Genomic DNA, 56304 nt, shown 5'->3' with positions numbered 1-56304 from the left:
ATCTCGATGGGCGTGGCGAGCGCGCCGGTGGGAGCCCGCACCGGTTCGCCTGCCGCGGACCCGACGGTTCGCTCGGGCGGGGCAGGAGCAGGCGCAAGCCTCGTAGATCACAGGGACGCCGACGGGCGCCGTGGCCGGGGACGACTGGGCGCATTCGGAGTGGGTGCCGATCGCGCACGCGCTCGACTGGTAGGTGAGCCTCGCGTGTGTGGCATAGGAGAGTGCGGGGAGGTGCGGCCCACTGGTGTGGGCGCTGGGGAACTGGGAGAGCCGGACCGAAGCGAAGGTGCCGGCCCCGGCCGAGATCGCGGCGCGGCTCGGTATCGCCGAGGGTGACCTGTGCGTGCGTACCGTCTACGAGTTCCTCGCTGATGGCCGGCCGGTGCAGCTGTCGACGAGTTGGGAGCCGTACGAGCTGACCGGCGGCACGCTCGTCGTGCTGCCGGAGGGCGGGCCTCATGCGGGGGTCGGCGTCGTGAACCGGATGGCCGAGATCGGGATCACCGTCAACCACGCCGTGGAGCAGCCGGAGCCGCGGCAGGCGAGCGCCGAGGAGGCATCGCTCCTCGGGATCCAGAAGGCCGCTCTGGTCACCCACATCCGGCGGACGTACTACAGCGACCAAAGGCGGCCCGTGGAGACGGCGGACATCGTCATCCCCGCCGCGCTGTGCGAGGTCGTCTACGAGATCCCTGTCGGCCGCTAGAGCGGCTGGCGGAGGAGGGAGGTACCGCCTTGGACGCGGAGCGAGAGGCTCGCATAGCAGAGGTGGCCGCGAGGGCGCGGCCCGTGTGGGCGGAGAACCTCGATGGCGGGGCTCTGCAGGAGTTCCTGAAGGGGATCGGCTGTGACGGCGTGGACGCGGTCATGGTGACCAGGCAGGTGGTCGGATGCAGTCTCGGCGAGGCTCAGGAAATGTTCCTCACCGCGCCCTGCCGGGCCGCAGAGCTTGCCTTCCACAACGCGTTCATGGAGACCCTTGAGCGGTCTCACGGCGACGTCTGACCCCGCCGATCGGACCCGTGCAGTCGGCCCCTATCGGGCAGCCGTTTGCCGATGCAGGCCACCAGTGCGCCGCCGTCTGCGCTGAGGAAGAGCCTGAAGCCCCACGACCCATCGGAGGATCTGACCAGTCCGCTGAGGATCGGTTGGGCGCGCTCGCTGAGAATCTGCACGGCTCGCTCCATCCCCAGGGTTTCGATGCCCCTCCACCGCAAACTCCGAAGTCGAGTCGTCAGGACTCGGGCATGGACCTCGGAGGACACGATCCAGTCCTCCAGAACGCTGTACTCGCCGCCGCCGACAAGGGCCGCCAAAGCAGCCTTGGATGCCGCGTCGTCCCCGCCCAGCAGCCGCATCAACTGTTGTCGTTCCATAGCCCCTCCCTGGCTGGCATCCTGCGGTGCGGCAGTGATGTGCCGCAACCGCGTGTACCGCTCGCCACCCCTGTCCCCCAGGGGCCAGCCCCCGTGCCCGAACGGGAGGGCTTCTGCGTGGGGCCTCGGGGAATGCCGGGGAGGAGGGTGGGAACGTGCAGGTCAGGGGCTTGGCCGGTGACGGGGAAGATGCGTACGCGATCTTCCAGACTAGCTACGCGGGTTCGATTCCCGTCGCCCGCTCTGAAGCACGAAGGGCCAGGTCAGAGGACGTTTCCTCCGCCTGGCCCTTCGTCGTTCCCGGGGCCCTGGTCAGCTCGCCCCACCACAGTTTCGGGCACCGCGCCCGCGGCTACGATGGCCGCCGGGTATCCGCCGTCGCAGAGTGAGGGAATCGGTTGTGCCGGCTGGCGTTGCACTGAGCTTTGACCGCCTCCCCACGGCAGGCTCCTATGACGACCTGAAGTTGACCATCAGCTCCTTCCAGCACATATGCGATTCGTCGTACCTCTCGATAGACCTCTATCCGACGGACACGGACGACTTGGGCGGAGCGCTCGCACGCCTGCTGGAGCAGTGGAGCACTCAGGTCGACGGGCTCCGCGGCGCGGGCGGCACCGTCCACCTGCCCTACGACTTCTCAGACCAGTGCACGGCATGGCTGCGCGTGTCGTCCACCGACGGACATGCCGCCGAGGTTCAGGCCGGCTGGAGTGCGATCCCCGGATGGGACGTCAACCCCTTCGACTACATCGCCGAAGCCCGCGAGGTGGCGGATTTCAAGCCGCTCCCCGAAGCCCGGATCACCTGCCGACTGGCCGACCTGGCCGCGCGCATCGACGCCAACCGCATCGCCCTCCAATCCACAGGCAACTAGCGCGGTACGCGCTGCCTTGCAGACTCGGTTCAGCACCTGTCGGCCGCCGGAGCGGCCTGTGGAGGGGGAAGGGGTACCGCCGTGGACGCGGAGCGAGCTCAGGAAATGTTCCTCACCGCGCCCTGCCGGGCCTCGGAGCCCGCCTTCCACCATGCGTTCATGGAGGCCCGTGAGCAGTCTCGGTCGGCGGCGCCTGACGCCGCCGCCGACGAGGGCATTGCCTCCTGGTTGGGCGTTGTCCGGCGGAGGCGGTGCTCCGTCTGCTAAGAAGCGGCCATGGACGCGGCTCTGACGGGACTTGCAGGCACCACCGTGGGTGCGCTGGCGGGGTTCGCGGGCGCCTGGCTCGCTCAGCGCGGGCAGTTGCGGCAGCAGCGTGAGCAGCGGGCGTACGCGGAGCGCGTGCGCTGGCTGGACGACAAGAAGGGCTTGTACCGCGACCTCCTGATCGCGATGTACGGCTGGCGCGACGCGCTGGTGTCGATCTGGCGCGACGGCCGGCTCTCGGAGACGCGGGCGACTGCCCAGAAGTGGGGCGTCGAGGCCTCCCTCATCGCGTCAGAACCGGTCCGGAACGCCGTCGAGGAGCTGCGGCGCAGGTTCCTCGCGGCCCAGCCCGCGATCCTCAACCGCACGTCCACGGCGGAGCGGCCGCCCCTCGGGGCCGTGGAGGAAGCGCTGGAGCTCCTGGAGGGTGCCCTGAGGGCGGAACTCTCGGACCCGGACCGTCCCGATGTGCACGGACGCACCCGCCGCCCCTGGGCCGTACAGCGGGTGGCCGAGCAGGCATAGCCGAGGTGTCCGTGCGCTTCGGGCTCAGTGGTGGACCGCGGTGCAGGTGACGGTGGTCTTGCCGTCGGCCGTCTTGACCACGTACTTGCCGCCGCTCAGGCCGCCGAGGTCGAAGCGGCCCGTCGTGTCGATGGGGACCGAGCCCTTGGTGGAGCCGGAATAGGTCACGGTCGTGTCCGCGGGGAAGCCCTCACCCCATACGTGGTACTTGCCGGCGGAATCCACCTCGACGTTGCACTTCGCGGCCGCGGGTGCGGCGGCGGCAACGGCGGGGGCCGCCGCGAGAGCGGGGGCCACGATGAGCGCGAGTGCTGCAAGACGACGTGTCCGGTTCATCATTCAACCTGCCTTGGGCGCCGGCGATGCGGCAGCGTGGGCGGTGGCACGGGGGGCGTGGGTCTTTGCCCGCTTGGTCCGTGCTGATGGCGTCTTTCATTTTATCGACCGGTTTGTCGTGCGGCATCTCGCCAACGTGAACGCGGACCCTAGAGCTTGATTCCCGCGATGGTGTCCGCGAGGGAGTTGAGGAAGCGGTTGACGTCCGGCGCGATGGAGCTGGACGCCAGGAAGAAGCCGAAGAGGACCGCGACGATCGCGGGGCCGGCCTTGATGTGGTTGCCGCGGATCAGCACCACCAGGATGACCGCCAACAGAACCACCACTGACAGCGAAATGGCCACTACTGATCACACCTTCGGTCGTCCCCTGGTCGGCCTGGGGCGCACGGCCAAGCACGCCCCTACATGGACCATCCTCCCACCAACGGGCCCCGGCTATCCGTCCCGTGGCGAATCGGCGTCGGCGCTTTCCCGCCAACCGGCCATGCGGCGGGCATATTTCGGGCACGGGGCCCGGGTCACGGCGTGGTGAGGCCGAGGAGGGAGCGGACATACGCGTACTTCGCGGACAGCCGGTCCCGGGTGGGGCCGTCCAGTACGGAGAGCCGGACGGGGTCCGCGTTGTGCGCCAGATCGGCCTCCTTGACCAGGAGGGCGCCCGGGGTGGCGAGGATCCGGGCCGCGTACTCCTCCACCGGCTCACCGGCGCGTTTGGTGACCGCCAGCACCATGTCCTTGACCGACCGGGGCAGGGCGGCGGCATCCAGCCACTCGTGGCTGAGCGCGTGGTCCTCGACCGCGTCGTGCAGCCAGGCGGCCGCCTGTTGCTCGGGGCTGCCTCCGCGTACGCGGACCCCCTCGGCGACGGCCGCGAGGTGCTCCGCGTACGGCCGGCCCGCCTTGTCGGTCTGGCCCTCGTGCGCGGAGCGCGCCAGGGCCTCGACCTCGATCAGGGTCAGCGGTTGCTGCTGCCTTTGCGTCATGCCGTCCCCTTCGCCGCCGTACGGAGGGCCCGCACGGCCCGGCGCACGTCCGCTTGCGTGGTACGCCAGTTGGAGAACGCCGCGCGCAGGGCGGGGGTTCCCGCGTAGACGGTCGGGGTGACGAAGACCTCCTCCTGCGCGGCCTCGCGCAGGGCCGCCAGGCGGGCCGGGGTGGGGTCCTCGGCGAGGGTGAAGCAGACGACGTTCAGGCGGACCGGGGCGAGGAGGCGGAAGGCCGGGTCCTGTTCCAGCTCGGAGCCGAGGGCCTTGGCGCAGGCGATGTCGCGCTCGACGATCTCGCGGTGGCCTTCGCGGCCGTACGCGCGGAGGGTGAACCAGGCGGCGAGGGCGCGCAGCCGGTGCGAGTTCTCCGGGGTGAGGTGGACGAGGTCGGGAGACTCGCCGAGGGGGCCGAGATAGGCGGCGGCGTTCTGGAAGACACGGGCCTGGAGGTCCTGGCGGCGGGTGAACTGGACGGCGCTGTCGTAGGGGACGTTCAGCCACTTGTGCAGGTCGACGCAGACGGAGTCGGAGGCGTCGAGGCCTGCGGCGAGGTGGGCGTGGTCCGGGGAGAGCGCGGCGAAGGCGCCGAAGGCGGCGTCGGTGTGGAGCCAGAAGGCGTGGCGTTCGCGGAGGGCGGCGATGGCGCGGAGGTCGTCGAAGTCCACGGTGTTGACGGTGCCGGCGTTGGCGACGACGACGGCCGGGCCGGGGGTGTCGGCGAGAGCGCGGTCGAGGGCGGCGGGGTCGACGGCCTCGCGGCCGGGGAGGGTGGGGACGGGGACGAGGGAGCGGCGGCCGAGGCCGAGGACGGAGAGGGCCTTGGCGATGGAGGAGTGCGGGGCTCCGGAGAGGACCCGGACCGGCCCGAGCGCTGCCGCCCCGTCCTCGGAGGGGGAGACGCCGAGTCGCTCGCCGAGCCACTCGCGGGCGATGGCGAGGCCGGCGGTGTTGGACATGGTGGCGCCGCTGACGAAGGTTCCGGTGTGGGCGTCGGAGAGGCCGAAGAGGTCGCGGAGCCAGGTGACGGTCTCGCGTTCGAGGTCCTGGCCGGCGCCGTCCAGGGCGGAGTTGGAGTTCTGGTCGTGTACGGAGGCCAGCCAGTCGCCCGCGAGGGCGGCGGGGGTGGCGCCGCCCGTGACGAAGCCGAGGTAGCGGGGGCCGGCGGAGGCGGAGAGGCGGGGCGCCCAGCGCTCCGCGAAGGCGGTGAGGGCGGATTCCGTACCGGATCCGCGCCGGGGCAAGGGCTCGGGCTCGGGCTCGGGCCCCTGCGGGGGCGTGGCGGGCGGTCGCGGTACGACCGGACGGGCGTCCAGGGCCGCGAGGGCGTCGGCGGCGGTACGGCGGGTGGCCTCCAGGAGTTCGGGGAGGCGGGCGAGGTCGGTGGCGAGCGTGCGGTCCATGGGGGCACCGTAGGGACCCGCCGGGCTCGGCGGACCGGCCAATCGGGGGTGATTGGCCCGTCCCGGGGTGGTGCGGGCGGCGTAGGGTCGGGGGATGACTCGGTGGGTGGCGGGGGTTGTTGTCGGGGTGGTCGTGGCGGGGGCGGTGGTGGGGTGTGACGTGCCGCCCGCTCCCGATGCCGCGCCCGGGCCGAGCGGGATCCGGTCCCGGTCCCCCGTCGCCGCGCCCACTGCCGTGACCTCCCCGCCCACTGCCGTGACCTCCCCGCCCGCAGCCGGGGCCCCCGCGTGTCCCGAGGGCGGGGTACGGCTGGTCGAAGGGGCCGGGGACGCCGCCATGGGGCTGCGCGTCGCCGACGTCCGGCTGGTCAACTGCGGTACGCAGCCCTACGTGCTGGAGGGCTATCCGGAGATCCGGCTGCTGGACAGGAAGCGGGCCCCCGTGGAGGTGGCCGTCCAGCACGGAGGCGAGGGGATCGCCGCCGCGCCCACCGGGACCGAGGGGGATCCGCTGAGGGTCGAGCTCCGGCCCGGCCAGGCGGCCGGCTTCGGCATGGTGTGGCGGAATCTGGTGACCGACTCGACCGTGCCCGCCGCCGAGGGGTGGGTGCTGGAGGTGACCCCGCGGGCCGGTGCGCCCCGGGTGCAGCTGGAACTGCGCCATTCCGTCGACCTCGGGAACACCGGGAAGCTGGGGATCAGCCCCTGGAAGGCGGCGGACCGTACTGCGCCGGCGCAGTGAGCTCGGGCTCGGCCTCGGGCTCGACCTCGGGCGCGGGCGCGGGCTGAAACGGGAGGGCTCCGCGGCGGCCCGGCTCGACGGCTGCCTTCGACCAGTCGACCGGTTCGGCTGGTTCGGCTAGGACGAGTACGTCCCCCCGCGCAGGGTCCAGCGGGCCGGCAGGAGGGTGGCCGCCAGGCCCAGGCCGAGGGCCGCCGCCGCGAAGGAGGCGTACAGCACCGGCGGGACGTGCGGGGGCGCACCCGTCACGGCCTTGGTCAGCGGGAACAGCGTGGCCAGGGCGATGGCGCTGCCCAGGGTGACGCCCGCGCCGCCGATCACCAGGGCCTCCCAGCGGAGCATCCGCAGCACCTGGCTCCGGGTCGAGCCGACCAGGCGCAGCATCCGCAGCTCGCGGCGGCGGTCGAGGACGGTCATCACCAGGGTGTTGGCGGCGGCGACGGCCGCGAAGCCGCCGAGGACGGCCGCCATGACCGCATTGGCCCATGCGCTGACCTCGCGGTCCGTGCTCTGGGCGGCGGTCCAGCCCGAGGGGGACATCGCCGGCCCGAGTCCTGCCGGGAGCGGGCCGCGGACCAGGAGTTCGGTGGCGCGCCCCGCCGTGGTGTGGCCGGTCAGGTCGGACGCCGGGAGGGTGACCTGGCCGAGGCCCAGGCCCCGGGTGTAGACGGCCACGATCTCGGGGTTCGCCGGGACCCCGTCGGGGAGCCGGAGTTCCACGCGGTCGCCGACCCCGAGACGGGCGGACTCCGCCAGGCTGCGGTCCACGGCGACCGTGCCGGGCCGCAGCGCGCCGAGGCGGCCCTCGCGTACGCCCAGGTCCTGGACGGTGGTGACGTCGCCCGCGACGCCCTGGGCCGAGGCGGACTGGAAGCGCCGCTCGGGGCCCGTGCCGAACATCGCCAGCACCGAGGTGCGGGTGACCGCGACTCCCCCGCGCGCGTCGACCGGCGGGTCGGTGATCACGTGGTCGGCCAGGAGGCCCGCCGTCTGCTGGCGGCGTGTCGCGTCTTCCTCGCTCGTCTGCAGGAAGACGAGGGTGGAGGAGAAGGCCATGGCGAGGACGATCGGGGTGATCGCGGAGGCGAGCCGGCGGGCGTGGGCCCGGGAGTTGGCGGCGGCGAGGGAGCCGGACGCGCCCGCGGCGCGCAGCGGGAGGCCGAGCAGGCCGGCGCAGGCGCGGGCGATCAGCGGGCCGAGCAGGGCCACGGCCAGCATGAAGAGCATGACCACGCCCAGAGCGGCGTTGGCGGCGTCCTCCCCGCCGGAGGTGGCGGCGAGCCCCGCGCAGGCGGCCCCGCCGGCCAGGGCGGCGATGCCCAGCGGCGTACGGATCCACCCCGGCCGCACGCGTTCCACGGCCGCCGCGGCCAGCGCCTGGCCGGGCCGGATACGAGCGGGCCGGCGTGCGGCGGCCCAGCCGGCGAGCAGCGCGGTGACCAGGCCGATGCCGGCGGCCGAGACGAGCGGGATCCAGGAGACGGTGAGCCCGACCCCGTCCGGGATCGCGCCCTTGGCCTGGAGCTGTCCGAACCACCAGGCGGCGAGGCCGAGGCCGGGTACGCAGCCCAGCACACCGGCGGCGGGCGCGACGAGCAGGGCTTCGGTGGCGACGATGCGCCGGATCTGCCGCGGGGTGGCTCCGACGGCGCGCAGCAGCGCGAACTCGCGGGAGCGCTGCCCCACGGAGAGGGCGACCGTCCCGGCGGCGGTGAAGACGGCGACGAGGGTGGCGATGCCGCCGAAGGAGCCGCCGAGGCCCGTCAGCAGATCCCTGGCGCCGGCGAGCCGCGGGTCCACGGCGCGGGCGGCGCCGGTCAGCACCTGGGCGCGGCCGTCGACGGCCGCGCGCACCCGCTCCGGGTCGGCGTCGAACAGAACGACGGCGTCGAGTGCGCCGGGGTGTCCGGACAGGGCACGGGCCTCGGCGTCGGAGAACCAGACGCCGGCGCCCCGGGCCCGTCCCACGACCCGGAACTCCCGCTTCCCGACCGGTGTGTCGAGCGAGATCCGGTCGCCCGGACCGGCACCCGCACCCGCACCCGCACCCGCACCCGCACCCAGCACGACCTCCCCCGGAGCCTCCGGGGCCCGGCCCCCCGCGAGCGCCTCCCCCGTGAAGGCGGACGCGCCCCAGCCCGAGGCCTCCGCGGAGCCGGAGCCCGCTTCGCCCCGTACGGGGAACACCACGTCGGGGACCGCCCGGCCCAGCGGGGCGAGCCGCTCCAGCAGGGCGGCGTCGACCCTGGCCCGCTCCGGGACCCGTACCGCTTCCTCGTAGGCGCCCTCGCCGCTGCCCGCCTGCCAGTGGATCTGCTGGTCGGCGGCCACGACGACGGGCGCCTGCGCGTAACGGGTCGGCGGGAGGCCCGCCCGCGCTCCGCTCTCCAGCAGGATCCCGCAGGCGGAGACGATGGCGACGGTCATGAGCAGGGCGACGAAGGTGCCGGCGAAGGCGGCGGGGCGAAACCGCACCGCCGCCCGGGCCAGGCCGTTGGGGCGGAGCGGCATCAGGCGGCCGCTCCCGCGTAGGCCGGGGCGGTGAGGGCGGTCATCCGGGCGGCGACGGTCTCGGCGGAGCTGCGCGGGAGGCGGTCGGCGATCAGTCCGTCGGCGAGGAAGAGCACCTGGTCGGCGGAGGCGGCGGCGGCCGGGTCGTGGGTGACCATGACGATGGTGGCGCCGAGGGAGTCCACGGCGGACCGGAGCAGTCCGAGGACCTCGGCGGCGGTGGTGGTGTCGAGGGCGCCGGTGGGTTCGTCGGCGAAGACGACGTCGGGGCGGGTGACCAGGGCCCGTGCGATGGCGACGCGCTGCTGCTGGCCGCCGGAGAGCTCTGCCGGCCGCCGCCGGCCCTTGCCTTCGAGGCCGACCCGGGCGAGCAGGTCGGCGGCCCGGTCCCGGTCCTGGCGCGAGGATCCGCCGCCGGCGAGCCGCATCGGGAGCAGCACGTTCTGCTCGACGGTGAGGGAGGGCAGCAGGTTGAAGGCCTGGAAGACGAAGCCGAGTCGGCTGCGGCGCAGCTCGGTGAGCGCGTTCTCGTTCATGCCGGTGATCTCGGTGCCGCCCAGGCGGACGGAGCCCGCGGTGGGCAGGTCCAGTCCGGCCGCGCACTGGAGGAAGGTGGACTTGCCGGAGCCGGAGGGCCCCATCACGGCGGTGAAGCTGCCGCGCGGCAGGCTGAGGTCGATCCCGCGCAGCGCGTGCACGGCGGCGGCCCCCCGCCCGTACTCGCGCCGTACGCCGCGCAGCTCGACGGCGGCGGCGCCGTCGTACGGTGCCCGCGCCGTGCCCTCGTACGCCGCCCGCGCGTTCTCGCGCTGCCGCCTGCTCCGCCGGAGCCCCATGGTGTGCCGCCTTCCGTACCCGTCGGTGATCGTGGTCACGACGCTACGGAGCCGGGTGGGGGTGCCGACATGGCGGAGCCAGGCGGATCGGGGGTGGGGAAAACCCCCGTACGCAGGCCGGGGAGGTCAGGGTGAGCGGCGGATGAGGAGCAGGGCCCGGTCGTCGTTGACGTCCTTGGCGACCTTCTCGATCAGGTGCCAGGCCGCGCCCTCCCACCCGGCGGCGACGTAGCGGTCGGCCTCGCCGGTGAGGCGGTCGATGCCCTCGCCGATGTCCCGGTCGGCCGTCTCGACCAGCCCGTCGGTGAAGAGCATGAGGACGTCGCCGCGGCGGAGGTTGCCGCGGGCCGGCTCGAACTCGGCCCCGTCGTACACGCCGAGCAGCGGGCCCTCGCCGGACTTCTCCTGCCAGCGGCCGGTGCCGGCGGAGAGCTGGAGGGCGGGCAGGTGGCCGGCGGAGAGGAGCTCGTAGTCGCCGGTCTCCAGGTCCAGGACGAGGTGGATGGAGGTCGCGAAGCCCTCGTCCCAGTCCTGGCGGAGCAGGTAGCCGTTGGCGGCGGGCAGGAAGCCGTGCGGGGGCAGGGCGCCGAGCAGGCCGCCGAACGCGCCGGACAGCAGCAGGGCGCGCGAGCCCGCTTCCATGCCCTTGCCGGAGACGTCGGTCAGGACGATCTCCAGGGTGCGGCCGCCGTTCGTCCGGGCGGCGACGACGAAGTCGCCGGAGAAGGACTGGCCGCCGGCCGGGCGCAGGGCCATCTCGCGGTGCCAGCCGCGCGGCAGGGCGGGCAGCTTGCTCTGGACGCGGATGCGTTCGCGCAGGTCGAAGAGCATGGTGCCGCCGCGCCGCCAGGGCACGCCGACGCGGCTGCGGAACTGGGCGATGACCAGTCCGAAGAAACCGCAGGCGGCCACGACCAGGACCGTTCCGGGCGTGACCCGGGCCGGGCCGAGGGTGTACGGGCCGAGGACCAGGGCCTCGACGATGAGGGCGGCCGCGGAGGCCGCGTACAGCGCGAGCAGGCTCGCGGGGCGCAGCAGCAGGCCGCCCGCGACGATCGGCAGGACGAGGGCCGAGGGCGAGAACCAGACGGGCAGCATGAGCGTGCCGCAGGCGATCGCGGGAACGGTCAGGAGCAGGCCGGCGAAGGCGAGCCAGTCGGAGGCGTCGCCGCGGAAGTAGTCGACGGCGGATTTGCGCAGGGCGGTGCGGGCCCGGTGCGACAGCATGCGCGTCCGGGCCATGAGCGTCTCGATGCGTGCTCCGGCCATTGCTTCGGGACCCTATCCATCCTGGCTGTGCGTGCGCAGGGGGACCCCCGGACCTGAGGGCCCGGGCCGGTCGAAAACCCTTCGACTGTGACGGAATGCCCTGGTAAGGATGGGCGTATGGCTCTTGAGATGCGCGTATTGCAGGCCGATGAGTGGGATGTCTGGTACGACCACCTGGAACTGGCGTTCGGTGGGGTGCCGGAGTCTCCCCAGGAGCGGGAACTCTACAAATCCCTGACGGAGTCCGGACGCTCGCTGGGCGTCTGGGAGGGCGGGTCCTGCGTCGGCTCGGCCGGCGCCTTCTCCTTCCGGCTGTCGGTGCCGGGCGGGGCGCTGGTGCCGGCGGCCGGGGTCACGATGGTGGGCGTCGCGCCCACCCACCGCCGCCGCGGGGTGCTCACCTCGATGATGCGCCGCCAGCTCGACGACGTCCGGGTGGGTGGCGAGCCGATCGCCGTGCTGACGGCCTCGGAAGCGGCGATCTACGGACGCTTCGGCTACGGCATCGCGACGCACGCCCTGTCCCTCACCGTCGACACCACCCGCGTACGGCTCTCGGTGCCGGCGGGGACGGACGAGGTGCGGCTGCGGCTCGCCGACCCGGAGAAGGCGCTGCCGGAGTGCGAGCAGGTGTACGCGGAGTTGGTGGCCCGGCGGCCGGGCATGCCGGCGCGGCAGCCGGGCTGGGAGCGGCTGTCCCTGCTGGACCCGGAGTCGATGCGCGAGGGCGCCTCGCCGCTCAAGTGCGTGGTGGCGGAGCGGGCGGACGGCGAGGTCGCCGGGTACGCCCGCTACCGGGTCAAGCCCGTGTACGAGAACGGCTGGGAGGGCAAGGTCGAGGTGGCCGACCTCGACGCCCTGGACCCGGCGGCGACGGCGGCGCTCTGGCGCTACCTGTTCGGGATCGACCTGACCGCGACCGTACGGGCGGGCCGGCGGCCGGTGGACGATCCGCTGCTGCACATGGTCAGTGACGTCCGGCGCTCGCGCCCGAGCGTGCGCGATTCGCTGCACCTGCGGCTGGTGGACCTGCCGGCGGCCTTGGAGGCCCGGTCGTACGGGGCTCCGCTGGACGTGGTGATGGAGGTCGAGGACGCGTTCTGCCCGTGGAACGAGGGGCGGTGGCGGCTCTCCGCCGCGGCGGACGGACCGGTGTCCTGCACCCGGACCGCCGACCCGGCGGACCTGGAGCTGTCGGTACGGGACCTGGGCTCGGCGTACCTCGGCGGGATCACCCTGGCCTCGCTGGCGGAGGCCGGCCGGGTGCGGGAGCTGCGACCGGGCGCCCTGAGGGCCGCCTCGCGGGCCTTCGCCGGGGACGTCGCGCCCTGGCTCCCCCACGGCTTCTAGCGGGTCACCGGGTCTGACAGGACGGGCACCAGAAGAGGTTCCGCGCCGCCAGGCCGGCGGTGCGGACCTCGGTCCCGCAGATGTGGCAGGGCATGTTCGCCCTGCGGTAGACGTACACCTCGCCGCCGTGGTCGTCCACGCGCGGCGGGCGGCCCATGGCCTCGGGCAGGTGCTCGTCGCGGACGGTGTCGATCCGGTTGTTCCGTACGCCCTCGCGCATCAGCACCGCCAGGTCCGCCCACATCGCGTCCCACTCGCCGCGCGTGAGGTCCCTGCCCAGCCGGTACGGGTCGATGCCGTGCCGGAACAGGACCTCGGCGCGGTAGACGTTGCCGACGCCCGCGATCACCTTCTGGTCCATGAGCAGCGCGGCGACGGTGGTGCGGGAGCGGGAGATCCGCTTCCAGGCGCGTTCCGGATCGTCGGAGGGGCGCAGCGGGTCGGGGCCGAGCCGCTCGTGTATCGCCTTCTTCTCGGCGTCCGTGATCAGCGCGCAGGCGGTGGGGCCGCGCAGGTCGGCGTAGTGGTCCCCGTTCAGCAGCCGCAGCCGGACCGTGTCCGTGGCGGGCGGCGCCGGGGCGGGGCCGAAGCCGAGCTTGCCGAAGAGGCCGAGGTGGATGTGGATCCAGGCGTCGCCGAGTTCCAGGAACAGGTGCTTGCCGTGGGCCTCGGCGCCGTCGAGGTCCCGCCCGTCGAGCAGCGCCGCGCTCTCGGCGAAGCGGCCCTGGGGGCTGCTCACCCGTACCGGCCGGCCGGCGAAGCGCTCGGTGTGGTCCTGGGCGAGGCGGTGGATCGTATGCCCCTCGGGCACTGCACTGCTCCTTAGGCGGGAAACAGCCGTGCCGCCGGGCCGGAAGCCGCGGCGGCACGGTGAAGCGGAGGATCAGCCCTGCGGGTGGTGGGCCGGGATCGGGGGGAGCTCGCCGGTCTGCTCGTACGCGGAGAGCATGTCGATGCGGCGGGTGTGCCGCTCCTCGCCGGAGTACGGGGTCGCCAGGAAGGCCTCGATGAAGGAGACGGCCTCGTCCTGCGTGTGCATCCGGCCGCCGACCGAGATCACGTTGGCGTTGTTGTGCTCACGCCCCAGCTTCGCGGTCTCGACGCTCCAGGCCAGGATGGCGCGGACGCCCTTGACCTTGTTCGCGGCGATCTGCTCGCCGTTGCCGGAGCCGCCGATGACGATGCCGAGGCCGTCGGCGTCCGCGGCGGTCTTCTCCGCGGCGCGCAGGCAGAACGGCGGGTAGTCGTCCACCGCGTCGTAGATGTGGGGCCCGCAGTCGACGGGCTCGTGGCCGTTGTTCTTGAGCCAGTCCACCAGGTGGTTCTTGAGCTCAAAGCCGGCATGGTCGGATCCGAGGTACACGCGCATGCGACGAGTGTGGCACGAGCACCCCGGAAGAACTGCGGAGGGGTGTCGCGTAAGTCACTTCTAAAGCTCAAGTAAACCCAAAGAACGCAGATGGGACATGGCGGAGCCCGGGTCCTGGACGTTCGTCCCAACGCAACGATCCGGACTGAGGTCTTCCGTCCTGCGTTCATCTCAGGTTTGAATGCCGGGGCCTCGCAACCCGAGAACCTAAGGATCCGTCCATGAGCTCCACGACGACCCTTCAGAAGGCAGGAGACCCCACCGGAAACTCCGGTGAGGGCATGCCCTCCGACGGTCTGAAGGCCGGTCTCAAGAACCGCCACCTTTCCATGATCGCCATTGGCGGCGTCATCGGCGCCGGTCTCTTCGTCGGCTCTGGTGGCGGTATCGCCAAGGCCGGTCCCGCCATCCTGATCTCGTACCTGCTCGTCGGAGCGATGGTCGTCTTCGTGATGCGGATGCTCGGTGAGATGGCTGCCGCCAGCCCGAACTCCGGCTCCTTCTCCGCGTACGCCGACCGCGCGCTCGGCCGCTGGGCCGGATTCTCCATCGGCTGGCTGTACTGGTTCTTCTGGGTCGTCGTGCTCGCCGTGGAGGCGACCGCCGGTGCCAAGATCCTCGAAGGCTGGGTCCCGGCCGTCCCGCAGTGGGGCTGGGCCCTGATCGTGATGGTGGTCCTGACGGTCACCAACCTCGGCTCGGTCGCCTCCTACGGCGAGTTCGAGTTCTGGTTCGCCGGCATCAAGGTCGTCGCCATCGGCGCCTTCGTGATCGTCGGCATGCTCGCCGTGTTCGGCGTGCTGCCGGGCTCGGACAACCCGGGCGCGGGCTTCGCCCACCTCACCGACGCCGGCGGGTTCATGCCCAACGGCTGGGGCTCCATCCTCACCGGTGTCCTGATGGTCGTCTTCTCCTTCATGGGCAGCGAGATCGTCACCCTGGCGGCCGGCGAGTCCGAGGACCCGCGCCGCGCGGTCACCAAGGCCACCAACTCGGTGATCTGGCGCATCGGCGTCTTCTACCTGGGCTCGATCTTCATCGTCCTCACCCTGCTGCCGTGGAACGACAAGTCGATCGTCGACAAGGGCTCGTACGTCGCCGCCCTGGACTCCATCGGCATCGCGCACGCCGGCCAGATCATGAACGTGATCGTCCTGACCGCCGTGCTGTCCTGCCTGAACTCGGGCATGTACACGGCCTCCCGCATGGCGTTCTCGCTGGGCGAGCGCGGTGACGCGCCCAAGATCTTCGCGAAGGTCACCAAGCGGGGCGTGCCCATGGCCGCCATCCTCGGCTCCGTGGTCTTCGGCTTCGCCGCGGTCTACTTCAACTACAGCTCCCCGGACACGGTCTTCAGCTTCCTGCTGAACTCCTCGGGTGCGATCGCGCTCTTCGTGTGGCTGGTCATCTGCCTGACCCAGCTGCGCATGCGCAAGATCCTCGTCCGCGAGGCGCCGGACAAGCTGACGGTCAAGATGTGGCTCTTCCCGTACCTGACGTGGGCCACCGCCGCGATGATCACCTTCGTCCTGGCCTACATGGTCTACGACAAGGACAACCGCGAGACGGTCATGCTGTCGCTGCTCGTCGCCGCCGTCGTGCTGGTCATCGGCGTGGTGCGCGACCTGCGCCGCAAGGCCGCCGCGCGCGTCTGATCCGCCGTACGGCGCAGCCCCGGACCACCACGCGTGGTCCGGGGCTGCGTCGTACGGGCGGGGGGCCGCTACTTGCGGCCGGCCAGCTTCCACGTGGCGGGCAGCAGGCCCATCGCCAGCGCCGCCTTGAGCGCGTCGCCGATCAGGAACGGGGTCAGCCCCGCCGCGACGGCCGCGCCGAAGGACATCCCGGTGGACAGCGCCAGGTACGGCACGCCCACGGCGTAGATCAGGGCCGAGCCCAGCGCCATCGTGCCAGCCGTACGGAGGACCGAGCGGTCCGCGCCGCGGCGGGCCAGCGCGCCCACGACGGTGGCGGCGAGGAGCATGCCGAGCACGTAGCCGAACGAGGCCCCGCCCGCGCCGGAGGTGCCGCCCGCGAACCACGGCACGCCCGCCATGCCGACGAGCGCGTACAGGGCGAGGGACAGGAAGCCGCGGCGGGCGCCGAACGCGGTGCCGACGAGCAGGGCCGCGAAGGTCTGGCCGGTGACCGGGACCGGGGAGCCGGGGACGGGCACCGCGATCTGCGCGGCGAGGCCGGTGAGCGCGGCTCCGCCGGCGACGAGCGCGATGTCGCGGACGCGGCTCGCGGGCAGCAGGTCGGCCAGGACGGCGCCGGGGCGGAAGGAGACGGAAGCAGTGCTCATCGGAGGCTCCGCGGAGTGAGGGTGACGGGACGATCACCGACGCTAGTGCGCGGCCGGGCGCCGCCCCACCTCCGGCCGGGACAAAGCCCTGCTCACCGCTTTGGTGGGGAGTGCACAAAGAGGCCGGTTCGCGTCCCTGCGGGAGTGATCCGCGTCACGAGCCGGATTCAGTCAACACGTCCGTTTTTGCGCGGATGGGCGCCGTCCGGCGAGACTGTAGGGTCCCGCCAATCCGAATGCGGAGCCCCCACCGCCGCTGCCGAGCACGAGAGTACGAGCACCCACTCATGCGCGACCGCTTGCCCACCACCCCTCCCACCGGGCCCACCCCTGCCGAAGGGCCCGATCTCCCGGCGGAACCCCTCAGCCACAGCCTGAAGCAGCGCCACCTGACCATGCTGGGCCTCGGCGGCGTGATCGGCGCCGGGCTGTTCGTCGGCTCCGGCGCCGGCATCGGCATCGCCGGCCCCGCGATCATCTGCTCGTACCTGCTGGCGGGCGCCCTCGCCATGCTGGTGATGCGCGCGCTCGGCGAGATGTCGGCGGCGATGCCCGCCTCCGGCTCCTTCTCCGTCTACGCGGAGAAGGCGCTGGGGCGCTGGGCCGGGTTCTCGGCGGGCTGGCTCTACTGGTTCCTGCTGGTCGTGGTGCTGGCGGTGGAGGCCACCGGCGCGGCGAAGATCGCGAACGGCTGGCTGCCCTCGGTCGACCAGTGGGTCTGGGTGCTGATCTTCATGGTGGTCTTCACCGTGAGCAACCTGGCCGCCGTGAAGAACTTCGGCGAGTTCGAGTTCTGGTTCGCGGCCCTCAAGGTCGGCGCGATCGTCCTCTTCCTCGTCCTCGGCACGCTGGCGATCTTCGGCCTGCTGCCGGACACGGACCCCATCGGCATGGCCAACCTGACCGGCCGGGGCGGGTTCTTCCCCGAGGGCTTCGGCGGGGTGGTCGCCGGCATGCTCGCGGTCATCTTCGCCTTCGGCGGCCTGGAGGTCGTCACCATCGCGGCGGCCGAGTCCGACAACCCGGCCAAGTCCGTGGCCCGCGCGGTGCGCAGCGCCGTGTGGCGCATCCTCTTCTTCTACGTCGGCTCGATGGTGGTCATCGTGACCCTGCTGCCGTGGGACTCGCTGGAGCCGGGGCAGAGCCCGTACGTCGCCGTCCTGGACTCCATCGGGATCCCCGCGGCCGGCCAGATCATGAACATCGTGGTGTTCGTGGCGCTCCTCTCGGCCCTCAACGCCAATCTGTACGGCTCCTCGCGCATCGTGTTCTCGCTGGCCGAGCGCGGCGAGGCGCCCAAGGCGCTGCTGAAGGTGTCGGGCGGCGGGGTGCCGCGCCGGGCCGTGTTCGCCTCGGTGGCCTTCGGCTTCGTGTCGGTGGTGCTGAACCTGCTGTGGCCGGACACGGTCTTCCTCTACATGCTGAACGCGGTCGGCGCGGTGCTGCTGTTCGTGTGGGCGCTGATCGCGGTCTCGGAGCTGAAGCTGCGCCGCATGCTGGAGCGGGACATGCCGGAGCGCCTCACGCTGCGGATGTGGTGCTTCCCGTACCTGACGTGGGCGGCTCTGCTGGGCATGGCTGCGGTGCTGGTGCTGATGCTGTTCGACGACTCGGCGCGGCCGCAGCTGCTGTGGTCCACGGGTGCGGCGGCCGCCGTACTGCTGGTGGCGTGGGTACGCGAGATCCGGGCCCGCCGGGCCTGACCCCGCGGCGGCGGTGAAGGAGCGGGCCCCCGCGCCGGAAGGCGGCGGGGGCCCGTTCGGCGTTCGGGGGCTGTCAGGTCCGCAGGTGAGAGGCGCCGTTGACGTCGAGGACGGTGCCCGAGCTCCAGGCCGCCGCGGGCGAGGCGAGGTGGAGGACCGCGGCGGCGACCTCCTCGGGGGTGCCGACCCGGCCGAAGGGGCTCTGGGCGCGGATGCGCTCCCCCTCCTCCCCGTCGAGCCTGCCGGCGACCCGTTCGGTGGCCACGAAGCCGGGGGCGACGGCCGCGACCGCGATGCCGTGCGGAGCCAGGGAGACGGCGAGGGACTGGCCGAGGGCGTGCAGGGCAGCCTTGGTGGCGCCGTACGCCGGGTGGTCGGGCTCGCCCCGGAAGGCGCCGCGCGAACCGATGTTGACGACGCGGCCCTCGCGGCCTCCGTCGATCATCCGGCGGGTCACGCAGTGCGTGAGGTTGGCGGCGCCGAACAGGTTGACCGCGGCGGTGTGCTGCCAGGCCGCCTGCCAGTCGGCGTACGAGGTGGTGGGCAGCGGGTGCGCGACCATGACGGCGGCGTTGTTGACCAGCACGTCCACACCGTCGAGCGCCTCCTCGGCCGCGGCGGCCAGGTCCGCCACCTGCGCGGGGTCGGCGAGGTCGCCGGTGAGCAGGACGTGGCCGCCGCCGGGCAGCCCGGCGAGGGTCCGTTCGGCGTCGGCCCGGCGGGCGGTGCAGTGCACGGCGACCCGGTCGCCCTGACGGGCGAAGGCGGTGGCGACGGCCCGCCCGATGCCGCGGGAGGCTCCGGTGACCAGTACGCCCCGGCCCGTCGCCGCCAATTCCCGTATGCCGTGGTCCATTCGGCCTCCTGCCGCGTCTCGGGTGTCTCGGGTGTCCCGAGCGTCTTGATCGCGAGCGTACGGGGGCGATCACCGATGGTCATCTCGCTGTCCGAATAACGGACGCAGAATGTCCGTTGATCGGACGAGGGTGAGACTGGGGCACTTCCTCCCGTCCACCCGCACACCGGACAGGCAGCACCTTCATGAGTCAGACAGCCACCGCGCCCCGTGCCGAGGAGGCACCCCCCTCGGGCGGCGCCGGATCCCCCCTCGGCAACGGCCTCAAGCAGCGCCACCTCTCGATGATCGCCCTCGGCGGGGTCATCGGCGCCGGCCTCTTCGTGGGCTCCGGCGCCGGCATCGCCGCCGCGGGTCCCTCGATCGTGATCGCGTACGCCGCGTCCGGTCTGCTCGTGATGTTCGTGATGCGGATGCTCGGCGAGATGTCCGCCGCCAATCCCGCCTCCGGCTCCTTCTCCGTGCACGCGGACCGGGCGATCGGCCCCTGGGCCGGGTTCACGGCCGGCTGGATGTTCTGGACCCTGCTGTGCGTGGGCGTGGCCATCGAGGCGATCGGCGCGGCGCACATCATGACCGGCTGGTTCCCGGGCACCCCGTCCTGGGTGTGGGTGCTGGCCTTCATGGCGCTGTTCTGCGGCACGAACCTGGCCGCCGTCTCCAACTTCGGCGAGTTCGAGTTCTGGTTCGCCGCCCTCAAGATCGGTGCGATCGCGCTCTTCCTCGGCCTGGGCGTGCTGGCCGTCCTGGGGCTGCTGCCCGGCACCTCCTCCCCCGGCGCCGCCAACCTGCTGCACAACGGCGGGTTCCTGCCCAACGGCATGGACGGCCTGCTGGTCGGACTGCTCGCCTCGGTCGTCGCGTACGGCGGTCTGGAGACGGTGACCATCGCGGCCGCCGAATCGGAGAACCCCGTCAAGGGCGTGGCCCGGGCCGTGAAGACCACCATGTGGCGGATCGCGATCGTCTACGTCGGCTCCATGCTGGTCATCGTCACGCTGCTGCCGTGGAACGACCCGGCGGTGACCGAGGACGGCCCGTACGCGGCGGCCCTGGACCACCTGGGCATCCCGGCCGCCGGCGAGATCATGAACGTGGTCATCCTGATCGCCCTGCTGTCGGCGATGAACGCCAACATCTACGGCTCCTCGCGCATGGCCCACTCGCTCGTCTCCCGCGGCCAGGGCCCGAAGGCGCTGGGCAAGGTCAGCGGCCGGGTGCCGCGCCGCGCGGTGCTCGCCTCCTGCGGGTTCGGCTTCGTCACCGTGCTGCTGTCGTACTGGTACCCGGACACCCTGTTCGCCTGGCTGCTGAACATGGTCGGCGGGGTCATCCTCGTCGTCTGGGGCTTCATCGCCGTCTCGCAGTTCGTGCTGCGGCGCCGGCTGGAGCGGGAGGCCCCTTCGAAGCTGGTCGTGAAGATGTGGGGCTTCCCGTACCTGACCTGGGTGGCGCTGGCCGGGGTGGCCGGGGTGCTGGTCCTGATGGCGCTCGACCGGGATACCCGGGTCCAGGTGGTCTTCACCGGCGGCCTGACCGTCGCCCTCGCGGCGACCGGCTACGTGATGCAGCGCCGGGCGGCCGCCGCCCGCTGACACGACCCCGCACCCAGGTGGGCCCCGTGCGTTCGCACGGGGCCCACCGTCGTTCTACAGAGGTAACCCTTACGTGATCACCGGAATAGATACTGCTAGCGTGCAGTTGCGCATTGATTGCAATAAGCAGTTGGCACGCTGAGGGGACCGGATAACACGCATGGCCATCTACACGCTTCCTGAGCTTCCGTACGACTACGCGGCGCTGGAGCCGGTGATCAACCCGCAGATCATCGAGCTGCACCACGACAAGCACCACGCGGCTTACGTCACCGGCGCCAACAACACGCTGGAGCAGCTGGCGGAGGCCCGCGACAAGGAGAACTGGGGTGCGCTGAACGGCCTGGAGAAGAACCTGGCCTTCCACCTCTCCGGTCACATCCTGCACAGCATCTACTGGCACAACATGGCCAGCCCGAAGACCGGCGAGGGCGGCGGCGAGCCCACCGCGGCCGACGGCCTCGGCGACCTGGCCGACGCGATCACCGAGTCCTTCGGCTCCTTCGCGAAGTTCAAGAAGCAGCTGACCTTCGCGTCCTCCGCGACGCAGGGCTCCGGCTGGGGCGTGCTCGCGTACGAGCCCGTCAGCGGCCGTCTGGTCGTCGAGCAGGTCTACGACCACCAGGGCAACGTGGGTGTGGCCAGCACCCCGATCCTGGTCTTCGACGCCTGGGAGCACGCCTTCTACCTGCAGTACAAGAACCAGAAGGTCGACTTCATCGAGGCCATGTGGAACGTCGTCAACTGGCAGGACGTGGCCGGGCGCTACGCCGACGCCAAGGCGAACACCCCGCTGCTGATCCCCGTCAAGGGCTGACCAGCACCCCCGAGCCGTCCGCCTCGTGATCGTCTTCTCAACCTTCGCGTGCGGGCGTGTCAAACGGAAGACCCCCGCAAGGACGTGACTTGCGGGGGTCTTCCGGCTGTTCGACAGCAGGCCTACTCGAAGGACGGGCCCTTGGTGCGGGTGCGCTTGATCTCGTAGAACCCGGGGGTGGAGGCGACGAGCAGGGTGCCGTCCCACAGCCGGGCCGCGGCCTCGCCGCGCGGGGTCGGGGTGACGACCGGCCCGAAGAAGGCCACCTCGTCGCCCTCGGCGCCGGGCACGGAGATCACCGGGGTGCCGACCTCCTGGCCGACGCGCTCGATGCCGTCGTTGTGGGAGTCGCGCAGCACGTGGTCGTACTCGTCGGAGTCGGCGTAGGCGAGCAGCTCGGCCGGCAGGCCGACCTCCTCCAGCGCCTCGGCGATGACCTCGCGGGTCGCGCCCTTGTCCTCGTTGTGGATCCGGGTGCCGAGCGCGGTGTACAGCTTGCCGGTGATCTCCTCACCGTGCTTCTGCTGGGCCGCGATGACGACGCGGACCGGCGCCCAGCCCTTGGGGCCGAGCAGCTCGCGGTAGCGCTCGGGCAGCTCGTCGAGCTTGTTCTCGTTCAGGACGGCGAGGCTCATCACGTGCCAGCGCACTTCGACGTCGCGGACCTTCTCGACCTCCAGCATCCAGCGGGACGTCATCCAGGCCCAGGGGCAGAGCGGGTCGAACCAGAAATCGACCGGGGTCTTCTCGCGCACCTGGGTGTCGGCCATGTCTCTCCTCTGATCGCTGCGTGCATCACTGGTCGTGTTCCCCCTCGCCAACCAGGCCGGGACCTCGCGCATTCCCCCGTGCGAGGATTCCGTCAGGTATCGCGATCACGCACGAAGGAGTGCACGTGCCCGGAGAGAATCTGTCCCGTGACGAGGCCCGCGAGCGGGCCGAGCTGCTGTCCGTCGACGGGTACGAGGTGGTCCTCGACCTGAGGTCCGCCGTGGACGAGGCCGAACCGGCCGAGGGCCCCCGGACCTTCCGCTCGGTGACCACGATCCGCTTTCGGGCCGCCGCCCCCGGGTCGGCCACCTTCGCGGACCTCATCGCCCCGTCGGTGAACTCCGTCACCCTCAACGGGCGGGAGCTGGACCCGGCCGCCGTCTTCGACGGCGCGCGGATCGCCCTGGCCGATCTGGCCTCCGAGAACGTCCTGGTCGTGGACGCGAACTGCGCGTACAGCCGGACGGGCGAGGGCATGCACCGCTTCGTCGACCCGGAGGACGGCGAGGTCTACCTCTACACGCAGTACGAGCCGGCCGACGCCCGCCGCGTGTACGCGAACTTCGAGCAGCCCGACCTGAAGGCCCCGTACCGCTTCGAGGTGACCGCGCCGGAGGGCTGGCACGTCTGGAGCAACGGCGCCGAGGAATCCCGCGAGGGAACGACCCGGCGCTTCGCCGAGACCGCGCCGATCTCCACGTACATCACCTGCGTGGTGGCGGGCCCGTACCACTACGTGACGGACACCTACACGCGCGGGGACCTGACGATCCCGCTGGGCGCGATGTGCCGCAAGGGGCTGGCGAAGCACTTCGACGCGGACGACGTCTTCCTGGTCACCAAGCAGGGCTTCGACTTCTTCCACGAGCACTTCGACTACCCGTACCCCTTCGGGAAGTACGACCAGGCCTTCGTGCCGGAGTACAACCTGGGCGCGATGGAGAACCCGGGGATGGTGACCTTCCGCGAGGAGTACATCTTCCGCGGCAAGGTGACGCGGGCCGCGTACGAGCGGCGCTGTAACACGATCCTGCACGAGATGGCCCACATGTGGTTCGGCGACCTCGTCACCATGAAGTGGTGGGACGACCTGTGGCTGAAGGAGTCCTTCGCGGACTTCATGGGCTCCTTCTCGCAGGTCGAGGCGACCCGCTTCGACCAGGCGTGGGTGACCTTCGCCAACAACCGCAAGGCGTGGGCGTACCGGGCCGACCAGCTGCCCTCCACGCACCCGATCACGGCCGACATCCGTGACCTGGAGGACGCGAAGCTCAACTTCGACGGCATCACGTACGCCAAGGGCGCCGCGGTGCTCAAGCAGCTCGTCGCCTACGTGGGCCGGGAGGCGTTCCTGGAGGGCGCGCGGCGCTACTTCAAGGCCAACGCGTACGGGAACACCACGCTCGACGATCTGCTGTCGGTGCTCGGCGAGGTCTCCGGGCGGGACATGGCCGAGTGGTCGCGGGCCTGGCTGCAGACGGCCGGCGTGAACGTGCTGACGCCGGTGCTGACGTACGACGCGGGCGGCCGGGTGACCGAGCTGGCCGTGGTCCAGGAGGGCGAGGAGCTCCGCCCGCACCGGGTGGCGGTCGGCCTGTACCGGCTGGAGGAGGGCTCGCTGGTCCGCTACGCACGGGCCGAGGCGGACGTGGCCGGCGCTTCGACGGTCGTCGCCGAGCTGGCCGGGCTGGAGCGGCCCGACCTGGTGCTGGTCAACGACGACGACCTGACGTACTGCAAGATGCGCTTCGACGAGGGCTCGCTGGCGACCCTGCGCGAGCGGCTCGGCGGCGTGGCGGATCCGCTGGCTCGGGCGCTGTGCTGGTCGGCGCTGTGGAACCTGACGCGCGACGGGCTGATGCCGGCGCGCGACTTCATCTCGATGGTGCTGGCCCACGCCGGCCGCGAGAGCGACGTCGGCGTGCTGCAGATGCTGCACTCGCAGGCGCTGGCCGCGGTCACGCACTACGCGACGGCCGGCTGGCGCGAGCAGGGCGGCCGGGTGCTGTCGGCGGTCGCGCTGCAGGAGCTGCGGATGTCCGAGCCGGGCTCGGAGCACCAGCTGACCTGGGCCCGCTTCTTCGCGGCGGGCGCGGCGACGGAGGGCGACTTCCAGCTGCTGCTGGGCCTGCTGGACGGTTCGGCGCGGATCGACGGGCTGGACGTGGACCAGGAGCTGCGGTGGGACTTCCTGCTGCCGCTGGCCGCGCACGGAGCGGTGGACGAGGCTGTGCTGGCGGCGGAACTGGCCCGCGACGACACGGCGTCGGGCAAGCGGCACCAGGTGCGCTGCCTGGCGGCGCGGCCGTCCGCGGCGGTCAAGGACCAGGCGTGGGCGGCGGTCGTCGAGTCGGACGCGCTGTCGAACGCGCTGGTGGAGGCGACGATCGCGGGCATGCAGCAGCCTTCGCAGCGGGCGCTGCTGGCCCCGTACGCGGGGCGCTACTTCGAGGTGATCGAGCGGATCTGGGCGGACCGGTCGATCCAGATCGGCATGCACGTGGTGAAGGGGATGTACCCCTCGCTGGAGGACTCGGAGTCGACGCTGGCCGCCACCGACGCCTGGCTCTCCGCACACGCCGGTGCCGCTCCGGCGCTGCGCCGCCTGGTGCTGGAGGCCCGTGACGACCTGGCCCGGGCGCTGCGGGCGCAGGCCTGCGACGCGGCCGCCGCGGCGGGTTCGGCCTCGGTCTAGCGGCACCGTCGGCGGGGCCGGTCCGCCCAGGGGGACGACCGGCTCCGCCGACGGATGCGAACGACGCTATCGGCATTCGAACGGCCGTACTTTAGTGCGGTCTTGTCCGGATTTGTCGACGGGCGTGTAACAGGGGTTAGCGGGACCGGGGCGGGCGGGAATCTCCGCCGCATGAACCACAACGCGCCCCTCCCCCTCGCCCACCTCACCGGCAGCAGCCCCCGGGTGATGAGCCTCCCCCAGCTCCGTGAGCACGGCGTCAGCGCCTCCGAAGCGGCCGAGCGGCCCTGGCAGGAGATCCTGCCCGGCGTGTTCCTCCTCCACGCCGGCGCCGCGACCAGCGAGGAGCGCCTGCACGCCGCCCTGCTGTACGCCGGCCGGCGCGGCGGCGAGGCCATGATCACCGGGCTCGCTGCCCTCGCGCTGTACCGGTTCGGCTCCGCGCCCGCGCTGCTCGCCCTGACGCAGATCGACGTACTGGTGCCCCACACCCGCCGGCTCCGCTCCGTCGACGCCGTCCGGATCGTCCGGACGCACACCCCGCCGCGTCCGCAGCAGGTGACCGGACTGCCCGTCGCCCCGGTGGCCCGGGCCCTGGCGGACGCGGTGGCCCAGCTGTCCGACGCCGGGACCGTACGCCGCCTGCTCAGCGAGGCCGTCCGCGGCGGTCACTGCGAACCCGCCGCCGTCGTACGGGAGCTGACGGTGGCGCGGCTGCTGAACCGGCCCCACGTCGTGGACGCCGTCGAGTCCCTGCTCGCGGAGGGCCGGGCCATCGCCGAGGACCGGCTGTACCAGCTCGTACGGGGCTACGAGCTCCCCGAGCCGGTCTGGAACGTGGACCTGCGGCTGCCCGGCGGCCCGCACCTCGGCGGGGTCGACGCCTACTGGCCCGACCAGGCCGTCGCCATCGAGATCGACACCCGCGCACCGCGGCAGGGCGAGGACGAGCAGTTCTCGGAGGCCGTGCGCAAGCGGGAGACCCTGGAGCGGCTCGGCGTGACCGTCCTGCACATCACCCCGCGCAAGCTGCGCGACTGGCCCGAGCAGCAGGCCGCGGTGGTCCGCACCGCCCTGACGGCGTCCGCCGACCGCGAGCCGGCCGCCTACCTGGTCGTACTCCCACGGTGAGGCGGCGGATTGGCCGGCGAGTACTCCGGGGCGCTCCAGCGCAGCCGCCCGGGGTGCAGGCCCTCCACCACCGATTCGACCCGGAAGTGGATGCTCCGGCCGCCGTCGGGCCCGTACTCGGTCCGGGCACTGCCGCTGAGCTGGAGCACCGCACCGCTCTCCCAGTCCGGGAACAGCAGTCCGGCCCGTGGATCGGCGGCCAGGTTCCCGAGGGTCAGGAACATGGCGTTGCCCGCATAGTCCGGCCAGCACAGCTCGACGGGCGAGAGCACCTCGACGAATCCCGGCATCCCGCCCCGGTGGCTGGCGTCGACCCCGTTCCCGGCGGTGGTGGCGACGAAGAAGGTGTCGGCGGCCCGGACGGCCCGCTCCTGGCCGGGGGTGAGCGCGCCCCCGCGCCGCACGACACCCGCCCCTTCGGAGACCAGCTCCACCGGCTGCCGCTTCTGGATGTACTTGGGGCAGTTGGCGAAGACCCGCTCCGCCTCGACCGCGAACCCCCGCGCGGTCACCTCCAGCGTCCCGCCCAGGCGCATCCGGCGCCGGGTGCGCGGGTCGAGGGAGATCGTCCCGACCCGGGTACCCGCCGTGGCGAGCACCTCGGCGAGGGGGTCCCCGGCCGGCACTCCGCCGGCCACCGCCATCCTGTGCGGACCCGTGGCCCGGACGAAACCGGGCGGGCCGGTGAGCAGCGAGGCCCACACGCGTCCCGCCCCGTCGGCGGCGCCGACGACCAGGTGCGGCTGCAGCTCAAGGAAGGCCGCGGCGACGTCCTTGATGCCCGCACCGATCGAACGTCCGACGTGCTCGGCGAGCTCGCGCACCCCCACGCGTTCCTGCACGGCCACCGAGCCCTGGTGGTACCGGTCCATGATGCCGCCTCCTGACTGAGTGCCTAGAAGAACCCGCAGGTCGGAGCCCCCGAGATGGGGACCGGAGCCCCCTCGGCGCCGACCGGTGCGGAGATCTCCAGGCGGGTGCCGTCGGGGTCGTGGAAGAAGATGCCGCCGGAGGCCCTGCCCTCGCCGTGGGCGACGACCCCTTCGTAGGCGAACTCCACGCCCAGCCCGCGCAGCCGCTCCTCGTACGCCCGGACCTCGTCGACGGTGGCGGCGGAGAGCGCCAGGTGGTGCAGTCCCGCGGCCGCCGGGGCGTACGCGCCGTCGGCCTGCTGCCAGAGCGTGAGGACGAGCTCGCCGTCCTGCCCGAGGAAGGCGAAGCGGCGGTCCGCCTCCTCGCCCCCGCCCAGCTGCTCGAAGCCGAGGGCGTCCCGGTAGAAGGCGAGGGAACGGGTGAGGTCGGTGACGTTCAGACCCACGTGCCCGGTGCGCAGCTTGCTGATGACAGCCGTCACGGCTGCCCCCTTCCATCGATTCCACGACTCTAACCTTCTAAATCAAAGTTAAGGGTTATGACTCGGGGCGTCAACCGGTCACGTACTCTTGAGGGGTTAGCAGGCGCGTGCGGAGGAGCGGCGAGATGGCGACAGCGGCGGCGGATCCCCGCCCCCTGACGGGCGAGCCGGTCTCCCTGGACCTGCTGAACACGCGCTGGATGCGGGACGGCGAGGTCGTCGACCTCTTCGCCGGCGCCTTCGGGCTGACCCGGGTCGAGGGGCTCGCGATCTGGCTGCGCAGCACCGGCCTGGCCGGCCGCTTCCGCGCCGACGCCGCCACCCTCGTCCACCTGCTGACCGCCCGCGAGGCACTCGCCCGCGCGGTCGCGGACCCGGCCGACGAGAGCGCGCGCACCCTGGTCGACGCCGTCCTGGAGCACGGCCGGATCCGGGCCACCCTGACCCCCGAAGGCCCGGGCGAGCGCGCCGAGTTCGAGGACCCGACCTGGGGTCCGGCCTGGACGGCCGCCCGCGACTACCTGGAACTGCTGGGTGCGGCACCCGAGCGGATCCGCAAGTGCGCCTCCGAGTCGTGCGTGCTGCACTTCCACGACACCTCGCGCAACGGCACCCGGCGCTGGTGCTCCATGTCCGTGTGCGGAAACCGGGCGAAGGCCTCGCGGCACTACGCGCGCACGCGCGTGCGCTGACGGCCCGGAAGTTGTCACACCCGATCTGAGACCGGGCTTCGGACCATCCTCGCAATGAGGTCGGGAAGTCGACAAAGCAACACTTCAACCCCTGCGATTCGTACGCGTACGACCCGGTACGGCCTCGATGGCGCATGACGCGCCCTGGCGAGAGTCCGCCATGTCAGGTCTCGGTCAATGACAAGGCTCCCCAAAGAGCGGTCGATTGCGCAAAGCTGACCGGTCATCCGGCACCGAAATCCGGACCGTATCTTTCACTTATCCAGGGATGCTGATGACCCTCGAATCCCCCAGCTCCATATCCGGGGCCAGACGCGTCGCACGCGTCGCGGCCGCGGCCGGCCTGGTCGCCGCGCTGGCGACCGCGGGCGCGATGCCCGTGTTCGCGGCGACCGGCCCCGCCGGCACCCCGGGCACGAGCCCGGCCGTCAAGTCCGCCGACGAGAAGATCGGTTCGGCGGACGCCGAGCTGCTCCAGGCGGCCAAGGCCAAGGGCGACGCGACCGTCACCGTCATGGTGGCCACCGCCCCCGGCCAGACCAAGCAGGTCGCCGACCAGCTCGGTGCGGTCCAGGGCGCCTCGGTCGGCCAGACGAACGACAAGCTCGGCTACGTGCGGGCCACGCTGCCGACCGCCAAGGCCGAGGCCGCCCTGAAGGCGGCCGCGAAGCTGTCCTCGGTGCACGCCCTGGACCTCAAGCACGAGATCCAGCTCTCGGACCCGCGTCCCGACGCGGGCAAGGACGCGGGGGCGGCGAGGAAGACCGCCTCCGAGACCTACCCGGGACCGGACAAGAACACCCCCGCGAAGAACCCGTACAACCCGTCCTTCGAGACGGGCGCGGTGGACTTCGTCGCCAAGAACCCGCAGGCCGACGGCCGCGGCGTGACCATCGGCATCCTGGACTCGGGCGTCGACCTCGGCCACCCGGCGCTCCAGAAGACCACCACCGGCGAGCGCAAGATCGTCGACTGGGTCACCGCGACCGACCCGATCACGGACAACGACGCCACCTGGCGCCCGCAGATCACCCCGGTCACGGCCGCGGGCGGCACCTTCAGCGCCGGCGGCCAGAGCTGGAAGGCCCCTGAGGGCTCTTACCAGTGGAGCCGGTTCAGCGAGTCGATCACCGCCACCGGTGACGCGAAGGGCGACGTCAACCGCGACGGGGACACCACCGACCGGTTCGGCATGCTCTACGACGCCGCCGCCGGCACCGTCCGCGTCGACACCGACCAGGACGGCGACTTCACGAACAACGAGCCGATGAAGCCGTACAAGGACGGCTACCAGATCGGCTACTTCGGCACGGACAACCCGGCGACCGACGTCGCCGAGCGGATCCCGTTCGTTATCCAGATCCGCAAGGACGTCCCGATGGACCCGCTGGGCGGGGACTGGGTCGGCAAGAAGGCCGACTTCGTCAACATCGGCATCATCGAGTCCGAGCACGGCACGCACGTCGCCGGCATCACCGCCGCCAACAGCCTCTTCGGCGGCAAGATGAACGGCGAGGCCCCCGGCGCGAAGATCGTCTCCTCGCGCGCCTGCTCCTGGTCCGGCGGCTGCACCAACGTCGCGCTGACCGAGGGCATGATCGACCTCGTCGTCAACCGCGGTGTGGACATCGTCAACATGTCCATCGGCGGCCTGCCGGCGCTGAACGACGGCAACAACGCCCGCGCCGAGCTCTACAAGAACCTCATCGACACCTACGGTGTCCAGCTCGTCATCTCGGCGGGCAACGAGGGCCCCGGTGTCAACACCATCGGCGACCCCGGTCTCGCGGACAAGGTCATCTCCGTGGGTGCCGCGGTCTCCAAGGAGACCTGGGCCGCGAACTACGGCTCCGGCGTGACCAAGAAGTACGACATGTTCCCGTTCTCCTCGCGCGGTCCGCGTGAGGACGGCGGCTTCACGCCGACCATCACCGCCCCCGGCGCGGCCATCAACACCACGCAGACCTGGCTGCCCGGCTCCCCGGTGAAGGAGGCCGGCTACAACCTCCCGGCCGGCTACTCGATGCTGCAGGGCACCTCGATGTCCTCGCCGCAGGCGACGGGCGCCAGCGCCCTGCTGCTCTCGGCCGCCAAGCAGCAGCACGTGACGGTCACCCCGGCGAGCCTGCGCGTGGCGCTCACCAGCACCGCGAAGAAGATCGCCGACGTCCCGGCGCACGCCCAGGGCGCGGGCCTGATCAACATCGTCGACGCGTGGGAGTCCCTCCAGCGCGGCGCCAAGGCCAACGAGTTCACCGTCAAGGCGCCGGTCGACACCGCGATCGACCAGTTCCTGAAGACCCCGGGCTTCGGCACCGGCCTCTACGACCGCGAGGGCGGCCTCAAGGTCGGCCAGAAGAAGGTCTACGACGTCGTCGTCACCCGCACCACCGGCGTCAAGTACGGCACCCGCCACGACCTGACCTGGCGCAACAACGACGGCACGTTCAAGGTCGTCGGCGGCTACGACTACGTCACGCTGCCGCTGAACAAGCCGGTCACCATCAAGGTCGAGGCCAACCCCAAGTCGGCCGGCGTCCACAGCGGCATCCTGCAGCTGGACGACGAGACCACCGAGGGCATCGACAAGCAGATCCTGACCACGGTCGTCGCCTCCACGCCGCTGGCGAAGCCGTCGTTCACGATGTCGGACTCCTCCTCCGTGCAGCGCAACAGCCACAAGTCGTACTTCGTGACCGTCCCGCAGGGCGCGAAGTCCCTTGAGGTCGCCCTGGGCGGCCTGAAGCCGGGCAGCCAGACGCGCTTCATCTCGATCCACCCGTACGGTGTGGGCGTCGAGGACAGCGCGACCACCCAGTGCTACCCGAACTACGACAACCCGGCCAACACCTGCCGCCCCGACCTGCGCTCGTACGAGAACCCGCAGCCGGGCGTCTGGGAGATCGAGGTCGAGTCGCGCCGTACGTCGCCGCTGCTCGACAACCCGTTCAAGCTGGACGTCTCCGTCCTCGGCGCGGCCTTCGACCCGGCGGTCAAGGTCCTGCCCGAGGTGAAGCAGGGCACCCCGGCCCCGGTCCAGTGGACCATCAAGAACGACGGCGCCGCGATCAGCGGCGGCAAGCTCCAGGGCGGCCCGCTCGGCTCCGCGAAGGTCGCCAAGCCGACCATCGCGAACGGCGAGACCCAGACCAGCACCGTCACCATCGGTGAGGGCGTCTCCCGCCTGGACGTGGCCATCGGCGGTGTCTCCGACACCGGTGCCGACCTCGACCTCACCGTCCTCAAGGACGGCGTGAAGGTCGGCTCCTCCGCGGACGGCGACTCCGAGGAGGCCGTGACCCTGCTCAACCCGGCCGCCGGCACCTACACCATCCAGGTGGACGGTTACGCCGTTCCGGCCGGCACCACCACGTTCAACTACCGCGACGTGTACTTCTCGGCCGCCCTGGGCTCCGTCCAGGTCGACGCGGGCGCCGCGGTGAACCTCGCCAACGGCGCCTCGGCGTCCGTCACGGCGAACGTCCTCGCCGCCGCTCCGGCCCCCGAGGGCCGTCAGTTCTTCGGCGAGGTCAAGCTGCTCAACGCCCGCGGCACCGCCGCCGGCACCGGCAGCGTCCAGATCGAGAAGGTCACCCCGTAACGGATGACCGGCTGATCGCATGACGGAGGGGCGGGCGCCCGGATCGGGCGCCCGCCCCTTCGCCGTTCCCCCCTCGGGAGCGGGCGCCGGCTACTTGCCCAGCGAGCTCAGGTCCTGGGCGTACGTGCCCACCGCGTGCGCGATGACGTCCAGGTTGGTGTCGAAGGCCTTCAGGTCCAGGTTCTTCAGGGTGTCGCCCGCCCCATGGTAGTTCGGGTCGTACGGGGCGCCCGCCGTGCCGCCGTACCGCTTCGCCTGCTCGGCGGTCTTGACGCCCTCGGCGCCGGTGAACGTACCGCCGGCCGGGATGCCGTTCGCGATGAACGGGCCGTAGTCGGAGCGGCCGTCGAAGTCGCTGCCCTCGTGCGGCTTGTGCTTCTTGTCGAGGAAGCCGTTGATGAGCGCCTCGATCTGCGCCGAGCCGGCCGGACCCGCGCCCTCGCCGGTCTTGTCCGAGTCGTCGCCGTCGTAGACGAACTGCACCGGGTTCGGCGAGGCGATCATGTCGAAGTTCAGGTAGAGCGCGATGTCCTTCTTCTGCTTCCCGGACAGCTGCGCCACGTAGTGCTCGGAGCCCAGCAGGCCGAGCTCCTCGGCCGACCACCAGGCGAAGCGGACCTTGTTCGCCGGACCCCTGCCCTTCTTGTTGGCGCCCTCGTCGGCCAGCTTCAGGGCCACCTCCAGCAGACCTGCCGAGCCGGAGCCGTTGTCGTTGATGCCCGGGCCCTCGGGGACCGAGTCCAGGTGGGAGCCGACGGTGACCACGCGGTCGGAGCGGCCGCCCCTGGTCTCGGCGATCACGTTGCGGGTGGTCTTCTTCACGTGCTCCTGGTCCAGGTCCAGGCGCACCTTCACCTCGCCCTTCGCGGCGGCCGCGGCCAGCGCCTCGCCGTCGGCCAGGCTGAGGCCCGCGCTCGGGATGATCCCCTCGGCCGGCGAGGAGAACCCGCCGCGGACCGGGGTGGTACCGCTGTGGTTGTAGACGATGACTCCGATCGCACCGGCCGCGGCGGCGGCCTTCTGCTTCTCCACGAAGGTGCAGGAGCCGCGCTTGACCAGGGCGATCTTCCCGGTGAAGGTGCCGCCCGCGTAGTCGTCGGCCGTGCAGCCGGGGGTCTCGTCGACCCGGGCGAGGGCGAGCGGGGCGACCAGGCCGCCCGCCGGCGTGGACCGGGTGAAGGTGAACGCGGCGGTGGGCAGCTCGCGCGGCGCTCCGTCGAGGCCGGCCAGGACGGTGGTCCGCTCCGTCTTCGTGTGCGCCTCGTAGATGTCGAAGTCCTGGTAGGAGACCTCGTACCCGGCCTTCTTCAAGGTGTCGTGGACATAGGCGGCGGAGGCCGCGTGGCCCGGGGTGCCCGCCGCGCGGTTGCCTCCGTTGGCGTCGGCGATCTGCTGGAACTTCGCCAGGTGGCGGTAGGCCCCGCGGGCGGTGACCTCCTCGACCAGTTCCTTGGCCAGCCGGCCCTCGCGCGGATGGGCGGACGCCGGGGTGGCGGCCAGCAGGACGGGTGCGGCGACGGCGGCGGCCGCGAGGGCGGCGAGGGCCGGTATGGACCGGCTGCGGTGGCGGATGGCGCGCACGATGGTTCTCCCCGAGTTCGGTATGCGGAATGCCCGTCCGGCGAGCGGACGCGACAGACCGGACCGTAACCGGCTGCGACCAGGCAAAACGGGCGCTCGGCGGGGGTGCAACACAGCCGCCACGAACGTGTCACGGGGGTTCACATTCAGGACACCGTCCGTTCCTCGGACAATGGATTGGACAAGACTCGTGGGGTCGAACGCATGATGGCTCCACGCGCGCACGCGTCGTACGGAGCAGAAGGAGTCACCGTGAGGGTCGGAATCGTCGGAGCCACCGGTCAGGTCGGCGCAGTCATGCGCGGCATCCTCGCCGAGCGCAAGTTCCCGGTGGACGAGCTGCGGCTGTTCGCCTCGGCCCGTTCCGCGGGCTCGACCCTCGACTGGGAGGGCCGGGAGATCACCATCGAGGACGCCTCCGCGGCCGACTACTCCGGCCTGGACATCGTGCTGTTCTCCGCGGGCGGCGCCACCTCGAAGGCCCTCGCCGAGAAGGTCGCCTCCCAGGGCGCCGTCGTGATCGACAACTCCTCCGCCTGGCGCGGCGACCCCGACGTGCCGCTCGTCGTCTCCGAGGTCAACCCGCACGCGATCAAGAACCGCCCCAAGGGCATCATCGCGAACCCGAACTGCACCACCATGGCCGCCATGCCCGTGCTGCGCCCGCTGCACGACGAGGCCGGCCTCACCGCCATGGTCGCCACCACCTACCAGGCCGTCTCCGGCTCGGGCCTGGCCGGCGTCGCCGAGCTCAAGGGCCAGGCCTGCGCGGTCTCCGAGACCGCCGACCAGCTGACCTTCGACGGCGGGGCCGTCGACTTCCCGGAGGCGAAGGTCTACAAGCGCCCGATCGCCTACAACGTGGTCCCGCTCGCGGGCAACCTGGTCGACGACGGCTCCTTCGAGACCGACGAGGAGCAGAAGCTCCGCAACGAGTCCCGCAAGATCCTGGAGATCCCGGGCCTCAAGGTCTCCGGCACCTGCGTGCGCGTCCCGGTCTTCTCCGGCCACTCCCTCCAGGTCAACGCCCGCTTCGCGAACCCGATCAGCGTGGAGCGCGCGTACGAGCTGCTGGGGGACGCCCCCGGCGTCGAGCTCTCGGAGATCCCGACCCCGCTGCAGGCGGCGGGCAAGGACGCCTCGTACGTGGGCCGCATCCGCGTCGACGAGACGGTGGAGAACGGCCTCGCGCTGTTCCTCTCGAACGACAACCTCCGCAAGGGCGCGGCCCTGAACGCGGTCCAGATCGCCGAGCTGGTCGCCGAGGAGCTCCGCGGCTGACGCCGGTCACGCGGCGGAAGGGGGCGGCACCGGCCGGTGCCGCCCCCTTCCGCGTGCCCGCCGGCCGTCAGGGCCTGCGGACCTCGAAGAGGAAGCAGCCGAACTCGGTGGCGCGTACGTGGACCAGGGCGGCCCGCGGGTCGGCGAAGGCCTCCGCCAGGGCCTCCTCCAGATCCGCCTGCGGGTCCTCGCTCAGGAGGAGGGCGCGGCCGCCGAGGATGTGGCCCCCGGCGTCGTAGCGGCGGACCGTGCGCAGGGCCCCTGCCTGGGCGAAGGGGTGGCCCTCGCCCCCGGCCGGGCCGCCGCAGCCGTCGGCGTGGATGAACACCGGGCCCTGTTCGTCGTACGCGCCCGGGTCGACGCCCGTCCCGGCCGCCCAGCGGCGCAGCGGCGCGTACGAGACGAGCGCGATCCGCTCCGCGCGGCGGCTTCGGCGCAGGCAGCAGCGCAGCGGGGCACCGCCCTCGGGGTCCTCGTACGGGACGCAGGGGCGGCCGGCGTCGTCGCGTTCGCGCAGGGCGGTGAGGGTGGCGGGGTCGATGGGACGTGCGGCGTGGAGCGCCGGTCGGGGCGCGAATCGTGTCGTCATGCGTCCAGGGTGGGTGTCCGGATCCGGTGAAGCTGGCGGAAATCGGACGTCGCGTTTCGCCCGTGGATTACTCGCGGGCGCCCGGTCGGCCCCACGTGGAAGTATGTCGGGGCAACGTCACCATCAAAGGAGATGACCGCGTGCCTGGCACGAATCTCACCCGTGAAGAGGCTCAGCAGCGGGCGAAGCTGCTCACCGTCGACTCGTACGAGGTCGAACTCGATCTCAGCGGTGCGCAGGAGGGCGGCACGTACCCGTCCGTGACCACCGTGCGGTTCCGGTCGGCGGAGGCCGGCGAGACCTTCATCGACCTGGTCGCCCCGGCCGTGCACGAGGTCGTCCTGAACGGCAAGTCGCTGGACGTGGCCGAGGTCTTCCGGGACGCGCGCATCGCGCTGAACCACCTCGCGGCCGGCCCCAACGAGCTCCGCGTCGTCGCGGACTGCGCCTACACCAACACGGGCGAGGGCCTGCACCGCTTCGTCGACCCTGTCGACGAGCAGGCCTACCTGTACACCCAGTTCGAGGTGCCGGACGCGCGCCGCGTGTTCGCCAGCTTCGAGCAGCCCGACCTGAAGGCGACGTTCCAGTTCACCGTGACGGCCCCCGAGGGCTGGACGGTCATCTCGAACTCCCCGACGCCCGGTGCCGCGGACGTGAAGGACAACGTCTGGCGCTTCGCGCCGACGCCCCGCATCTCCACGTACATCACGGCCCTGATCGCGGGCCCGTACCACTCGGTGCACAGCTCGTACGAGGGCCCGAACGGCCAGTCGGTGCCGCTCGGCATCTACTGCCGCCCGTCGCTGGCCGAGTTCCTGGACGCGGACGCGATCTTCGACGTGACCCGCCAGGGCTTCGACTGGTTCCAGGAGAAGTTCGCGTACGACTACCCGTTCGCCAAGTACGACCAGCTCTTCGTCCCGGAGTTCAACGCGGGCGCGATGGAGAACGCGGGCGCGGTCACCATCCGCGACCAGTACGTCTTCCGCTCGAAGGTGACGGACGCGGCGTACGAGGGCCGCGCCGAGACCATCCTGCACGAGCTCGCGCACATGTGGTTCGGCGACCTGGTCACCATGGAGTGGTGGAACGACCTGTGGCTGAACGAGTCGTTCGCGACGTACACCTCGGTCGCCTGCCAGGCGTCCGCCGAGGGCACGAAGTGGCCGCAGGCGTGGACCACCTTCGCCAACTCGATGAAGACCTGGGCGTACCGGCAGGACCAGCTGCCGTCCACGCACCCGATCATGGCCGACATCCGTGACCTGGACGACGTCCTGGTCAACTTCGACGGCATCACGTACGCCAAGGGCGCCTCGGTGCTCAAGCAGCTCGTCGCGTACGTGGGCACGGACGCCTTCTTCCAGGGCGTGCAGGCGTACTTCAAGGCGCACGCCTTCGGCAACACGCGCCTGTCGGACCTGCTGGGCGCCCTGGAGAAGACCTCGGGCCGCGACCTGACCGCCTGGTCGAAGGCCTGGCTGGAGACGGCCGGCATCAACGTCCTGCGCCCCCGCATCGAGACGGCCGCGGACGGCACGATCACTGCGTTCACGGTCAGCCAGGAGGCCCCGGCGCTGCCCGCGGGCGCGAAGGGCGAGCCGACGCTGCGCCCGCACCGGATCGCGATCGGCCTGTACGACCTGGACGGCGGCAAGCTCGTCCGTACGGACCGCATCGAGCTGGACATCGACGGCGAGCTGACCGAGGTCGCGCAGCTGGTCGGCCGGGCCCGTCCGGCCGTCGTGCTGCTGAACGACGACGACCTGTCGTACGCCAAGGTCCGCCTGGACGAGGTCTCGCTGGAGAACGTCACCGCGCACCTGGGCGACTTCACCGAGTCGCTGCCGCGGGCGCTGTGCTGGGCCTCGGCCTGGGACATGACCCGCGACGGCGAGCTGGCGACGCGCGACTACCTCGCGCTGGTCCTGTCGGGCATCGGCAAGGAGTCGGACATCGGCGTCGTCCAGTCGCTGCACCGCCAGGTGAAGCTGGCCGTGGACCTGTACGCCGACCCGGCGTGGCGGGAGCAGGGCCTGGCGACCTGGACCGAGGCCGCGCTGGAGCACCTGCGCGGCGCCGAGCCGGGCAGCGACCACCAGCTGGCCTGGGCCCGCGCGTTCGCGGCGACGGCGCGCACCGAGGGGCAGCTGACGTTCCTGTCGGCGCTGCTCGACGGTGCGGCGGAGGTCGAGGGCCTGGTCGTGGACACCGAGCTGCGGTGGGCGTTCCTGGAGCGCCTCGTCTCGACGGGTGTCCTGGGCGACGCGGCCATCGACGCGGAGCTGGAGCGCGACCGTACGGCGGCGGGCGAGCGCCACGCGGCCACGGCGCGGGCCGCGCGTCCGACGGCCGAGGCCAAGGCGGAGGCCTGGGCCTCGCTGGTGGAGTCCGCCGACCTGCCGAACGCGGTGCAGGACGCGGTGATCGGCGGTTTCGTCCAGACCGACCAGCGCGAGCTGCTGGCCCCGTACGCCGAGAAGTTCTTCGCGGTGGTCAAGGACATCTGGGACAACCGCAGCCACGAGATCGCCCAGCAGATCGCAGTGGGCCTCTACCCCTCGCTCCAGGTCTCCCGGGAGACCCTGGCGGCGACGGACGCCTGGCTGGCCGCGGCGGAGCCGAACGCGGCGCTGCGCCGCCTGGTCTCCGAGTCCCGCTCGGGCGTGGAGCGCGCCCTGAAGGCCCAGTCCGCGGACGCGGCGTCGGCTTCCTGACCCGCCCCGCAGCCTGACCGTCCGGTGCCCCCGTCCCGCTCCCGCGGGGCGGGGGCACCGGTGGTCCGGTCACGGATTGCGGTGCGCGGCCACCGTACGCAGGGCCGTCAGGACCCTGGAGACCGCCGGAGCTGATTCGCCGCCGCGGCGGGTCGCCGCCAGGACGTGCCGGGTGGGGCGGTCGTGGACCAGGACCCGCACGGCCACCCCCGAGGCCCGGCTCGACACCATGCGCGGGACCAGGGCCACGCCCATCCCGGCCTCGACCATGGCCAGGATCGCGGTCCAGCCGGATGCCGAGTGCGCCTGTTCGGGGACGAAGCCGGCGGCCTCGCAGGCGTTGCGGGCGATCTCCTGCCAGGGGCCGCTGCCCCCGTAGATCCACGCGTCCCGGGAGAGGTCCGCCAGCCGCAGGGCCGGCGCCGCGGCGAGGGGGTGGTCCGGTGGGAGGGCCACGTCGAGGGGGTCTTCCAGCAGCGTGATGCGGGTGAACCGCGGATCCCGGGCGGTGGGGGCGTGCGCCGCCAGCGAGAGGGCCAGGTCCACGGCCCCGGCCGCCAGCAGCTCGTACGACTGCGCCGCCTCGGTCTCCCGTACCCGCACCTCCACCCCCGGATGGCTGCGCCGCAGCGCCGCCACCGCCGGGACGACCAGCGCCGGCACGGCCGTGGAGAAGGCCCCGATCCGGACCTCCCCCGCCTCCCCGGCCAGGTAACCGGCCAGCTCGGCGTCCGCCCGCTCCAGCTGCGCGAACACCGCCTCCGCGTGCCGCAGTACGAGGTGCGCCGCGTCCGTGAGCCGGACCCGGCGCCCCTGCGCCTCCAGCAGCGGAACCCCCACCTGCCGGGCGAGATTGGTCAGCTGCTGCGAAACGGCCGAGGGCGTCATGTGCAGTGCCTCGGCCGTCGCGGTCACGGTCCCCCGGTCGGCGAGGGTCCGCAGGATCCGCAGCTTCTTGATGTCCCACTCGGTCATGGACCGAACCTACCGGCGGGCCCCCAGGCTCACGCCGCCGAGGATCAGTGCCGTGCAGAGCAGCTCCGCCGGTCCCGTCCGCTCGCCCAGCAGGAGGAGGCCGAGGCCGGCGACGCACACGGGCTGGAGGTAGTAGACGACTCCCGCCCGGGCCGCGCCGATGAGCGAGACGGCCTTGTTCCAGGCGAAGAAGGCGACCGCGGAGGACATGACGCCGACGTAGAGCAGCATCCCACCGGTGCCCGCGGTGACTTCGAAGCCGCCCTGGACGGTGACGGACACGGCGTAGGCGGGGGCCAGCATCACAGCGCCGAGCACGAAGGTGGTGATCAGGAAGGCCGGTCCGCCGAGCTCGGCGGGCTTGCGCCACAGCAGCGCGCTGTACGTGGCGAACGAGAGCGCGGCGGCGAACATCCACAGGTCGCCCGCGCCGAAGTCGAAGCCGAGCGAACCGTCCCCGACGAGGAGCAACACCCCGAACGCGGCGAGCAGCAGTCCGAAGGTCCGCCGGACGCCGAACCGTTCGCCGCCGAGGCGGGCGTACAGCGCCATGACGACCGGCGAGGCGGCCATGATCATGCCCATGTTGGAGGCGGAGGTGGTGAGTCCGGCCTGGTGGACCAGCGTGTTGTAGAGGGCGACGCCGAACAGCGAGGCGAGGGCGATGAATCCGAGGTGGCGGCGGATCAGCGCCCGCTGCTGCCAGGCCTGGCGGGCCGCGAAGGGGGCGACGGCGAGCGCCGCGATGATCCAGCGCCAGAACACGGCCTGGACGGGCGGGACGCTGCCGGCCATCCCCCGGGTGGCGACGAAGCTGCCGGACCAGACGACCGTCGCGACCAGGGCGAGGAGGAGGCCGAGTCCGGTGGACCCCTTCGCCGCCCGGCTGCCGGACGTCTGCTGCGCAACGGTACGGACCCTGTCCATGACGGCCACGGTGTGTCTCCCCCTCGGGTGCCGGTGTGATCAGGTCTGACCTGAAGTGGCTCTACCGTCGCACCGGCCCATCCGTCAGGTCCATCGAAATGTTTCGATCATTCTCTTCAGCAGAACTGAACGGTTCTGTCTTGGTCCCGGCCGCGAACAGCTGGCCCGCGACCGTGGCCCCGAAGGCGATCGCCATGCCCAGCACCTGCACGGGCGAGAGGGCCTGCCCGAGGGCCGCCCAGCCGATGACGGCCGCGGTGAGCGGGGAGAGCGGACCGAGCAGGGTGACCGAGGTGGCGGTGAGCCGGCCGATCCCGCGGAACCACAGCCAGTACGCGATACCGGTGTTGATCAGCATCATGTAGCCGTAACCGAGGAAGGCCTTGCCGTCGAGCGCGGGCGGCGCCCCCTCGACCAGCGCCGCGACGGGGATGATGACCAGCCCGCCCGCGGTGAGCTGCCAGCCGGTCAGGGCCAGCGGACCGACTCCCTCAGGGCGCCCCCAGCGCTTGGTCATGACCGTGCCCGCGGCCATGGAGGCGGAGGAGACCACACCGGCGACGATGCCGACGAGGTCCAGCCGGGCCGCGGCCGTCAGGACCACCATGCTCACGCCGAACGCCCCCGCGACGGCGGCGAGTACGGTCCGCAGCCGCGCCCGCTCCCCGAGGACGAGGGCGGCGAGTCCGACGACGAACAGCGGCCCGGCGGAACCGAGGACGGCCGCTACCCCGCCGGGCAGCCGGTAGGCGGAGAGGAAGAGCAGCGGGAAGAAGGCGCCGATGTTGAGGGTGCCGAGGACGGCGGCCTTCCACCACCACGCGCCGCGCGGAAGTCTGCGGGCGAGGGCCGTGAGCAGCAGTCCGGCGGGCAGGGCCCGCATGACCCCGGTGAACAGGGGCCGGTCGGGCGGGAGCAGTTCGGTGGCGACGGCGTAGGTCGAGCCCCAGGAGATCGGGGCGAGGGCGGTCAGGGCGACGGTGGCGAAACGCTTCACGGCAGTGGCTCCCCCAGTAGGCTGCTTGCTGGGAAGTAGCTTACTCCTAAGCTACTTTCCTGCAAGCAACTTTCTTGCGAATGACCGGAGGGAGGCCGGATACTGCGTCTCATGACCGAGGCTCTTGCGGACGCCGTCGACCGTGACGCCGTCGACGCGATCATCGACCAGTGGTACGCGGTGCGACCGGACCTGGACACCGCCCCCATGGCCGTCTTCGGCCGCGTCTACCGGATCGCCCGGACCATGGGGGACGCGGTGGAGCGGGCCTACGCCCCGTACGGGATCTCGCGCGGCGAGTTCGACGTCGTGGCCACCCTGCGCCGCTCCGGCGACCCGTACACGCTCTCGCCGCGCCAGCTGTCGGCCACGCTCATGCTCACGACGGGCGGGATGACCGGGCGCCTGGACAAGCTGGAGAAGGCCGGCCTGCTCTTCCGCACGCCCGATCCGCACGACCGGCGCGGGCTCCGGGTGACGATCACCGACCGCGGGCTCGCGCTCATCGACGAGGCCGTCTCCGCCGGGCTGGAGGTACAGCGCGCCGCGCTCAAGGGGCTCGGCGAGGAGGAGGTCGCCGTCCTGGGGGGCCTGCTCCGCAAGCTGATGGCCGAGGTCCAGGGAGCCTGACGCGGCCCCCGAACGCACGACGGAGCGCCGGAGGTCCGCACCGGGGCCCGGGAGGGCAACGGTCTGCGGACCCCCGGCGCTCCGGAGGTCTGATGGCGGCCGGGCCCCTACCGGGGCCGGCCGTTCAGTCTGTTCAGGCGGCGGGCTGCTGCTTGCGCGGCCTGTCCGACTTGTCGAGGACCATCACCAGGCCCGCGATGATCAGGAACAGCGCGATCGGCGTGGCCACGTACAGGCCGAGGGTCTGGGCAATGCTCAGGCCCGGGCCCGGGTCGTCGCCGTCGTCGCGGGCCACCGCGAGGGCGGGAGACGTCATCAGCAGCATCATCAGCGTCGATCCGGCCGTGACGGCGCCGGCGCGCAGAGCGTTCTTCTTGTCCACGGTGCAAACGTAGCGAACACCTAAACGCCGCGCGCGCCCGGGGGTGCCGTACGGGCACCCGCCCCCTCCCGCACGGCGCTCAGCAGGGCGTTCGCCCGGGGCGAGGCGGCCAGTGCCTCCAGGGTCAGCGGCCGTCCCGCCGAGTCCGCGAGCGGAAGCCGCCAATTGGGGTACTGGTCCCAGGTGCCCGGCAGGTTCTGCGGCCGCCGGTCCCCGACCGCGTCGGGCAGCCATACGCCGACCATCCGGGCGGGGGTGCGCAGCAGGAACCCGTACAGGGCCCGTACGGCGGCCTCCTCCCCCTTGGTGTCCAGACCGAGCCCCTCCAGTACGTCCAGCCACTGGGCGGTGTCGGCGGCGTCCTCGGCGCGCTCCCGCTCCAGCGGGCGGGTCAGCAGGCCGAGCCGGTCGCGCAGTTCGACGTGGGAGCCGGCCAGCTTGGCGGCGGTGGGCGGCAGGTCGTGGGTGGTGGCGGTGGCCAGGCAGTCGGTGCGCCAGGCCGCGGGGGCGAGCGGCTGCCCGTCGCCCGCCCAGTCGCGTTCGAACCAGAGGACCGAGGTGCCGAGCACCCCGCGCCGGGCCAGCGCCTCGCGGACGCGCGGCTCCACCGTCCCGAGGTCCTCGCCGATGACCAGGGCCCCGGCCCGGTGGGCCTCCAGGACCAGGACGGCGAGCATCGCCTCGCCGTCGTACGAGACGTACGTGCCCTCGGAGGGCGGCGCGCCCTCCGGGATCCACCAGAGCCGGAACAGACCCATGACGTGGTCGATGCGCAAGGCCCCCGCGTAGCGGAACACCCCGCGCAGCAGCGCCCGGAACGGGGCGTACCCGGTGGCCGCGAGCCGGTCGGGCCGCCACGGCGGCAGCCCCCAGTCCTGGCCGCGCGCGTTGAAGGCGTCGGGCGGGGCGCCGACGGAGACGCCCTTGGCGTAGAGCGGCGGGCCGAGGGTGTCCGAGCCGTGGGGGTGGACCCCGACGGCGAGGTCGTGCACGATGCCGACCGGCATCCCGGCGTCGCGGGCGGCCCGCTGGGCGGCGGCGAGCTGGGTGTCCGTCAGCCAGACCAGCCAGCGGTGGAAGTCGGCGGACAGGCCGTCTCGCGCGCACCAGGCTGCGTGCCGGTCGAGGGCCTCGCCCTGCTCGGCGCAGAACTCCCGGTACTCCCTCTCGCGGCCGCGGCTGCGCGGAACGGCGTAGAGCAGTTCGAGGGCCCGGCGCTTCACCTCCCACACCGCGTCCCGGTCGATCAGCGCCCCCTTCTCCAGCACCTCGCGGCGCAGCTCGGCGCCCTGCCCGGCGAGTTCGGCGAGGGCGTCGCGCTCCGGGCAGTCGGCGTACTCGGGGACGTCCTCGACGCGCAGGTGGACGGGGTCGGGGAAGCGCCGCGAGGAGGGCCGGTACGGGCTGGGGTCGGTCGGCGTCCCGGGGACGGCGGCGTGCAGCGGGTTGACCTGGACGAAGCCGACCCCGTGGGCCCGCCCGGCCCACCGCGCGAGCGCGGCGAGATCACCGAGGTCGCCCATGCCCCAGGACTGCTCGGAGAGCAGGGAATACAGCTGGACCAGCACCCCGTGCACCCGAACGCCCCCACCGGGCGCCCGCTCGGGGGCCACGATCAGCGTGGCGTCCTCGGTACGCCCGTCGGGGGTCTCGGCGCTCAGCCGGTGCACGCCGAGGGGCGGCACCCCGCGCCCGCCGGGCTCCCAGCCGCCGGCTTCGCCGCCCGCTTCGTCGCCCTCCAGGCCGATCCGCGTGCCGGGAGGCAGCGCCGCCAGCGCCGCGGGCCGCTCCGACCCGGCCCACCACACCATCACCGGCGGCAGCAGCCGGTGCGAGACCTCGCGCCCGGCTTCGGCCAGGTGCCCCCGTACGGCCTCCGGAGTGGCGCAGTCCACGCCCAGCTCGCGCAGCACGGCGGCGACGGTGGCCTCCGGGACCCGGACGGTGACGTCCTCGGCGGGCTGGTAGGCGGTGGCGACTCCGTGCAGGGCCGCGAGCCGGGCGAGGTCGTCCATGTGAGTACCTGTGTCCCTGTGTCTAGGCGGGCGTGGTCGGTTCGCTCGTCAGCGGCGCCTCCCCGGTGAGCGGGGGCTCACTGGTCAGCGGCGCGTGGGCGGAACCGGCGAGCGGGGGCTCGCTGGTGAGGGGCCCCTCGACGGGCCCGGCCTGCGCGGGCAGGTGGGCGAGGAGAGGGGTGTGTCGGATGCCGGGTGCGGTGTTCACGGGCGGTTGCTCCTTTGTCCGTACGGGGCGTGAGGGTGGATCAGGAACCATGGAACACCGCCGGGGAACATGGCAGCCATACCCCGTGTACAGCGCCGCATTCCTGGCGTATCCAGGTCAGAACCCCCACGGCCGCAGGCGCGGGCCGCGCTCTTTCGCCGACGCGCACGTGCCGGCGCCCGCAGCGGAGGCGGGGCGTGAGGGGGCGTGGCCGGGCCGCGCGGGGAGACGACACCGCGCGGGGGCCCGGCAGGACCCCGGGGCCGGGGCGGGCCCGGCCTGGCCCCGGCGCCCCGGGGCTACGACGCGGCCGCGCCGATGCGGTCCAGAGCCGCCTCCGCACCGTACGGTTCCAGGTACGGCATCCAGCGGGGGTCACGGTGGCCCGTGCCGATGATGCGCCAGGCCAGGCCCGACGGCGGAGCGGGCTGGTGGCGCAGGCGCCAGCCCAGCTCCAGCAGGTGGCGGTCCGCCTTGACGTGGTTGCACCGCCGGCATGCGGCGACCACGTTGTCCCATGCGTGCTGCCCGCCCCGGCTGCGCGGGATCACGTGATCGACGCTGGTGGCGACCCCGCCGCAGTACATGCAGCGTCCGCCGTCGCGGGCGAACAGCGCGCGGCGGGTGAGAGGAACGGGCCCCCGGTAGGGGACCCGCACGAAGCGCTTGAGCCGGACCACGCTGGGCGCGGGGACGACTCTCGTCGCGCTGTGCAGAAAGGCGCCGGATTCCTCCAGGGAGACGGCTTTGTTCTCCAGGACGAGGACGAGCGCGCGGCGGAGCGGTACGACGCCGAGCGGCTCGTACGACGCATTGAGGACCAGGACGTGCGGCACGGACTGCCTCCTTGTACGTCGGCGGCGCGTGGCTCGCGCCGGGACGATCTGCTCTCCAGTCTCCCCTTACGGCTGGTCGAAGCGCCACCACGCGCCCGTAACGGGTCCGAGGTGTTTTCAACCACACCCGCTTCATCCCCAGGTGAGTCCGGTCTCTCCCTCGAACACGGCAACGGGGACACCCGAATGCCCCGTTAGTGTGGATGGCCTGCCCCGCACACCCCTTTCCGCGGGCAGACCGCTATACCTGGAGGTTCCCGTCGTGCCCTGGCCTGCCGCCCTGCTGCCCCTGGCAGCCGACACCCCGGACCCGGCCGCTTCCGTCAAGGAGGCCCACGAGAGCGTCACGAACGCCGCCAGTTTCATCGAGGAGAACTGGGCCGGATGGCTGTACCTCGGCCTGAAGATCCTGCTGATCCTGGTGATCGCCGCCGCGCTCCGCTCGCTGGTCCGCAAGTCGCTGACCAAGCTCATATTGCGCATGAACCGGGGCGCCGAGGCCGTCGAGGGCATGGCGCTCGGCGGGCTCCTCGTCAACGCGGAGCGCAGGCGGCAGCGCTCCGAGGCGATCGGCTCGGTCCTGCGTTCGGTGGCTTCGTTCCTGATCCTCGGCACGGCCGGGCTGATGGTGCTCGGCGCGCTCGGCATCAACCTCGGCCCGCTGCTCGCGAGCGCCGGTGTGGCCGGTGTGGCGATCGGTTTCGGCGCGCGGAACCTGGTGACCGACTTCCTGTCCGGCGTGTTCATGATCCTGGAGGACCAGTACGGCGTCGGCGACAAGATCGACGCGGGCGTGGCCTCCGGCGAGGTCGTCGAGGTCGGCCTGCGCGTCACCAAGCTGCGCGGGGACAACGGCGAGATCTGGTACGTCCGCAACGGCGAGATCAAGCGGATCGGCAACCTCAGCCAGGGCTGGGCGACGGCGGGCGTGGACGTCCAGGTCAAACCGTCGGAGAGCCTGACCCGCATCCGCGAGGTGGTCAAGCACGTCGCCGAGGGCCTGGCCAAGGAATCCCCGTGGGACGAGCGCCTGTGGGGTCCGGTGGAGGTGCTGGGGCTGGACGAGGTGCTGCTGGCCTCGATGAGGGTGAAGGTCTCGGCGAAGACGATGCCGGGCCAGCAGTTCGCCGTGGAGCGCGAGCTGCGCTGGCGGATCAAGGAGGCGTTCGACGAGGCCGGCATCCGGATCATCGGCGGTCTGCCGGCCGCCGAGGACGAGGAGGACGCCGTCGACCCGTCGGCCGCCGTGGCCGCGCCGTCGGCGCTCGCGAACCCGGCCTCCCCCCAGTCCCTGGCCACCGCCCCGATCCCGCCGTCCGTCGGCGCCCCCCGGATCACCAAGTAGTCCGTTTCTCCCCTTCCCTCACCACACCGCTGCCCCCGCAGGTTCATTTCTGCGGGGGCAGCGGCATTGACACGACTCAAACACCGATAGGAAACTTACCTAACAGTTCCTGACGGGCGCATGCGCCACGGAGGGAGCCGTGCCGTCGACCCAGCCGTCGACCGAGCCGATGACGGAGAGCGCCCATGACCGGCACCACCCCGGGTACCCCCAGCCTCCTGCGCGTCATGAACGACCGCGCCGCGCTGGACCTGCTGCTGGAGCACGGTCCCCTGTCCCGCACCCGGATCGGCCGTCTCACCGGGCTCTCCAAGCCCACCGCCTCCCAGCTGCTCGCCCGCCTCGAAGCCGCCGGGCTCGTCGTGGCCTCCGGCACCGCCGGCGGCCGCCCCGGACCCAACGCCCAGCTGTACGGGGTCAACCCGCGCGCCGCCCACGTCGCCGGACTGGACGTCACCCCGAGCGGCATCGTCGCGGCCGTCGCCGATCTCACCGGCGAGGTGATCGGCAGCCACGCCCTCCCGTACGCGGAGGGCACCGGCGCCGTCGACCGGGTCGCCCGGGCCCTCGGCGCGGCCACCCGGGACGCCGGGCTCGAACGCTCCGACGTCCACCGGGTCGTCATCGCCACCCCGGGCTCCTTCGACCCCGGCACCGGGGCGCTGCGCTACGCCGACCACCTGCCCGGCTGGCACTCCCCCACCCTCCTGGAGGAACTCGCGGCGGCCCTGCCGATGCCGGTCGAGTACGAGAACGACGTGAACCTGGCCGCCGTCGCCGAGCAGCGGCTCGGTGCGGCCCGCGGCCACGGGGACTTCGTCCTGCTGTGGAACGAGGAGGGCCTCGGCGCCGCCCTGGTGCTCGGCGGCCGGCTGCACCGCGGCTGGACCGGCGGCGCCGGGGAGGTCGGGTTCCTGCCCGTACCGGGCCACCCCCTGGTCCGGCACGTCGCCCAGGTCAACTCCGGCGGGTACCAGGAACTGGCCGGCGTACAGGCGGTGCCGGCGATGGCGGCCGCGCTGGGCATCGGGGCGCCGCCCGGCGGCCCGGACGCCGGAGCGACGGCCACGCCGGTCGCCGCGGCCGTCGCGCTCCTGACCGGGGCGGCCGAGCGCCCCGAAGGGGCGAACCTGCTGTTCCTCCGGCAGTACGCCACCGCCCTGGCCACCGGCATCGCCTCGCTGGTCGCCGTACTGGACCCGGAGATCGTGGTGCTGTCCGGCGCGGTGACCGCCGCCGGCGGGGACGTGCTGCGCGGGCTCGTCGAGTCCGAGCTCGCCGATCTCGCCCCCTCGCGGCCGCGCCTGGTGTCCGGCACCGTGCGCGACCGGCCCGTACTGCGCGGCGCGCTGGAGAGCGCCCTCGCCACCACCCGCGACGAGGTCTTCGACACCTCGCGCCGCTGACCTCGCGCCGCCGACCGCCCCGCCGGGACCGGCACCACCGGCCCCGAGCACCCCCCGTGACACCTCGCGTCACGCCCCTCACCGCACCCCCTGGCACCCGTCCCGGAAGTTCCTCCCGCAGAGAGCGAGCCCCGCCATGCCCAGAACCCGTCGCATGACCGCCGCGGCCACCGCCGTCGCCGCACTGTCCGTCCTCGCCACCGCGTGCACGGGCCAGAGCGGAAGCGCTGCCTCCGACGATCCGAACAAGGAGGTCACGCTCAACTTCTGGCACGGCTGGTCCGCGCCGAGCGAGATCAAGGCGATCGAGGAGAACATCGCCCGGTTCGAGAAGGCGCACCCGAACATCAAGGTCAAGGTCACCGGCAACATGACCGACGACAAGATCAACCAGGCGCTCCGGGCGGGCGGGGACAAGGCCCCCGACGTGGTCTCCTCGTTCACCACCGACAGCGTCGGCAAGTTCTGCAACACCGGCGCCTTCACCGACCTGAACCCCTTCCTCCGGAAGGCCGGCATAGACAAGGCGAAGGTCTTCCCCAAGACCCTGCTGGACTACACCCAGTTCAACGGCAACCAGTGCACCCTGCCGCTGCTGAACGACGCCTACGGGCTCGTCTACAACAAGGACGCCTTCAAGGCCGCCGGCATCACCGAGCCGCCGAAGACCTGGAGCCAGTTCGTCGAGGTCGCGCAGAAGCTCACCAAGCCCAACGGGGACTCGTACGACCAGCTCGGCATCATGCCGACCTACCACGGCTACGAGACCACCCCCGTGCGGCTGGCCGCGCAGTGGAGCCCGAAGTACTTCGACGCCGACGGCAAGTCCAGCCTGGCCGAGGACCCGGCGTTCGCGAGCATGCTGACGGCGCAGAAGGACCTGGTGGCCAAGCTGGGCGGCTACGAGAAGCTGGAGAAGTTCCGCAACACCTTCGGCGACGAGTGGAGCGCCGAGCACCCCTTCCACAAGGGGCAGGTCGCGATGCAGGTCGACGGCGAGTGGCGGGCCTCCATGGCCAAGGAGGCCGGGGTCACGTTCGAGATCGGCACCGCGCCGCTTCCGGTCCCGGACGACCAGGCCGGCGACTACGGCAAGGGCTATCTCTCCGGCACGATCATGGGCATCGCGGCGGGCGGCACGAAGCAGAACGCCTCCTGGGAGCTGGTGAAGTACATGACCACCGACACCGGGGCGGTCGTGGCGTTCGCCAACGCCATCCACAACGTGCCCTCCACCCTGGCGGCGCTGGAGTCCCCGGACCTCCAGGTCACCCCGGAGTTCAAGACCTTCCTCGACATCGCCCGGCACCCGAAGTCGAACACCACCCCGGCCCAGGCCGACGGCGGCACCTACCAGCTGACCTTCCAGGACCTCGCGTACGCGGTCGAGAAGGGCGACGTCGCCGACATACCGGCCGGGCTCGCCAAGACCGGCCGGCAGATCGACACGGACATCGCGAAGGCGAAGTAGCCCGCGATGACCAGCACCAGCACCGGCACCGGCCGCCCCGGAACCTGGCCCGTCGCGCCCGCGCTGCGCGCGAAGCGCAGGCGGTCCGCCCTGCGGACCGCGGCCTTCATGTCGCCCTGGCTGATCGGGTTCGCCGTCTTCTTCGCGTACCCGCTCCTGTCCACCGTGTACTTCTCCTTCACGAAGTACGACGGCTTCCGCCCGCCCGTCTTCAACGGCCTGGACAACTGGACGTACGTCTTCACCGACTATCCGCTGTTCTGGCCGGCCATGCGCAACACCCTGTGGCTGGTCCTGGTGATGGTCACCTGCCGGGTCGTCTTCGGCCTCGGCGTCGGCCTGCTCATCACCAGGATCAAGACGGGGGCGGGGATCTTCCGGACCCTGTTCTACCTGCCCTACCTGGCCCCGCCGGTGGCCGCGACCCTGGCCTTCGTCTTCCTGCTCAACCCCGGCACCGGACCGGTCAACACCCTCCTGGAGTCGGTCGGCCTGCCCGCCCCCGGCTGGTTCACCGACGCCGACTGGTCGAAGCCCGCGCTCACCGCCCTCGCGGTGTGGGGGGTCGGCGACCTGATGGTCATCTTCATGGCCGCGCTGCTCGACGTGCCGAAGGAGCAGTACGAGGCCGCCGAGCTGGACGGGGCCGGGGCCTGGGCACGGTTCCGGCACATCACCCTGCCGAACATCGCGCCGATCATCCTGTTCGCGGTGGTCACCGGGGTCATCCAGGCCATGCAGTACTACACGCAGCCCCTGGTGGCGGGGAAGGTGGCCGCGGGTGTCATCGGCGGCTCGGGCCAGCAGTTCGAGCCGGGCTACCCCGACAAGTCCACGCTGACCCTCCCCCAGGTCGTCTACAACGTCGGCTTCCAGCGCTTCGACTACGGCACCGCGTGCGTGGTCGCGCTGGTCCTCTTCGCCCTCTCCATGGCCTTCACCGCACTCCTGATGCGCCGCCGTGGCGGGCTGATCGGAACAGGTGACTGAGATGGCCCGACTGACCGACACGACGGCTCCCGCCCCCACGAGGCGGGCCGGTCCGGCCCCGGAGACGGCCGGACCGCGCCACGGCACCGGCACCGCCGCCGGCGCCGGTGCCGGCCGCAAGGCCCTCCTGCACTGGATCGGCGTACACGCCCTCGGTGTGGCCGCCGCCCTGTTCTTCGTCCTCCCCTTCGTGTTCCTCTTCCTGACCTCCCTGATGAGCGACCAGCAGGCGCTGACCCGCGACCTCGTGCCCGACACCTGGGAATGGGGCAACTACGCCAAGGTGTGGAACACCCCGGGCTTCCTGACCTGGTGGCGCAACACCCTGCTGTACGCGGGGCTGGGCACGCTGCTGACCGTGGTCTCCTCGGTGCCCGTGGCGTACGCGCTCGCCAAGTTCCGCTTCCGCGGGCGGCGGCTGTCACTGCTGCTGGTGATCGCCATGATGATGCTGCCGCCGCAGGTGGTGGTCATCCCGATGTACCTGTTCTGGGCCAAGCAGCTGGACCTGTCCGGCACCTTGTGGCCGCTGATCATCCCGATGGCGTTCGGCGACGCGTTCTCCATCTTCCTGCTCCGCCAGTTCCTGCTGACCATCCCGGACGAGTACCTGGACGCGGCCAGGGTCGACGGCTGCGGCGAGCTCCGCACCCTGCTGCGCGTCGTCCTGCCGATGGCCAGGCCGGGCATCGCCGCCGTCGCGCTGTTCCAGTTCTTCAGCGCCTGGAACGACTACTTCGGCCCGCAGATCTACGCCTCGGACAACCCGGCCGCCTGGACCCTCAGTTACGGACTGGAGTCCTTCAAGGGGGCGCACCACACCAACTGGAACCTCACCATGGCCGCGACCGTGCTGGTCATGGCGCCGGTGATCGTCCTCTTCTTCTTCGCCCAGAAGGCGTTCGTCGAGGGCGTCACCCTGACGGGAGTGAAAGGCTAGTGACCATGAAACTCGCAGTGGTGGGCGGCGGATCCACCTACACGCCCGAGTTGATCGACGGCTTCGCACGGCTGCGCGACACTCTGCCGGTCAGCGAGCTCGTGCTGATCGACCCCGCGGCCGAGCGGCTGGAGCTGATCGGCGCGCTGGCACGGCGGATCTTCGCCAAGCAGGGGCACCCGGGGCGGGTCACCACCACCGCCGATCTCGACGCGGGCGTCGAGGGCGCCGACGCGGTCCTGCTCCAGCTGCGCATCGGCGGGCAGGCCGCCCGGCTCCAGGACGAGACCTGGCCGCTGGAGTGCGGCTGCGTCGGCCAGGAGACCACGGGCGCCGGCGGCCTCGCCAAAGCGCTGCGGACGGTTCCGGTGGTACTGGACATCGCCGAGCGGGTGCGGCGGACCAACCCGGACGCCTGGATCATCGACTTCACCAACCCCGTCGGGATCGTCACCCGCGCCCTCCTGCGGGCCGGGCACAAGGCGGTCGGGCTGTGCAACGTGGCCATCGGCTTCCAGCGGAAGTTCGCCGCGCTGCTGGACCTCGCCCCCTCCGACATCCACCTGGACCACGTGGGCCTCAACCACCTGACCTGGGAGATGGGGGTGCGCAAGGGCGGCCCCGACGGCGAGGACCTGCTGCCCGGGCTGCTCGCCGAACACGGCGCGGCCGTCGCCGAGGACCTGCGGCTGCCGCGCGCCGTGCTGGACCGCCTCGGCGTCGTCCCCTCGTACTACCTGCGGTACTTCTACGCGCACGACGCCGTGGTGCGCGAGCTGGGCGGCAAGCCCTCAAGGGCCGCCGAGGTGGCCGCGATGGAGAAGGAGCTGCTCGCCCTGTACGCCGATCCGGCACTGGACGAGAAGCCGGAGCTGCTGGCCAGGCGGGGCGGTGCCTTCTACTCGGAGGCGGCCGTGGACCTGGCGGCGGCGCTGCTGGGCGACGGCGGGCCGGGTCCGGCCGCGGTGCAGGTGGTCAACACGTTCAACAACGGCACCCTGCCGTTCCTCCCCGACGACGCCGTCATCGAGGTGCAGGCCCGGGTGGACCGGTCCGGCCCGGTGCCGCTGGCCGTACCGCGCCTCGACCCGCTGTACGCGGGACTGGTCGCGCACGTCACGGCGTACGAGGAGCTGGCGCTGGACGCGGCCGTGCGGGGCGGTCGCGAGCGGGTCTTCAAGGCGCTGCTGGCCCACCCCCTGGTCGGCCAGTTCGACCTCGCGCAGGGCCTGACCGACCGTCTCCTCGCGCACAACGAGGAGCACCTGGCATGGGCGTGACCCCTCCCGCCCGGCCGGCCCGGCCAGGACGGCGGGCCGTACGGGCCGTACGGCCCGCCGTCCTGGCCATCGACGCGGGGAACAGCAAGACGGACGCGGCCCTGATCGCCGCGGACGGAACGGTCCTCGGCACCGGGCGCTCCGGCGGCTTCCAGCCGCCGCGCACCGGGGTCGAGGAGGCGGTGGACGTCCTGGGGCGGGCGGTGGCGGAGGCGGTGGAGGCCGCCGCGCTGCCGCCGTCCGCCCCCGGGGCCCCGTACGCCGAACAGGTCTCGGCGTGTCTGGCCAATGCCGATCTCCCGGTGGAGGAGCGGCAGCTCGCGGAGGCGATCGGCGCCCGCGGCTGGGGTGCGCGGACCCGGGTGTTCAACGACACCTTCGCCATCCTGCGCGCCGGGCTGGCCGCGGCCGAGCTGCCGCGGGGGGTGGCGGTGGTGTGCGGGGCGGGCATCAACTGCGTGGGGATGCGGCCCGACGGGCGCACGGCCCGCTTCCCGGCCCTCGGGCAGATCTCCGGGGACTGGGGCGGCGGGGGCGGCCTGGCCGCGGAGGCCCTGTGGTGGGCGGCGCGGGCGGAGGACGGCCGCGGCGGCCCGACGGAGCTGGCGGCGGCGCTGCCGGGGCACTTCGGGCTGGGTTCGATGGCCGAGCTGATCGAGGCGCTCCACCTGGGGACGCTGGAGCACGGCCGGACCCACGAACTGGTGCCGGTGCTGTTCTCGGTGGCCGCGGCCGGGGACGCGGTGGCCTCGGCGATCGTGGAGCGGCAGGCGGACGAGGTGGTGGCGCTGGCCTCGGTGGCGCTGGCCCGGCTGGAGCTGCTGGAGGAGGAGGCTCCGGTATTGCTCGGCGGCGGTGTCCTCACGGCCGGCCACGAGCAGTTGGACGAGCGGATCGCGGCGGAGCTGGCCCGGCGGGCCCCGCACGCGCGGGTGTCGGTGGTCTCGGCCCCGCCCGTACTGGGAGCCGGACTGCTGGGCCTGGACGCGCTCGGGGCGCTGCCCGAGGCCCACGGAAAACTCCGTGCCCATTTCGGGTGAACCCGCCCCGGACGGGCCCGCGTCTGGAACCGTGGCGGCCGTGGAGTCGTATTCACGGTGAAGGGGTGGGGTCGGCGCACGACGGTGGTGGATCGCCAAGATCGAGCACCGGGTGCTGTGGTTGACGGCCACTACGGCCATACTGCTGCGGAGCAGTCAGGACCGAGGGGGAGGTCACGGTGGCCATCACATCACGCGCGCCCGCGCCCGGGGGCGCTGTCGCCGTGCCGCCGCCCGGTCCGCCGCCGGGCCTTCCGGACGGGCCCGACCGTCCGGGCACGGCCTGGGCCGAAGGCGTGGAGCGGCTGCGCGCGGCCGCCACGACCGAGCCCGGCCGACTGCGGATCATCGGGGCGGTCCTGGCCGCCCTGGTGCTGCTGTTCGGCCTGGTGACCGTGTGGGAGATCTCCGCCCGGGTCGGCGCCGCGGACGACGTGGTGGGCCGCAGCCAGCCGCTGAGCGCGGACGCGGCGAGCATCTACCGCTCGCTCGCCGATGCCGACACGGCCTCCTCCAGCGGGTTCCTGGCCGGCGGCGACGAACCGCGCGAGGTCCGCGAGCGGTACGAGAAGGACATCTCCAACGCCTCGAAGCTGCTGGTGAACGCGGCGGCCAACACCGGGGCGGACGAGGACTCGCGCAAGCAGATCGCGCTGCTGAGCGAGCAGCTTCCGCGCTACACGGGACTGATCGAGCAGGCGCGGGCCACGAACAAGCAGGGCCTGCCGCTGGGCGGCGCCTACCTCCGCTACGCCAACGAGCGGATGAGCACCCAGCTGCTGCCCGCCGCGCAGCGGCTGTACGAGGCGGAGACGGACCGGCTCTACACGGACTACGACGACGCCCGCTCGCTGCCGCTGGCCTCGATCGGCACGGGGCTCCTCGCACTCGCCGCGCTGGCGTGGGCCCAGCGCCGCAACTACCGGCGCACCAACCGTGTCCTCAACCACGGCCTCGTGGCGGCGACGGCCGCCTCGCTGGTGGTGCTCATGTGGCTGGCCGTGGGGCACACGGTCGCCCGGGCGGAGCTGGCCGAGGCGAGATCGGACGGGCAGGAGTCGCTGAAGGTGCTCAACGACGCGCGGATCGCCTCGCTCCAGGCCCGCGCCAGTGAGAACCTGACCCTGATCGCGCGGGGCGCCGTACTGGCCGAGGACAACAAGTCGGACAAGTACGACGTGGACTTCACGGCCGAGATGAACGAGCTGGACGCCGGTCTGGCGAGGGCGCAGAAGCTGGCGGACGACAGCAGCGGGCGGGATCCGGTGGCGCGCGCCGTGGACGGCGTCAAGCAGTGGAAGCAGCGGCACGCGGCGGCCCGGGAGACGGACTTGCGCGGCGACTACCAGGCCGCTCTGCCCCAGGTCATCGGGGACAAGGACCACAAGGACAGCAGCGGGGCCTCCTTCGACACGGTGGACGCGTCCTTGGAGCAGGCAGTGGCCCATGAGCAGAAGGAGTTCACCCGGGCGGCCCGGGGCGGGCTCGGCGCGCTGGGCGGTTTGGTGACGGGTTCGGCGGCCCTGGCGGTCGTCGGCGCCGCGGCGGCTCTGCTCGGCATCGGGCGCCGGCTTTCGGAGTACAGGTGACAGCGATGCGGATACGCGTGGAGTCCCCCGACGAGGGCCACGACGGCGGTGCGCAGGGCGCGGCCGGGACGGACGGTGCGCCCGGGACACACGGCCCGGTGCCCCGGCCCTCCGGCCTGCGGCGCATGGCCGCCCGGCTGCGCGGCTGGGGCGGGGTGAGCGCGATGGCGGCCGCCTGCGCGGTGACGGCCGCGGCCGTCCTGCTGCCGCTGGCTCAGGCGGCCCCGGAGGGCGGTCACCCGGCCGTGGTCCGCGAACCCGCCTCCATGGCGGCCGCCCCGGCCCCCTGGTCGCTCACCGACACCTGCCAGGACCCGGAGGCCAGCCTGCGTCCGAACGGTGTGGACGGACCGGCCATCGAGCGGATCCGCAAGGCGGGCAAGCTCGTCGCGGGCGTGGACCAGAACAGCTTCAAGTGGGGCTACCGCAACCCGGTCGACGGCCGGCTGGACGGTTTCGACATCGCTCTGGTCAAGGCCATCGCCAAGGACATCCTGGGCGACGAGAACGCGGTCATCTACCGGGCCATCCCCACCAGCCAGCGCGTCCCCGCACTCCAGGACGGCCGCGTCGACGTGGTCGTGCGGACCATGACCATCAACTGCAAGCGGCTGGAGGACGTCGCGTTCTCGACGGCGTACTTCGAGGCCGGGCAGCAGGTCCTGGCCCCCAAGGGCTCGCCCATCACCGGGTACGACGCCTCGCTGAAGGGCCGCCGCATCTGCACCGCCGCCGGCTCCACGGCCGAGGCGGCGCTCAGGGCCCAGCCGTACGGCTCGGTGTCGGTCAGCGTGCCCAACCAGCTCGACTGCCTGGTCCGGCTCCAGCTGGGCGAGGTGGACGGCATCATCACGGACAACGCGCTCGCGGCCGGCCAGGCCGCGCAGGACCCGTCGGTGCGCCTCGTCGGCTCCCCGTTCACCAGGGAGTTCTACGGGGTGGCCATGAACAAGGACGCCTCCGACCTGGTGCGCCGGGTCAACAAGGTGCTGGAGGACTACCGCGCCGGCGGTGACGGCAGCCCCTGGATGCAGGCGTACGTGACGCACCTCAAGCCCGTTCTGCCCGGGGTGGCCGGACCGCCCGCGCCGAAGTACCGGGACGGCTGAGACAGGTGGCAGAGTCGGAGCCCGATGTCGGGGAAGCGGAGGCGGGGCTTGTGGAGGCGCAGTCGGCAGTGATGGACCGGGACGACGTCGACCGCGCCCTGGCCCGGCTCGGCGCGGAGCACGAGGCCGTCGAGACCTCCCTGCTCGCCCTCCAGGACCACGCCGGGCGCCGGCTGCTGGAAGGGGCCGGGCTGACCGGCGTCACCAAGGAGCGCTGGGCGGCGGCGGATGCCGCCATCACCCGGCTGTGGACGTACTTCGACGCCTACAGCGGGGCGCTGGGCGCCGCCCGGGAGATCCGCGAGCGGCGCCGCTGGCCCGGCCGCGAGGAGCTGATCGAGCTGACCGAGCGGCTGCGGGGGCCCGGGGTGCTGATCGCCGGGGCCGGGGCGGAGGGCGTGGCCCTGGCGGAGCGGCTCTCGCTCGCGGAGCTGGTGTCGCGCATGAACGAGCTGTACGCGAGCTCGCTGGACGTGGTGGTGGCCGCCGACTCGGTGTGGTCGGCGCTGCCCGCCCGCATCGACCTGCTCGCGGCCGAGCTGCACCGCACCCGCTCGCTGGCCCACTCGGTGGGGGTCCGCCCGGGCGAACACCCGTCGGGAGACGACCTGGAGGAGATCACCGCCG

The 56304-nt window shown here is 72.4% G+C and carries 50 protein-coding genes and 1 pseudogene (1 of these 51 cut by a window edge); 27 read left to right on the top strand and 24 right to left on the bottom strand.

From position 1 onward, the window contains the following. Positions 1-256: 256 nt before the first annotated feature. Together ACFYXV_RS13955 and ACFYXV_RS13950 are read left to right on the top strand one after the other, a co-directional pair. Positions 257-706, top strand: a pseudogene (locus ACFYXV_RS13955) (UTRA domain-containing protein); the annotation flags it as partial. A 29-nt stretch (positions 707-735) separates the two neighbouring features. Beyond that, positions 736-1005 carry a hypothetical protein gene (locus tag ACFYXV_RS13950; RefSeq protein WP_389382980.1) on the top strand — a complete coding sequence of 90 codons (270 nt, stop codon included), beginning with the start codon at positions 736-738 and terminating at the stop codon, positions 1003-1005. Here ACFYXV_RS13950 and ACFYXV_RS13945 read toward each other — a convergent pair. Continuing rightward, entirely contained in the window at positions 990-1376 is a 387-nt protein-coding gene (locus ACFYXV_RS13945) for a hypothetical protein (RefSeq protein WP_385474265.1), read from the bottom strand. The two genes, ACFYXV_RS13950 and ACFYXV_RS13945, sit on opposite strands and share 16 nt — an antisense overlap. A 466-nt stretch (positions 1377-1842) precedes the next feature. On the opposite strand from ACFYXV_RS13945, the gene ACFYXV_RS13940 reads away from it, so the two are divergent. Both ACFYXV_RS13940 and ACFYXV_RS13935 read left to right on the top strand, forming a co-directional pair. After that, positions 1843-2253 (top strand): hypothetical protein, encoded by a 411-nt coding sequence (locus tag ACFYXV_RS13940; RefSeq protein WP_389382979.1) that lies wholly within the window; start codon positions 1843-1845, stop codon positions 2251-2253. A gap of 276 nt (positions 2254-2529) precedes the next feature. Beyond that, the gene (locus ACFYXV_RS13935; protein WP_389382978.1) at positions 2530-3045 is read left to right on the top strand and encodes a hypothetical protein; all 516 of its coding nucleotides are present in this window, start codon (positions 2530-2532) and stop codon (positions 3043-3045) included. 24 nt (positions 3046-3069) lie between these two features. Here ACFYXV_RS13935 and ACFYXV_RS13930 read toward each other — a convergent pair whose 3' ends face one another. The 4 genes from ACFYXV_RS13930 to ACFYXV_RS13915 all read right to left on the bottom strand — a co-directional run bounded on the left by ACFYXV_RS13930 (position 3070) and on the right by ACFYXV_RS13915 (position 5769). Continuing rightward, positions 3070-3381, bottom strand: a complete 312-nt coding sequence (locus ACFYXV_RS13930; protein ID WP_389382977.1) for a hypothetical protein — start codon at positions 3379-3381, stop codon at positions 3070-3072. A gap of 149 nt (positions 3382-3530) precedes the next feature. Then, entirely contained in the window at positions 3531-3725 is a 195-nt protein-coding gene (locus ACFYXV_RS13925; protein WP_030159386.1) for a hypothetical protein, read from the bottom strand. Between the two features lie 176 nt (positions 3726-3901). Beyond that, entirely contained in the window at positions 3902-4366 is a 465-nt protein-coding gene (locus ACFYXV_RS13920; protein ID WP_385474272.1) for an HD domain-containing protein, read from the bottom strand. Next, entirely contained in the window at positions 4363-5769 is a 1407-nt protein-coding gene (locus ACFYXV_RS13915) for a pyridoxal phosphate-dependent decarboxylase family protein (protein ID WP_389382976.1), read from the bottom strand. The genes ACFYXV_RS13920 and ACFYXV_RS13915 overlap by 4 nt, the downstream gene beginning before the upstream one ends. A gap of 94 nt (positions 5770-5863) precedes the next feature. Between ACFYXV_RS13915 and ACFYXV_RS13910 the strand changes: the two genes are divergently transcribed. Continuing rightward, entirely contained in the window at positions 5864-6511 is a 648-nt protein-coding gene (locus tag ACFYXV_RS13910) for a DUF4232 domain-containing protein (RefSeq protein ID WP_389382975.1), read from the top strand. Between the two features lie 117 nt (positions 6512-6628). Here ACFYXV_RS13910 and ACFYXV_RS13905 read toward each other — a convergent pair whose 3' ends face one another. The 3 genes from ACFYXV_RS13905 to ACFYXV_RS13895 all read right to left on the bottom strand — a co-directional run bounded on the left by ACFYXV_RS13905 (position 6629) and on the right by ACFYXV_RS13895 (position 11127). Beyond that, on the bottom strand, positions 6629-9022 hold the full coding sequence (locus tag ACFYXV_RS13905) for an FtsX-like permease family protein (RefSeq protein ID WP_389382974.1): 2394 nt from the start codon (positions 9020-9022) through the stop codon (positions 6629-6631). Beyond that, entirely contained in the window at positions 9022-9858 is an 837-nt protein-coding gene (locus ACFYXV_RS13900; RefSeq protein ID WP_389383071.1) for an ABC transporter ATP-binding protein, read from the bottom strand. The genes ACFYXV_RS13905 and ACFYXV_RS13900 overlap by 1 nt, the downstream gene beginning before the upstream one ends. 126 nt (positions 9859-9984) lie before the next feature. Continuing rightward, positions 9985-11127 (bottom strand): PP2C family protein-serine/threonine phosphatase, encoded by a 1143-nt coding sequence (locus ACFYXV_RS13895; RefSeq protein WP_383344724.1) that lies wholly within the window; start codon positions 11125-11127, stop codon positions 9985-9987. A 117-nt stretch (positions 11128-11244) separates the two neighbouring features. On the opposite strand from ACFYXV_RS13895, the gene ACFYXV_RS13890 reads away from it, so the two are divergent. Next, entirely contained in the window at positions 11245-12477 is a 1233-nt protein-coding gene (locus ACFYXV_RS13890) for a GNAT family N-acetyltransferase (RefSeq protein ID WP_389382973.1), read from the top strand. A gap of 4 nt (positions 12478-12481) precedes the next feature. Here the strand turns inward: ACFYXV_RS13890 and ACFYXV_RS13885 are convergent, their stop codons facing one another. Further along, the gene (locus ACFYXV_RS13885; RefSeq protein ID WP_385474282.1) at positions 12482-13288 is read right to left on the bottom strand and encodes an Fpg/Nei family DNA glycosylase; all 807 of its coding nucleotides are present in this window, start codon (positions 13286-13288) and stop codon (positions 12482-12484) included. A gap of 72 nt (positions 13289-13360) precedes the next feature. Beyond that, positions 13361-13846, bottom strand: a complete 486-nt coding sequence (locus tag ACFYXV_RS13880) for a ribose-5-phosphate isomerase (RefSeq protein WP_053688991.1) — start codon at positions 13844-13846, stop codon at positions 13361-13363. 221 nt (positions 13847-14067) lie between these two features. On the opposite strand from ACFYXV_RS13880, the gene ACFYXV_RS13875 reads away from it, so the two are divergent. Further along, a complete protein-coding gene (locus ACFYXV_RS13875) occupies positions 14068-15501 on the top strand; it encodes an amino acid permease (RefSeq protein ID WP_383344733.1) in 1434 nt (477 codons plus the stop codon). Between the two features lie 68 nt (positions 15502-15569). Here ACFYXV_RS13875 and ACFYXV_RS13870 read toward each other — a convergent pair whose 3' ends face one another. Beyond that, positions 15570-16151: a biotin transporter BioY gene (locus ACFYXV_RS13870; protein ID WP_385474284.1), complete on the bottom strand. Its 582-nt coding sequence runs from the start codon at positions 16149-16151 to the stop codon at positions 15570-15572. Positions 16152-16438: 287 nt separating this feature from the next. Between ACFYXV_RS13870 and ACFYXV_RS13865 the strand changes: the two genes are divergently transcribed. Further along, positions 16439-17854 (top strand): amino acid permease, encoded by a 1416-nt coding sequence (locus ACFYXV_RS13865; RefSeq protein WP_385474286.1) that lies wholly within the window; start codon positions 16439-16441, stop codon positions 17852-17854. A 73-nt stretch (positions 17855-17927) separates the two neighbouring features. Here the strand turns inward: ACFYXV_RS13865 and ACFYXV_RS13860 are convergent, their stop codons facing one another. Continuing rightward, positions 17928-18710: an SDR family NAD(P)-dependent oxidoreductase gene (locus ACFYXV_RS13860; protein ID WP_385474288.1), complete on the bottom strand. Its 783-nt coding sequence runs from the start codon at positions 18708-18710 to the stop codon at positions 17928-17930. Between the two features lie 185 nt (positions 18711-18895). Here ACFYXV_RS13860 and ACFYXV_RS13855 point away from each other — a divergent pair, with 185 nt between their 5' ends. Next, positions 18896-20305, top strand: a complete 1410-nt coding sequence (locus ACFYXV_RS13855; protein WP_389382972.1) for an amino acid permease — start codon at positions 18896-18898, stop codon at positions 20303-20305. A 160-nt stretch (positions 20306-20465) separates the two neighbouring features. Then, a complete protein-coding gene (locus tag ACFYXV_RS13850; protein ID WP_383345310.1) occupies positions 20466-21122 on the top strand; it encodes a superoxide dismutase in 657 nt (218 codons plus the stop codon). Between the two features lie 122 nt (positions 21123-21244). On the opposite strand, the gene ACFYXV_RS13845 is transcribed toward ACFYXV_RS13850, so the two are convergent. After that, positions 21245-21892: a DsbA family protein gene (locus ACFYXV_RS13845; RefSeq protein WP_383345307.1), complete on the bottom strand. Its 648-nt coding sequence runs from the start codon at positions 21890-21892 to the stop codon at positions 21245-21247. A 125-nt stretch (positions 21893-22017) separates the two neighbouring features. On the opposite strand from ACFYXV_RS13845, the gene pepN (ACFYXV_RS13840) reads away from it, so the two are divergent. Continuing rightward, positions 22018-24588, top strand: coding sequence for an aminopeptidase N (pepN, locus tag ACFYXV_RS13840; RefSeq protein ID WP_389382971.1), 2571 nt, complete (start codon positions 22018-22020; stop codon positions 24586-24588). A gap of 171 nt (positions 24589-24759) precedes the next feature. Beyond that, positions 24760-25719 carry a hypothetical protein gene (locus ACFYXV_RS13835; RefSeq protein WP_385476877.1) on the top strand — a complete coding sequence of 320 codons (960 nt, stop codon included), beginning with the start codon at positions 24760-24762 and terminating at the stop codon, positions 25717-25719. Here ACFYXV_RS13835 and ACFYXV_RS13830 read toward each other — a convergent pair. Both ACFYXV_RS13830 and ACFYXV_RS13825 read right to left on the bottom strand, forming a co-directional pair. Beyond that, positions 25695-26591 carry a pyridoxamine 5'-phosphate oxidase family protein gene (locus ACFYXV_RS13830; RefSeq protein ID WP_389382970.1) on the bottom strand — a complete coding sequence of 299 codons (897 nt, stop codon included), beginning with the start codon at positions 26589-26591 and terminating at the stop codon, positions 25695-25697. The genes ACFYXV_RS13835 and ACFYXV_RS13830 overlap by 25 nt on opposite strands. A 23-nt stretch (positions 26592-26614) precedes the next feature. After that, positions 26615-27073 carry a VOC family protein gene (locus ACFYXV_RS13825; RefSeq protein WP_389382969.1) on the bottom strand — a complete coding sequence of 153 codons (459 nt, stop codon included), beginning with the start codon at positions 27071-27073 and terminating at the stop codon, positions 26615-26617. Between the two features lie 125 nt (positions 27074-27198). Between ACFYXV_RS13825 and ACFYXV_RS13820 the strand changes: the two genes are divergently transcribed. Both ACFYXV_RS13820 and ACFYXV_RS13815 read left to right on the top strand, forming a co-directional pair. After that, on the top strand, positions 27199-27765 hold the full coding sequence (locus ACFYXV_RS13820; protein WP_385476883.1) for a CGNR zinc finger domain-containing protein: 567 nt from the start codon (positions 27199-27201) through the stop codon (positions 27763-27765). A gap of 274 nt (positions 27766-28039) precedes the next feature. Then, entirely contained in the window at positions 28040-31366 is a 3327-nt protein-coding gene (locus ACFYXV_RS13815; protein ID WP_389382968.1) for a S8 family serine peptidase, read from the top strand. A gap of 90 nt (positions 31367-31456) precedes the next feature. Here ACFYXV_RS13815 and ACFYXV_RS13810 read toward each other — a convergent pair whose 3' ends face one another. Beyond that, positions 31457-32947, bottom strand: coding sequence for a M28 family metallopeptidase (locus tag ACFYXV_RS13810; protein ID WP_389382967.1), 1491 nt, complete (start codon positions 32945-32947; stop codon positions 31457-31459). A 252-nt stretch (positions 32948-33199) separates the two neighbouring features. Here ACFYXV_RS13810 and ACFYXV_RS13805 point away from each other — a divergent pair, with 252 nt between their 5' ends. Further along, positions 33200-34228, top strand: coding sequence for an aspartate-semialdehyde dehydrogenase (locus ACFYXV_RS13805; protein WP_383345279.1), 1029 nt, complete (start codon positions 33200-33202; stop codon positions 34226-34228). Positions 34229-34295: 67 nt separating this feature from the next. Here the strand turns inward: ACFYXV_RS13805 and ACFYXV_RS13800 are convergent, their stop codons facing one another. Beyond that, a complete protein-coding gene (locus tag ACFYXV_RS13800; protein WP_389382966.1) occupies positions 34296-34817 on the bottom strand; it encodes a DUF1203 domain-containing protein in 522 nt (173 codons plus the stop codon). A gap of 140 nt (positions 34818-34957) precedes the next feature. On the opposite strand from ACFYXV_RS13800, the gene pepN (ACFYXV_RS13795) reads away from it, so the two are divergent. After that, entirely contained in the window at positions 34958-37537 is a 2580-nt protein-coding gene (gene pepN, locus ACFYXV_RS13795) for an aminopeptidase N (RefSeq protein WP_389382965.1), read from the top strand. A gap of 69 nt (positions 37538-37606) precedes the next feature. Here the strand turns inward: pepN (ACFYXV_RS13795) and ACFYXV_RS13790 are convergent, their stop codons facing one another. The 3 genes from ACFYXV_RS13790 to ACFYXV_RS13780 are packed head-to-tail and all read right to left on the bottom strand — an operon-like array spanning position 37607 to position 40436. Then, positions 37607-38512 carry a LysR family transcriptional regulator gene (locus ACFYXV_RS13790; protein ID WP_389382964.1) on the bottom strand — a complete coding sequence of 302 codons (906 nt, stop codon included), beginning with the start codon at positions 38510-38512 and terminating at the stop codon, positions 37607-37609. 9 nt (positions 38513-38521) lie between these two features. Continuing rightward, complete coding sequence (locus ACFYXV_RS13785; RefSeq protein ID WP_389382963.1) at positions 38522-39448, bottom strand: DMT family transporter; 927 nt, start codon at positions 39446-39448, stop codon at positions 38522-38524. A gap of 52 nt (positions 39449-39500) precedes the next feature. Further along, complete coding sequence (locus tag ACFYXV_RS13780) at positions 39501-40436, bottom strand: EamA family transporter (protein ID WP_389382962.1); 936 nt, start codon at positions 40434-40436, stop codon at positions 39501-39503. A 111-nt stretch (positions 40437-40547) separates the two neighbouring features. On the opposite strand from ACFYXV_RS13780, the gene ACFYXV_RS13775 reads away from it, so the two are divergent. Continuing rightward, entirely contained in the window at positions 40548-41066 is a 519-nt protein-coding gene (locus ACFYXV_RS13775; RefSeq protein ID WP_385476023.1) for a MarR family winged helix-turn-helix transcriptional regulator, read from the top strand. 133 nt (positions 41067-41199) lie between these two features. On the opposite strand, the gene ACFYXV_RS13770 is transcribed toward ACFYXV_RS13775, so the two are convergent. The 4 genes from ACFYXV_RS13770 to ACFYXV_RS13755 all read right to left on the bottom strand — a co-directional run bounded on the left by ACFYXV_RS13770 (position 41200) and on the right by ACFYXV_RS13755 (position 44507). After that, positions 41200-41448: a hypothetical protein gene (locus tag ACFYXV_RS13770; RefSeq protein ID WP_385476021.1), complete on the bottom strand. Its 249-nt coding sequence runs from the start codon at positions 41446-41448 to the stop codon at positions 41200-41202. Positions 41449-41468: 20 nt separating this feature from the next. After that, a complete protein-coding gene (locus tag ACFYXV_RS13765; protein WP_389382961.1) occupies positions 41469-43463 on the bottom strand; it encodes a 4-alpha-glucanotransferase in 1995 nt (664 codons plus the stop codon). A gap of 22 nt (positions 43464-43485) precedes the next feature. Further along, entirely contained in the window at positions 43486-43722 is a 237-nt protein-coding gene (locus ACFYXV_RS13760; RefSeq protein WP_385476017.1) for a hypothetical protein, read from the bottom strand. A gap of 248 nt (positions 43723-43970) precedes the next feature. After that, the gene (locus tag ACFYXV_RS13755; protein WP_383345250.1) at positions 43971-44507 is read right to left on the bottom strand and encodes an HNH endonuclease; all 537 of its coding nucleotides are present in this window, start codon (positions 44505-44507) and stop codon (positions 43971-43973) included. 262 nt (positions 44508-44769) lie between these two features. Between ACFYXV_RS13755 and ACFYXV_RS13750 the strand changes: the two genes are divergently transcribed. The 10 genes from ACFYXV_RS13750 to ACFYXV_RS13705 all read left to right on the top strand — a co-directional run. Next, on the top strand, positions 44770-45852 hold the full coding sequence (locus tag ACFYXV_RS13750; protein ID WP_389382960.1) for a mechanosensitive ion channel family protein: 1083 nt from the start codon (positions 44770-44772) through the stop codon (positions 45850-45852). Between the two features lie 185 nt (positions 45853-46037). Further along, entirely contained in the window at positions 46038-47258 is a 1221-nt protein-coding gene (locus ACFYXV_RS13745; RefSeq protein WP_389382959.1) for an ROK family protein, read from the top strand. A 136-nt stretch (positions 47259-47394) separates the two neighbouring features. Beyond that, positions 47395-48729, top strand: a complete 1335-nt coding sequence (locus ACFYXV_RS13740; RefSeq protein ID WP_389382958.1) for an ABC transporter substrate-binding protein — start codon at positions 47395-47397, stop codon at positions 48727-48729. Between the two features lie 6 nt (positions 48730-48735). After that, positions 48736-49719, top strand: a complete 984-nt coding sequence (locus ACFYXV_RS13735) for a carbohydrate ABC transporter permease (protein WP_389382957.1) — start codon at positions 48736-48738, stop codon at positions 49717-49719. Position 49720: 1 nt separating this feature from the next. After that, positions 49721-50659 (top strand): carbohydrate ABC transporter permease, encoded by a 939-nt coding sequence (locus tag ACFYXV_RS13730; RefSeq protein ID WP_385476007.1) that lies wholly within the window; start codon positions 49721-49723, stop codon positions 50657-50659. A gap of 5 nt (positions 50660-50664) precedes the next feature. After that, complete coding sequence (locus ACFYXV_RS13725) at positions 50665-51939, top strand: 6-phospho-beta-glucosidase (protein WP_389382956.1); 1275 nt, start codon at positions 50665-50667, stop codon at positions 51937-51939. Further along, positions 51930-52979, top strand: a complete 1050-nt coding sequence (locus ACFYXV_RS13720; protein WP_389382955.1) for an N-acetylglucosamine kinase — start codon at positions 51930-51932, stop codon at positions 52977-52979. Before ACFYXV_RS13725 ends, ACFYXV_RS13720 begins: the two co-directional genes overlap by 10 nt. 179 nt (positions 52980-53158) lie before the next feature. Continuing rightward, complete coding sequence (locus tag ACFYXV_RS13715; RefSeq protein ID WP_389382954.1) at positions 53159-54568, top strand: hypothetical protein; 1410 nt, start codon at positions 53159-53161, stop codon at positions 54566-54568. Between the two features lie 5 nt (positions 54569-54573). After that, entirely contained in the window at positions 54574-55677 is a 1104-nt protein-coding gene (locus tag ACFYXV_RS13710; protein WP_389382953.1) for a glutamate ABC transporter substrate-binding protein, read from the top strand. Positions 55678-55748: 71 nt separating this feature from the next. Beyond that, on the top strand, positions 55749-56304 hold the 5' end (the start) of the coding sequence (locus ACFYXV_RS13705) for a hypothetical protein (protein WP_385476035.1). It continues 710 nt past the right edge of the window; 556 of the gene's 1266 nt are visible here — the first part of the coding sequence; its start codon is at positions 55749-55751; the stop codon falls past the right edge of the window.

The sequence above is a fragment of the Streptomyces sp. NPDC002181 genome (genome assembly GCF_042890485.1).
Taxonomy (GTDB): domain Bacteria; phylum Actinomycetota; class Actinomycetes; order Streptomycetales; family Streptomycetaceae; genus Streptomyces.
Note: the sequence above shows the minus strand (reverse complement) of the source record. Positions and strands in the feature narration are given on the sequence as shown.

Bases quoted from the DNA above. Each gene is read 5' to 3' on its own strand.
- ACFYXV_RS13945 (WP_385474265.1), bottom strand. From the start codon at position 1,376: ATGGAACGACAACAGTTGATGCGGCTGCTGGGCGGGGACGACGCGGCA.
- ACFYXV_RS13935 (WP_389382978.1), top strand. From the start codon at position 2,530: ATGGACGCGGCTCTGACGGGACTTGCAGGCACCACCGTGGGTGCGCTG.
- ACFYXV_RS13930 (WP_389382977.1), bottom strand. From the start codon at position 3,381: ATGAACCGGACACGTCGTCTTGCAGCACTCGCGCTCATCGTGGCCCCC.
- ACFYXV_RS13920 (WP_385474272.1), bottom strand. From the start codon at position 4,366: ATGACGCAAAGGCAGCAGCAACCGCTGACCCTGATCGAGGTCGAGGCC.
- ACFYXV_RS13915 (WP_389382976.1), bottom strand. From the start codon at position 5,769: ATGGACCGCACGCTCGCCACCGACCTCGCCCGCCTCCCCGAACTCCTG.
- ACFYXV_RS13910 (WP_389382975.1), top strand. From the start codon at position 5,864: ATGACTCGGTGGGTGGCGGGGGTTGTTGTCGGGGTGGTCGTGGCGGGG.
- ACFYXV_RS13905 (WP_389382974.1), bottom strand. From the start codon at position 9,022: ATGCCGCTCCGCCCCAACGGCCTGGCCCGGGCGGCGGTGCGGTTTCGC.
- ACFYXV_RS13900 (WP_389383071.1), bottom strand. From the start codon at position 9,858: ATGGGGCTCCGGCGGAGCAGGCGGCAGCGCGAGAACGCGCGGGCGGCG.
- ACFYXV_RS13895 (WP_383344724.1), bottom strand. From the start codon at position 11,127: ATGGCCGGAGCACGCATCGAGACGCTCATGGCCCGGACGCGCATGCTG.
- ACFYXV_RS13890 (WP_389382973.1), top strand. From the start codon at position 11,245: ATGGCTCTTGAGATGCGCGTATTGCAGGCCGATGAGTGGGATGTCTGG.
- ACFYXV_RS13880 (WP_053688991.1), bottom strand. From the start codon at position 13,846: ATGCGCGTGTACCTCGGATCCGACCATGCCGGCTTTGAGCTCAAGAAC.
- ACFYXV_RS13875 (WP_383344733.1), top strand. From the start codon at position 14,068: ATGAGCTCCACGACGACCCTTCAGAAGGCAGGAGACCCCACCGGAAAC.
- ACFYXV_RS13870 (WP_385474284.1), bottom strand. From the start codon at position 16,151: ATGAGCACTGCTTCCGTCTCCTTCCGCCCCGGCGCCGTCCTGGCCGAC.
- ACFYXV_RS13865 (WP_385474286.1), top strand. From the start codon at position 16,439: ATGCGCGACCGCTTGCCCACCACCCCTCCCACCGGGCCCACCCCTGCC.
- ACFYXV_RS13860 (WP_385474288.1), bottom strand. From the start codon at position 18,710: ATGGACCACGGCATACGGGAATTGGCGGCGACGGGCCGGGGCGTACTG.
- ACFYXV_RS13855 (WP_389382972.1), top strand. From the start codon at position 18,896: ATGAGTCAGACAGCCACCGCGCCCCGTGCCGAGGAGGCACCCCCCTCG.
- ACFYXV_RS13850 (WP_383345310.1), top strand. From the start codon at position 20,466: ATGGCCATCTACACGCTTCCTGAGCTTCCGTACGACTACGCGGCGCTG.
- ACFYXV_RS13845 (WP_383345307.1), bottom strand. From the start codon at position 21,892: ATGGCCGACACCCAGGTGCGCGAGAAGACCCCGGTCGATTTCTGGTTC.
- ACFYXV_RS13835 (WP_385476877.1), top strand. From the start codon at position 24,760: ATGAACCACAACGCGCCCCTCCCCCTCGCCCACCTCACCGGCAGCAGC.
- ACFYXV_RS13830 (WP_389382970.1), bottom strand. From the start codon at position 26,591: ATGGACCGGTACCACCAGGGCTCGGTGGCCGTGCAGGAACGCGTGGGG.
- ACFYXV_RS13820 (WP_385476883.1), top strand. From the start codon at position 27,199: ATGGCGACAGCGGCGGCGGATCCCCGCCCCCTGACGGGCGAGCCGGTC.
- ACFYXV_RS13815 (WP_389382968.1), top strand. From the start codon at position 28,040: ATGACCCTCGAATCCCCCAGCTCCATATCCGGGGCCAGACGCGTCGCA.
- ACFYXV_RS13800 (WP_389382966.1), bottom strand. From the start codon at position 34,817: ATGACGACACGATTCGCGCCCCGACCGGCGCTCCACGCCGCACGTCCC.
- ACFYXV_RS13790 (WP_389382964.1), bottom strand. From the start codon at position 38,512: ATGACCGAGTGGGACATCAAGAAGCTGCGGATCCTGCGGACCCTCGCC.
- ACFYXV_RS13775 (WP_385476023.1), top strand. From the start codon at position 40,548: ATGACCGAGGCTCTTGCGGACGCCGTCGACCGTGACGCCGTCGACGCG.
- ACFYXV_RS13765 (WP_389382961.1), bottom strand. From the start codon at position 43,463: ATGGACGACCTCGCCCGGCTCGCGGCCCTGCACGGAGTCGCCACCGCC.
- ACFYXV_RS13760 (WP_385476017.1), bottom strand. From the start codon at position 43,722: ATGGTTCCTGATCCACCCTCACGCCCCGTACGGACAAAGGAGCAACCG.
- ACFYXV_RS13745 (WP_389382959.1), top strand. From the start codon at position 46,038: ATGACCGGCACCACCCCGGGTACCCCCAGCCTCCTGCGCGTCATGAAC.
- ACFYXV_RS13740 (WP_389382958.1), top strand. From the start codon at position 47,395: ATGCCCAGAACCCGTCGCATGACCGCCGCGGCCACCGCCGTCGCCGCA.
- ACFYXV_RS13735 (WP_389382957.1), top strand. From the start codon at position 48,736: ATGACCAGCACCAGCACCGGCACCGGCCGCCCCGGAACCTGGCCCGTC.
- ACFYXV_RS13730 (WP_385476007.1), top strand. From the start codon at position 49,721: ATGGCCCGACTGACCGACACGACGGCTCCCGCCCCCACGAGGCGGGCC.
- ACFYXV_RS13725 (WP_389382956.1), top strand. From the start codon at position 50,665: ATGAAACTCGCAGTGGTGGGCGGCGGATCCACCTACACGCCCGAGTTG.
- ACFYXV_RS13720 (WP_389382955.1), top strand. From the start codon at position 51,930: ATGGGCGTGACCCCTCCCGCCCGGCCGGCCCGGCCAGGACGGCGGGCC.
- ACFYXV_RS13710 (WP_389382953.1), top strand. From the start codon at position 54,574: ATGCGGATACGCGTGGAGTCCCCCGACGAGGGCCACGACGGCGGTGCG.